The following is a 56,130-nucleotide window of genomic DNA, read 5'->3' as shown; positions in this document are numbered from 1 at the left end:
TGGCCCCGGCGCGGAGGGCCACCCGCGACCGGTCGGCATTCGATGTGGCGTTCACCGGACGGAGCACATTGGCGCGTCGAGATGACGAGTCATTCGTCAAGTTCGTGGCGGAGCGGGGTACCGCGTTGCTGCGCACAGCGAGTCTGCTGTGCGGAGCGCGGTCCGACGCGGAGGACATCCTCCAGACGGCGCTGGAAAAGGCCTACCGGCACTGGAGCAAGATCAGTACCGACGCCGATCCGGAGCCGTACGTCCGCCGCATCCTCGTGAACCTGACGGTGAGCCGGGCGAGACGATGGCGGGTTCTGCGTGAGGTGCACATGCCGAGCCCGCCAGAGGTCCCCTCGGCGTCGGAGACGGCCACGGTCGAGCTCCGGGGCGTCCTCATCGACGAGTTGCGCCGTCTCGGTCCGCGCCAGCGAGCGGTGCTCGTCCTCCGCTACTGGGAGGACATGTCAGAGGCCGACACGGCGAAGATGCTCGGATGTTCGGTCGGCACGGTCAAGAGTCAGGCCGCGCGGGGGCTCGCGCGGTTGCGTGAGCGGATGGGCTCATCCGCCCACACGGCGGTATCAAGGGGGTGAACCATGGATCTGGAGAATGAGCTGCGGAAGGCCATGGCGGACCATGTCACGGAGGTGTCCGCGCCGGAGACGCTCGCCGCGGACGCCAGGCGCCGCCATCACCGGACGGTACGACGCCGCACGGCGTTCGCCGTCGGTGCCGCCGGGGTGATCGTCGCGGCCGGGATGATCCCGGCCTACCACACGATCCGCCCGCAGACCGTCGGTGCGGACGGTCCGGACGGCCGGAGGCACGGGCAGCAGACGACCCGCACGCTGTCCGCGTCGCCGACACCCTCGGTGGACGCCCGCTCGGGCTCACCTGGTGCCGGATCGAAGGGTTCACACCCGGCCGGGAGGCCGAAGCGCCCGTCCGGCGCCCAGGACCCTGGCCTGGGCGCGGTCAAAGCGCTGCTCAGCTACCTTCCCCACGGCCTCACCGCCAAGCCGTGCACGAGCACGCACACGGGGGCGAAGGAGACCAAGACCTGCCGCTGGAGCGGTTCCGGCGGCTGGATCGAGGTGCGCCTCATCCGCGACGGCGGGCTCAAGAATCCGTCCGACCTGGGACTGGCGCCGCCGGTGGCCAAGGCGTTCCGCGTGCACGGCCATCCGGGTCTGCGCACGGACGGCCCGGCGGTGCCCAGCCAGATCATGTGGATCGAACGGCACGGCCTGGGGGTCTGGGTCGGTGTCAGCCCGTCGCTCGGCGGCAGCATGACGCGTATCGCCGAAGGGGTGAACGTCACCTGAGGGGAGCCGGGACGCGCCGCCCTCCACCCCATGCGTCCCGGCACTCACAAGAAGAGGCCGTCCCGTCGTTCGACGACGGGACGGCCTCTTCTCACGTACGGATCCGAGGGCCGCGCTCAGTGGGCCTCGGCGAGCAGCTTGCCCACGCGGCCCACGCCCTCGGCGAGGTCCTCGTCGCTCAGCGCGTAGGACAGGCGGAAGTAGCCCGGCGTGCCGAACGCCTCACCCGGCACCACCGCCACCTCGGCCTCCTCCAGGATCACCGCCGCCAGCTCCACGGACGTCTGCGGGCGCTTGCCGCGGATCTCCTTGCCCAGCAGCTGCTTGACCGACGGGTAGACGTAGAAGGCGCCCTGCGGCTCGGGGCACACCACGCCGGGGATGTCGTTGAGCATCCGGACGATGGTCTGCCGGCGCCGGTCGAACGCCTCGCGCATCCGCGCGACGGCCGTCAGGTCGCCGCTCACGGCCGCGAGCGCCGCGGCCTGGGAGACGTTCGCGACGTTGGACGTCGCGTGCGACTGGAGGTTCGTGGCGGCCTTCACGACGTCCTTGGGGCCGATCATCCAGCCGACCCGCCAGCCGGTCATGGCGTACGTCTTGGCCACGCCGTTGAGGATCAGCGTGCGGTCGGCCAGCTCGGGCACGACCACGGGCATCGAGGAGAACTCCGCGTCGCCGTACACGAGGTGCTCGTAGATCTCGTCCGTGATCACCCACAGGCCGTGCTCGGCCGCCCAGCGACCGATCTCGGCGACCTGCTCGCGGCCGTAGACGGCCCCGGTCGGGTTGGACGGGGAGACGAACAGCAGCACCTTCGTACGGTCCGTACGGGCGGCCTCCAGCTGGTCCACGGTCACGAGGTAGCCGGTGGTCTCGTCGGCGACCACGTCGACCGGCACGCCGCCGGCCAGCTTGATCGACTCGGGGTACGTCGTCCAGTACGGGGTGGGGACCAGCACCTCATCGCCCGGGTCGAGCAGCGCGGCGAACGCCTCGTACACCGCCTGCTTGCCGCCGTTGGTGATGAGCACCTGGGACGCGTCGGCCTCGTAGCCGGAGTCGCGCTTGGTCTTCTCCGCGACCGCGGCCTTGAGCTCGGGCAGCCCGCCCGCGGGCGTGTACTTGTGGAAGCGGGGCGTACGGCACGCCTCGACGGCGGCCTCGACGATGTAGTCGGGCGTCGGGAAGTCCGGCTCGCCGGCGCCGAATCCGATGACCGGGCGCCCCGCGGCCTTCAGCGCCTTCGCCTTGGCGTCCACGGCGAGTGTCGCGGATTCGGAGATCGCGGCGATCCGGGCGGAGATTCGAGTGCTCATGAGGCCTCCTTCGTCGGAGGTGCGACCAGGGGCGCTGTGTTCATTGACTCACTCGCAAGCTCGCTCATAGTGCCTATCGTCGCAGACGGCGCGGGGAGATCTCAGCCGGATATAGGCTGAGTCCGGAGCCGAGCCGGGCGCGCTGCGGCGTTTGGTTCGACGCGGAGGTGGTTTGACACGTAGACTGCAGCACTTAGTGACGTCGCTCAGGGCTCTGACGCGCCCTGGATGCGGTGCCACTGCGAAGGGCAGTAGCTCAATTGGCCAGAGTCCCGGTCTCCAAAACCGGTGGTTGGGGGTTCGAGTCCCTCCTGCCCTGCGGATTGCGGTTCGCGACTAACCTGAAGTATGCGGACGTAGTGATGCGCACGCCCACAGCGGAGTTTGCGACACGACCGACGAGGGGATGCGTCGACATCGATGGCGACTGACACGCGCGGCGACGCCGCGACCAAGGACAAGGAGAAGAAGCCGCGCCGGAAGCGGACTTCTCCTCTGCTGTTCTACCGCCAGGTGGTCGCCGAGCTTCGCAAGGTCATCTGGCCGACGCGCCACGAGCTTGTCACGTACACGACCGTTTCGCTGATCTTTGTGATCATTGTGCTGGCGATCGTGTTCGGTCTGGACAACCTGTTCTCGTGGCTGACCCTGAAGGCGTTCGGCTGACTCGGCTGATCACGCGTCACATCCGGCAAGACATTACGTATCGAGAGAAAGAGTGATCGTGTCCGAGTCCCCTGAGCTCCACGACGAGGCCGTCAAGGAGGCCGAGTCCGTGGAGACGGCGGCTACGACCGAGGCTGAAGACGTCGCCGCGGAGTCCGCCGAGACGCCGGAAGGCGCCTCGGCCGATGACGCCGCCGCCGAGACGACGGCGGACGAGTCTCCGGAGGAGCCGTCCGACCCGGTCGGCGACTTCATGACGCAGCTGCGGCGCCTGCCGGGCGAGTGGTACGTCGTTCACTCGTACGCGGGATATGAAAACCGCGTCAAGACCAACATCGAGCAGCGCACCCAGTCGCTCAACATGGAGGACTTCATCTTCCAGGTCGAGGTGCCGCAGCACGAGGTCACCGAGGTCAAGGGCGGCAAGCGCCAGAAGGTCAGCGAGAAGGTCCTGCCGGGCTACATCCTGGTCCGCATGGACCTCACCGACGAGTCCTGGGCCGCCGTACGCAACACGCCCGGGGTGACGGGCTTCGTAGGACTTTCCAACACTCCGTCGCCGTTGCACCTCAGTGAGGTCGCCACCCTGCTGGCGCCCGAGCCGGAGGAGCAGGTCAAGGCCAAGGAGACCGCCAAGACCACGGCCACCGTCGACTTCGAGGTCGGCGAGTCCGTGACCGTCATGGACGGCCCCTTCGCCACGCTGCCCGCGACGGTCAACGAGATCAACGCCGAGGCGCAGAAGCTCAAGGTGCTGGTCTCGATCTTCGGTCGGGAGACCCCGGTCGAGCTGTCGTTCAACCAGGTCTCCAAGATCTGACCACTCCTCGTCGGCGAGGAGCCCGCGAGAGCGGGGTCCTCGCCTGCCGAGGAGGTAAGGGCCCCAACGCGGCGGTCGACGTTCCAGCCGCCGTGTTGCCCGCGAATGCGGGAGTCGGGGCCGAAACCACACAGGAACGCTAGGGGTGAGGCATGCCTCCCAGGAAGAAACTCGCCGCGATCGTCAAGGTCCAGCTGCAGGCCGGCCAGGCGACCCCCGCGCCGCCCGTCGGTACCGCCCTCGGTCCGCACGGCGTCAACATCATGGACTTCTGCAAGCAGTACAACGCTGCCACGGAGTCCCAGCGCGGCAACGTCATCCCCGTAGAGATCAGCATCTACGAGGACCGCACGTTCACCTTCATTACCAAGACGCCGCCGGCCGCCCAGCTCATCAAGAAGGCCGCCGGGGTCGAGAAGGGCAGCGGCGAGCCGCACAAGACCAAGGTCGGCAGCATCACCCGCGACCAGCTCCGGGAGATCGCCCAGACCAAGATGCCCGACCTGAACGCCGGCTCCCTCGAGCAGGCCGAGAAGATCGTCGCCGGCACCGCCCGTTCCATGGGCATCAACGTCGGCGACTGATTCTCCCAACTCACATCATTTCCGTGGGAGGGCTCGCGCGGCCCGTACCACGCACTCCAGCAAGGAGACGCACATGAAGCGCAGCAAGGCCTACCGCGAGGCCGACGCCAAGATCGACAAGGACGCTCTGTACAGCCCGGCCGAGGCCGTCAAGCTGGCCAAGCAGACCTCGCCCACCAAGTTCGACGCGACCGTCGAGGTCGCGCTCCGGCTGGGCGTCGACCCGCGCAAGGCCGACCAGATGGTCCGCGGCACCGTCAACCTGCCGCACGGCACCGGCAAGACGGCGCGCGTGCTGGTCATCGCCGGTGGCGCGAAGGCCGACGAGGCCCGTGAGGCCGGCGCCGACTACGTCGGCACGGACGACATGATCGAGCGGATCCAGGGCGGCTTCCTGGACTTCGACGCGGTCGTCGCAACCCCGGACATGATGGGCAAGGTCGGCCGGCTCGGCCGCGTGCTCGGCCCGCGCGGTCTCATGCCGAACCCCAAGACCGGCACCGTCACCACCGACGTGGCCAAGGCGGTCTCCGAGATCAAGGGCGGCAAGATCGAGTTCCGCGTCGACCGGCACGGCAACCTCCACTTCATCATCGGCAAGTCCTCCTTCGACGAGCGCCAGCTCGTGGAGAACTACGCCGCGGCGCTGGAGGAGATCCTGCGGCTCAAGCCGTCGGCCGCCAAGGGGCGCTACATCAAGAAGGGCACCCTGAGCACCACGATGGGACCGGGCGTCCCGCTCGACCCGAGCCAGACCCGCAACCTCACCGCGGAGCTCGAGGGCGCGGCGAGCTGACATTCCGCACGTCAGGGGCGTCTCCCATCGGGAGGCGCCCCTTTTCGCGTCCGGGACCGCCGCGACCGCGAATCGGCCTTGGGGTGCCCGGCCGTACGACTTGGGGAGCATGCGGGGATAAACCATTTGGTCCCTGTGGGGGATGTCCTACGAATCGTTGGGGACAAGACTCGTAATCGGCCGGAGACAGAACGGTTCGCGGACCGAGATCCGCGTCCGGTAGCCATACGCGAGACGCAGGAGGAACCCAATGGTTCGTCGATACGCCCTGGGGACGGCGGCGGGAGCCGCGCTCATCGTCTCCCTGACCGCGTGCCAGGGAAGCGGCGACGACAAGCAGAGCGCCCAGGTCCCGGCGGCTCAGGCCATCGCCCTGGCGTCGCAGAAGACGGCCACCGTCGACTCGTACAAGGTCGCGGTCACGGCCGCCGGCACCGGCGAGGCGGCGGCCAAGATGCACGGCACCATCCAGATCCGCCTCAAGCCGCAGCTCCAGGCCACCGGCACGCTCGACTCGGCCACCGTGAAGGGCCAGTCGCTGCCGGGCGGCGAGCGCGCCATCCTCCTCGGGGACGCCTTCTACGCCAAGGTTCCGCAGCAGTTGTCGCAGTTCACCGGCGGCAAGCCGTGGGTGAAGTTCTCCGTCTCCCAGGCGAGCAGGCAGGCGGGGGTCAACCTCGACAGCATCGTCAAGCGGGCCAACCCGGCCGAGCAGACGAAGATCTTCACCGGCTCCAAGGACGCCCGCCGGGTCGGTACCGAGAGCATCGACGGCGTGAAGACCACCCACTACGAGGGCACGGTCACCCCGGAGCAGGTCGGGCAGCTCGACGCGCGGGCGCAGCAGGCGTTCAAGCAGTTCTACCAGCGGTCCGGCGCGAACAAGGTGACGTTCGACCTGTGGGTGGGCAAGGACAGCCTGCCGCGCAAGCTCGTCACCAAGGTCACGACCGACAAGGGCAACGCGTCCTCGACCATGATCTTCAGCGACTACAACAAGTCGTTCTCGGTCAGCGCGCCTCCGGCGAGCGAGGTGACCGACGGCAGCCAGCTCAAGAACGCTTTGGGCTCCCAGATCCACTAATAGTCCGGCTGACCAGCATATTCGTCGCTTAAACGGAATGTCCCGTGACCTAAGTCACGGGACATTCCGTTTAAAGGGCCCTTGCTCAGGTACGGAACCGACACGCCGGAAGGCGGGCCACCGGAATGGCCGACCGTCAACCTGGGAGGAAACTCGCGATGACAGCAAGGGCCAGTCGATATGTGGCAGGCGCCGCCGCCGGGCTGGCGCTGACGGTGTCCCTCACCGGCTGCCGTACGGACGGGGGCGGCAGCGACGCGTCGGACAGCGGCAAGCCGGGCAGCGGCAAGTCGAGCGTGCACCTCACGGCGGCGCAGGAGGCTCTCGGGAAGGCCGCGGACAAGACGGCGGACCTGAAGTCGTTCCGTGCGACCCTGTCGACCTCCAGCGTCGTGAGCGGGCGGCAGACCGACCTCAAGGGCGATCTGGCGTTCCGGCTGAAGCCGGATCCGGCGATGAAGCTCGACGTACCCGCGATCAACACTTCGGGCAAGACCACCGACGGCTTCCAGGAGGTCTTCACCGGCGACACGATCTACCTGAAGATCCCCGCCCTGGCCAAGCGGGCCGGCAAGCCGTGGGTGAGCTTCACGACCGCCGAGGTGAGCAAGGCGACCGGCGTCGACGTCAAGGGCCTGCAGAGCCAGGGGCGCCAGGCCGACCCGGCGCTGAACGCCAAGATGCTCACCGCGTCCAAGGACGTGCGCAAGGTCGGTACGGAGACGGTCGGCGGTGTCTCCACGACGCATTACCAGGGCACGTTCGCGCTCAGCGACGCGCTGTCCAAGCTCGGCACCGAACAGCGCGAAGAGGCCCAGAAGATCTTCAACCAGGCCGGCCTCGACAAGCTGAACTTCAGCCTGTGGATCGACGGGCGGCAGCTGCCCCGCAAGATCACGCTGACCACGCCGCCCGGGGCGAAGCTGAAGCTCGACACCGCGATGAACTACGTCGACTTCAACAAGCCCGTCTCGATCAAGGCCCCGGCCAAGAGCCAGGTCGTGGACGGCCTCAAGCTCAAGGGCGCCGGCTCGAACGTCCCCGGCTGACGCCCGGCTGAGCGGGCCACGCGGCCGCCCGGATGGTGCTCCGGGCGGCCGCGTACTCATGTGACGGGGGAGTTTCTGGTGAAATGTGAACCTTTCTGGGGCGTACGACGTCTGATGTTGGCGTGGTCCCTGCCGGGGGTCGCGCCATGATCAGGAGAGGATGTCCCATGACACCAAAGGCCGGTCGATACGTGGCCGGGGCCGCGACGGGCCTGGCGATCGCACTGTCGCTGACCGCCTGCAAGGGCGCGAGCCAGGACAAGGCGTCCGGCGGCGAGCCGACGAGCGGCGCCGCCCACCTGACCGCCGCCCAGAACGTCCTGGCCAAGGTGTCGGAGCGGACGAGCGGGGTGACGTCGTACCGGGGGACGATGTCCATGGCGATGAGCGCGTCCGGCCAGCAGGTTGACTTCAAGGGAAACATGGCGTGCCGGCTCAAGCCGTCGAAGGCCATGAAGCTCATCATGACGATGCGCGGGATCGGCCAGAGTACGGCACGCGTCACCGAGATCGTGACCGGCGACAAGCTGTACATGAAGATGCCCGAGCTCCAGGCGAGGACCGGAAAGCCGTGGGTCGGCATAAAGCGCAGCGACCTGCACAAGGAGAGCGGCGCCGATCTGCAGTCGATGCAGCAGAGCGACCAGGGCGACCCGGCGCTGAACACCAAGCTGCTCACCGCATCCAAGGATGTCCGCCAGGTCGGTCCGGAGACGGTCGGTGGGGTACGGACCACCCACTACAAGGGCACGTACAGCATGACCGACGCCTTGGCGAAGCTGAGTGGCGACCAGCGCGCTCAGGCGCAGAAGTCCTTCGCCGAGGCCGGCTTCGACAAGATCAACTTTGACATGTGGGTCGACGGACGGCAGCTGCCTCGCAGGGTCACCATCGCGACGCCGTCCGACGCCAAGGTGGGCATGAAGATGACCCTCAACTACACGGCCTTCAACGTGCCGGTCTCGGTCACGGTTCCGCCGAAGAGCCAGGTCGCGGACGGGGCCGGTCTCCTGGGTGGCGGGCAGAACGTCCCCGGCTGACGCCCGGCTTCGCGAAGTCACGCGGTCGCCCGGATCTCCCTCCGGGCGGCCGCGTGTCGTATTCCCGGGCTCTTCGGCGAGACGTCAACCCCTCCGGGGTGTACGGCGTCTGATCATCAGCACGACCCCACGCCGGGGACATGCCGTTCATCGCGAGGAGACCCCTTCCCATGACGCCGAAGGCCGCTCGATACGTGGCCGGAGCCGCGATCGTCCTGTCGCTGACCGCGTGCGAGGACGCGAGCCGGGACACGGCGGCCGTCGGCCCGACGCCGTCGGACGGCGGCGCCCGTCCGACGGCCGCCCAGAAGGCCCTGGCCGCGATGGTGGACCGGGCGAGCCGGGTGACGTCGGTTCGGGGCACGATGGCCAACACGTCCGGCACGCCGGGCGAGCAGAACGAGGCCAGAGGTTCGTTCGTCTACCGGATCAAGCCGACGGTGGCGATGAGGTTCTACGCTCCCGCGGCGCGGATCGGTGGCCGGAACACCGGGGGCTTCACCGAGATCGTGGTGGGCGGCAGGTACTACATGCGCATGCCGGATTTCACGTCGAAGACGGACAAGCCGTGGGCGAGCGTCAGGCTCAGCGAACTGAGCACCGGCCAGGGGGTGCAGGCGCTGGCACAGGGCGACCCGGCGCACGATGTGCGGATGTTCACCGCCTCCAAGGACGCTCGCCAGGTCGGCCGGGAGACAGTGGGCGGCGTGCGGACCACCCACTACCAGGGCACGTTCGGCCTGGCGGCGGGCGTGGCGAAACTCGGTGCCGAGCAGGGCGCCGAGGAACGCAAGGCCTTCGCGCGGGCCGGCGTCGACACGATGGTCTTCGACGTATGGGTCGACGGACGGCGGCTGCCGCGCAAGGTCGTCGTGGCGACGCCGCCCGGCGCCAAGCTGCCCGTGACGTCGACGACGTACTACACGGCCTTCAACGTGCCGGTCCGGGTGACGGCTCCGCCGAAGAGCCGGGTGGAGGACGACCCGGCCCTCTTCGGCGCCGGGAACGACACCCCCGGCTGACGCCCGCTTCCTCCCCACGCTCGGAATCGATTTGGACTCCCGGTTCCGGGCGCGTACTCTTTTGTCTGCCGAAGACCGCCGGTCGTCACCCGCATGGGTGGCCGAAGGTCCCGCACAGCGGGTGGCCAGCGCAGGTGATGACGAGAGCTTTCGACCGCGACGTCCGTCGCGTTCGGCCCCGTGCGCCTGCGCCGGGGCCTTTCCTGTTCCTGGGCCTTCCTCACCGGCGTACATCTGGAAGGAGGGCCATGGCGAGAGCGGACAAGACGGCGGCCGTCGCCGAGCTCCGATCTGCATTCGAGAGCTCGAGCGGCGCCGTGCTGACCGAGTACCGCGGGCTCACCGTGGCGCAGCTCAGCGAGCTGCGCCGGTCCCTCGGAGACAACGCACGGTTCGCCGTGGTGAAGAACACGCTGACCAAGATCGCGGCGCGCGAGGCCGGCGTCGCCGAGGAGCTGGAGCAGCTGCTTCAGGGTCCGTCGGCGATCGCGTTCGTGCGCGGTGACGTGGTCGAGGCCGCCAAGGGCCTGCGTGACTTCTCCAAGGCCAACCCGGACCTGGTGATCAAGGGTGGTGTCGTCGACGGCAAGCCGATGACGCCCGACGAGATCACCAAGCTCGCCTCCCTCGAGTCGCGCGAGGTGCTCCTCGCGAAGCTCGCGGGCGCGATGAAGGCGTCGATGGGCAATGCCGCCGCCGCCTTCAACGCCCTGCCGGTCAAGGCCGCCCAGCTGGCCGACGCCCTGCGGGCCAAGCGCGAGAGCGAGGGCGAGGCGCCGGCCGAGGCACCCGCCGCAGCGTCCGACGAGGGTTGATCCCGCGGTCGTAACAGACCTTTGAGTACGTGGCCCGGGCAGCGACCGGGCCTACAGGACAGGAGACATCATGGCGAAGCTCAGCACCGACGAGCTGCTCGACGCGTTCAAGGAGATGACGCTTCTCGAGCTGTCGGAGTTCGTGAAGCAGTTCGAGGACACCTTCGACGTCAAGGCCGCCGCCCCCGTCGCGGTCGCCGCCCCCGGTGCCGCCGCTCCGGGCGCCCCGGCCGAGGAGGCCGAGGTTAAGGACGAGTTCGACGTCGTCCTCGAGGCCGCCGGCGACAAGAAGATCCAGGTCATCAAGGAGGTCCGCGCCCTCACGAGCCTGGGCCTGAAGGAGGCCAAGGACCTGGTCGACGGCGCGCCGAAGCCGCTGCTGGAGAAGGTCAACAAGGAGACGGCCGACAAGGCCAAGGAGGCCCTGGAGAAGGCCGGCGCCACCGTGACGGTCAAGTAGTCGTCTGCTTCACCGCTCTTTGGGGCGGCCACCCGGAAACGGGTGGCCGCCCTTTCTCATGCCCGCGTCTCTTGCGCCGGTCACTTGCATCGAGCCGGCGCGGGCGTACGGGCGCCGGTCGCCCTCTCATCCGGGTCGCGAGCGCGTCGCCGTTCCGCGTTGAGACACCCTTCACAAGGGGCTTGTTGGACCGCTAGTCTCATAAGGATCCAGTAACGATCTGCTTACGAGGCCCTCGCCGTGACACCGGTATCGGCCATGGCCCCTTCCAATGGTGGAAGGGACGACTACGGTAGTTGCACGCTTTACACGGAACCGGCCGCCACCTTGCGGTGGCGCTACGTCATACGGCACCGTGACTCAGCGGTAACTCGCTCGTTGGACCGGATACCCCCCGGCCGGACGAAAGGTGACGAGTGGGCGTCGAAATCAGAGTCGATGGTCTGACCAAGTCCTTCGGGCGTCAGGTCATCTGGGAGGACGTGACGCTGACCCTGCCCGCCGGAGAGATCTCGGTGATGCTCGGGCCCTCCGGTACGGGTAAGTCGGTCTTCCTCAAGACGCTCGTCGGGCTGCTCAAGCCCGACCGCGGTCACTGCTGGATCGGCGACCGTGACATGCCCCATCTCCGCGAACACGACCTGTACGAGACGCGCAAGCTGTTCGGCGTCCTGTTCCAGGACGGCGCGCTGTTCGGCTCGATGAACCTCTTCGACAACATCGCCTTCCCCCTGCGCGAGCACACGAGGAAGAGCGAGTCGGCGATCAAGAAGATCGTCATGGAGAAGATGGAGATGGTCGGCCTCCTCGGGGCCGAGCGCAAGCTCCCCGGCGAGATCTCCGGCGGTATGCGCAAGCGCGCCGGGCTGGCCCGCGCCCTCGTGCTCGAACCCGAGATCATCCTCTGCGACGAGCCCGACTCCGGTCTCGACCCGGTCCGTACGGCCTACCTCAACCAGCTCATCGTCGACCTCAACGCCGAGACCAACGCGACGTTCCTCATCGTCACGCACGACATCAACACCGCCCGGACCGTTCCCGACAACATCGGCCTGCTGTTCCGGCGCGAGCTGGTGATGTTCGGCCCGCGCGAGATGCTGCTGTCGAGTGAGGAGCCGGTCGTCCGGCAGTTCCTCAACGCCCGCAAGGTCGGCCCCATCGGCATGTCCGAGGAGAAGGACGTGTCCGAGCTGGAGGCCGAGGCCCGCATGGGGCACGACCCCGGCGTCCTGCCGCCCATCCCGCCGCAGCTCATGCCCGCCGACGGCCGCCTGCGCGCGGCCCAGCGCGCACCGGGCGAGTGGCTGCGCGCCCACGGCGTCGCTCCGCCGGAGGGTTCGTTCGTCGACGACCAGGGCCGCAACTGGCTGGAGGAGTGGCCGCGGTACGTCGCCGAGCGCACCCCCGTCGCCGGGAGCGCCGGAAGCGGCGCCGGAGGTGGCCGCCCATGACCGAGCGAAGCGAGGGAATCGAGAACGCGCCCCTGTGGTCACGCCCTCCGACGAAGGAGGACTCATGACACAGGCCCCCGAGCGCACCGAACCCGAGACGAGACCCAGCCGCCTCGCCCCGGTCGCCGACGGCGCCGTCAACGTCATCTTCCGCGAGCCCGGGCGCTTCTTCGCGATGTCGCTCGACACCGTGCGCGCGGCGTTCAAGTGGCCGTTCCAGTGGCAGGAGTTCCTGCAGCAGGCCTGGTTCATCGTCAGCGTCACCGTGGCGCCGACGATCATGGTCGCCATCCCGTTCGGCGCGATCCTGTCGCTCCAGGTCGGCAACCTCATCCGCCAGCTCGGCGCGCAGTCGCAGACCGGTTCGACCGCCGTGCTCGCGATCGTCCGCGAGGCCAGCCCGATCGTGACCGCGCTGCTCATCGCCGCCGCGGCCGGCTCGGCGATCTGCGCCGACCTCGGCGCACGGAAGATCCGCGAAGAGATCGACGCCATGGAGGTGCTCGGCATCAACCCGCTGCACCGGCTCGTGGTGCCGCGCGTGCTCGCCTGCGCCTTCGTCGGGCTGTTCCTCAACGGCATCGTGTCGGTCGTCGGCATCGCCGGCGGCTACATCTTCAACGTCATGCTCCAGGGCGGCACGCCCGGCGCGTACATGGCGTCCTTCAGCGGCCTCGCCCAGCTGCCCGACCTCTACCAGGCCGAGGTCAAGGCGGTGGTCTTCGGTGTCACCGCCGCGCTGGTCGCCTCGTACAAGGGCCTGACCGCCTCCGGCGGCCCCAAGGGCGTCGGTGACGCCGTGAACCAGACCGTCGTCATCGCGGCCATGGCACTGTTCGTGGAGAACTTCGTGCTCAGCGCGCTGTACTTCCAGCTCGTGCCGCAGAAGGGAATGTGATGGTCGCGGGACGCGCTGGCCTCAGCACACGCGGCGGCTTCCGTACGGCCAAGCGTGTCGTCGACGCGCCGCTGGAGCGCCTCGAGGACTTCGGCCGCCAGATGGCCTTCTACGTCCGGGTGTTCGCCTGGGTCTGGCGGGTGATCGTCCGCTACAAGAAGGAGGTCATCCGCCTCCTGGCCGAGGTCAGCCTGGGCACCGGCGGCCTGGCGGTCATGGGCGGCAGCGTGGCGATCGTCGCGTTCATGACGTTCTTCACCGGCACCGAGGTCGGCCTGCAGGGTTACAACGCCCTCAACCAGATCGGCAGCGCGGCCTTCAGCGGCTTCGTCTCCGCCTACTTCAACACCCGCGAGCTCGCGCCGACGGTCTCCGCGCTGGCTCTGTCGGCCACGGTCGGCTGCGGCTTCACCGCCCAGCTCGGCGCGATGCGGATCAGCGACGAGATCGACGCCCTGGAGGTCATGGGCGTGCCGTCGCTGCCGTTCCTGGTGACCACGCGCATGGTGGCCGGCATGCTCGCGGTCATCCCGCTGTACGTCATCGGCCTGCTGGCCTCGTTCTTCGCCACACGGATCATCGTGACGGTGGCGTTCGGGCAGTCAAGCGGCACCTATGACCACTACTTCTACCTGTTCCTCCCGCCGCACGACGTCTTGTGGTCGTTCGGCAAGGTCCTCGTCTTCGCGATGCTCGTGATGCTCATCCACTGCTACTACGGCTACAACGCCAGCGGCGGCCCGGCCGGCGTCGGCGTCGCGGTCGGGCGCGCGGTGCGTACGAGCCTCGTGGTCGTGAACGTCGTGGACCTGCTCATGGGGATGGCCATCTGGGGCACCACGACGACGGTCCGGATAGCCGGTTAGAGGACGAGAAGGTGACAACCGCGATGATGACGGGTGAGGGCACATGACCGCCGGCTCATGGTCTGAACGCCTGCGCTACCGCCTGTACGGCCTGGTGTTCATGATCATCGTCATCGTGCTCGTTCTGCTGATGCTCGCCCAGTACAACCAGGCCTTCAAGTCCGTCTACCACGTCACCGTCAACAGCGACCGGGCCGGCCTGCAGCTCGTGCCGCACTCCGACGTCAAGGTGCGCGGCCTGATCGTCGGTGAGGTCCGCAGCATCCACTCGACGGCCACCGGCGCCGCGATCGACCTCGCGCTCGATCCGGGCAAGGCGGCGCTGATCCCGGACAACTCCTCGGCGCGCATGCTGCCCAAGACGGTGTTCGGCGAGAAGTACGTCGACCTGGTGCCGCCCACCGCCAACGCGGGGCCGCACCTGAAGGACGGCGACACCATCGCCCAGGACAAGTCCACCACCGCCATCGAGGTGAACCAGGTCCTCGACGACATCATGCCGCTGCTGAACGCGGTGAAGCCCGAGAAGCTCAACGCGACGCTCAACGCCCTGGCCACGGCACTGCAGGGCCGCGGCGAGGAGATCGGGCAGACGATCGACCTGGCCGACGGCTACCTCAGGAAGCTCAACCCCCATCTGCCGACCATCGTGCACGACCTGCGGGCGCTGTCCACGGTCAGCGACAACCTCAACGGCGCCGCGCCCGACCTGCTGTCGATCATGCAGAATCTCCAGGTCACCAACAAGACGATCGTCGACAAGCAGCCCCAGCTGGTCTCCCTGCTGGACAAGGGCATCGACCTGACCGGCAAGCTCATCCCGTTCGCGGAGGAGAACGAGCCGCGCCTGGTGGGCGCGCAGCTGGCGAACCGCCAGGCGCTCGCCCTCATCGCCAAGTCCTCCCCGGCCATCCCGTGCGTCTTCAAGGGCATGGCCAAGATCCAGCCCCGCCTGGTCGAGGCGATGGGCGGCGGCCAGCCCGGCGTGCACGTCACGCTGGAGCTGAGCAAGCCGCGGCCGGCGTACAAGCCGGTCCTGGACGCGCCGGAGAACAAGGACCAGCGCAACGCCCGCTGTTACGGCGTGCCCAACCCCAAGGTGCCGTTCCCGCAGTACCAGACCCTGGACGGCACCCAGGACGACACGTGGTGGAAGGGCCCGGCCGGCCGCTCGCTGTCCAGCGTCCTGATCAAGCCCGGCTCCTCCACCGATGACGACTCCATGCTGAAGAGCCTCATGGCACCGGCGATGGGCACCTCCGCGAACCAGGTCTCCGACCTCGCCTCGCTGCTGTACGCCCCGGCCGCCAGCGGAATGGTGGTGACGCTGAAGTGAAGACGACGTCGGCGGCCATCAAGCTGCTCATCTTCGCGGTGATCGCGACGCTGTTCACCGGCATCCTCGCGGTCACGATCTCCAACACCCAGTTCGTGGACACGACGAAGTATCGGCTGATCTTCACCGACGCGGCCGGGGTGCTCCCGGGCGACGAGGTGCGCATCGCCGGCGTACGCGTCGGGCAGGTCGACTCGGTCAAGCTCTACCGCGGCACCCTCGCGCAGGTGACGGTCTCGGTGCTCAAGTCCGAGCCGCTGCCGCGCAGCACCCAGGCTCAGCTGCGCTACCGCAACCTCATGGGCCAGCGCTACGTCTCCCTGACGCAGGGCTCGGGCCAGGGCGGCACCCTGCCGGCGAACGGCGTCATCCCCAAGGAGCAGACCCAGCCGGCGCTCGACCTGACCGCGCTGTTCAACGGCTTCCGCCCGCTCCTGCGCGCCATCCGGCCACAGGACGTCAACCAGCTCTCGTACGAGATCATCCAGGTGCTCCAGGGCGAGGGCGGCACGGTCAACGGCCTGCTCGCGCACGTCTCGTCGCTGACCCAGACCCTGGGCAACCGCGACCAGGTCATCGGCCGGGTCATCGACAACCTCGACCGCGTGATCAGCACGATCGACTCGCGCGACGAGGAGGTCTCCTCGCTGATCACCAACCTGAAGAGCCTCGTCTCGGGCCTGTCAGGCGACCGTAAGGCGATCGGTGACTCGCTCGTCAGCGTCAACCAGCTCATCGGCGCGACCAACGGCCTGCTCAGCCAGGCGCGGCCTCCGCTCAAGAACGACATCACCCAGCTCGGGCAGCTGTCGAAGGTCCTCGCGGCCAACGGCAACGACCTGGACAAGGCGTTCGCGGCACTGCCGACCAACTTCACGCTGCTCGACCGGGCGGCGTCCTACGGATCCTTCTTCAACTTCTACCTCTGCAGTCTGGACGCCCGGATCGGGCTGCCCGGAAAGGTCACTGTCAACACGCCGCAGATCGTGAACGACAACGCCCGGTGTAAAGAATGAGAAAGTTCATCTTCGGGTCGAGAGGGGAGTACGGCCATGAAACGGTCGTTCCGGGATCGGGATCCCCTGCGGATGGGTCTGCTCGGCGTGACCTCGGTGACGCTGCTCGTGGCCCTCTCGTTCAACCTGTCGCGCTTCGAGGGCGGGACGAAGTACCAGGCCGCGTTCACGGAGGCCAGCGGGCTGAAGCCGTCGGAGGACGTCCGCATCGCGGGCGTGAAGGTCGGCAAGGTCCTGAGCGTGGGCCTGGAGGGCGACCACGTGAAGGTCGCCTTCACGGTGGACCCCAAGGTGCGCTTCGGCACCACCTCACGCGCGGCGATCAAGCTGAGCACGATCCTGGGCTCGCACTACCTGGAGATCCAGCCGAGCGGTTCGGGACGACAGTCGGCGCACTCGGAGATCCCCACCTCGCGCACGACGCCGTCGTACGAGGTCGTGCCGGCGTTGCAGGACCTCAGCGGGCAGGTGCAGAAGATCGACGTGCCGCAGCTCGGCAAGGCGTTCGACACGCTGTCGGACACGCTGCAGGGCTCCCCGGACAACGTCCGCGGAGCGCTGGACGGGCTGCGGAAGATCTCCCGGGCGGTGGCCTCGCGCGACGAGTCGCTGAGCGACCTGCTCCAGCACACCAACAACGTCACCAAGCTGCTGGCCGACCGCAGCGGGGACCTGGCGGCGCTGGTCTCGGACGGCTCGCGGCTGCTGCAGGAGATCGACGACCGGCGCGCGGTGGTCCGCTCGCTGCTGTCCGGCACGGTGAGCCTCTCCCAGCAGATCACCGGCACGATCGAGGAGAACCGCGCCACGCTGAACCCCGCCCTGACCCAGCTCCACAAGGTCGTCGACATCCTGCTGCGCAACCAGGACAACCTCGACCGGGCGGTGAAGGTCATCGGGCCGTTCGTCACGACGTCGGCGGACGCCACGTCCGCCGGCCGGTGGTTCGACGGATACCTCCAGAACCTCGTCCCACTGCCGGCGAGCGTCAAGGGCCCCTCAGGCGGCTCGTCGACCAAGTCCCCCGGGACGGACACGCTGCCGATCATTCCGTGAGCGCAAGGACAAAGGTGGGAAGGGAGGCCCGCAGATGAGGCGAGGTGCCATCCGCCGCGCGGCCCCGCGGGCCCTCGCGCTCGCGCTCGCCCTCGGCACCGCGGTGTCGGGGTGCACGTTCAAGGGCGTGTCGTCGATGCCGCTGCCGGGCGGTGTCGACACCGGCTCCCGGCCGTACGACGTGAAGATGGTCTTCGAGAACGTCCTGGACCTGGTGCCGCAGTCGCAGTGCCGGGTCAACGACGTCCCGGTCGGCATGGTCACCAAGATCGACCTGGTCGACTGGAAGGCCGTCGTGACGTGCCGGCTCCGCCGTACGGTCGACCTGCCCGCCAACGCGGTCGCCACCATCTCCCAGACCAGCCTGCTCGGGGAGAAGTTCGTCGCGCTGTCCGCCCCGCAGGGGCAGACACCGCAGGGACGCCTCGCGGCGGGGGCCGAGATCCCCCTCGACCGCACCTCGCGCAGCACCGAGGTCGAGGAGGTGCTGTCGGCGATGTCGATGCTCGTCACCGGCGGCGGCCTCGAACAGATCTCCACGATCAACCATGAGCTGAACGCCGCCCTGCAGGGCCACACCACGCAGTTGCGCGACGTGCTGAACCAGCTCAACACCTTCGTCGGCACGCTCGACCGGCAGAAGAACCAGATCGTCACGACGATCGACAAGGTCGACCAGCTGGCCGCCACGCTCGCCAAGCACAACAAGACCATCGCCGACACCATCGACAGCACCGGCCCGGCCGTGAAGATCCTGGCCTCCCAGCGCAAGGACCTCACCAAGCTGCTGGTCAACATGGACAAGCTGGGTACGGTCGCGACCCGCGTCATCAACCGGTCGCAGGGCGACACCGTGGCCAACCTCAAGGCCCTGCAGACCATCCTCACCAACACCAACAAGGCCAGCGAGACGATCCCCAAGATCCTCGGCGGCCTGTTCACCTTCCCGTTCCCGCAGACGGTCAGCCAGGCGCTCAAGGGCGACTACGGCAACCTGATGGTCTCCATGGATCTCAACGTCGCCGACCTCGCGCACAACCTCCTCGCCGGTACGCCGCTCGCAGGCATCTCCAAGGCCGCGGACAAGCTGCAGAACATCCTGCCGCCGCCGCGCACGGGCCTGCCCGACACGCCGCTGGGCGTGCTGCCGGGGCTCACGACGAACGGAGCGGGCCAGAACAGCGGATCCGCGACCCCCGGGTCCTCCAAATCTCCGGGAACCCCCGGCTCGAACGGTGGTTCCGGGGGGATCGGCGACATCCTGCCGCCGCTCGGCATGAGCGGCCCGCCCGGTGACGACCTCGGTGCGCTGCTCCAGGGAGGCACCGCATGATCATCAAGCGCGGCGTCAAGATCCAGCTGCTGGTGTTCGCGGTCATCACGGCGCTGACCATGGCGTACACCCTGGTCAACATCATCGGCATCGGGCAGGGCGTGCTCGACCTGCGGTACCGCGTGTACGTCAATCTCGCCGACTCGGGCGGCATCTTCTCCGGCGCCGAGGTCACGTACCGCGGTGTCACGGTCGGGCGCGTGGGCCCGCTGCGGCTGACCAAGGACGGCGTACGCGTCGAGCTGCGCATCGACCGGGGCAGGAAGGTGCCCGCCAACAACGTCCAGGCCTACGTCCTCAACCGGTCCGGCGTCGGCGAGCAGTACGTCGACCTGCGTCCGGCCGGCAACGGCCCGTCGCTGAAGGACGGCTCGGTCATCCCGGTCTCGCACACGCACCTGCCGGTGCAGACGTACGAGCTGCTGCGCAACGTCGACGCGCTGGTCCGTACGGTCAACCCCCAGGACCTCGGCACGGTCATCGACGAGCTCGACAAGGGCCTGTCGGGCACCGGTCCGGACCTGCAGTCGCTGCTCGACTCGAACAAGCGGATCCTCGAAGCGCTCAACGCGAGCTACCCCGAGACGATCCAGCTGCTCAACAACGGCCGTACCGTCCTGGACACGCAGGTGGACGAGGGGCCGACGTTCCGGCAGTTCTCCCACGACCTCGCGTCGCTGACCGGTGAGCTCAAGCACGACGACGGCACGGTGCGCTCGGTGCTGAACACCACGCCCGGCACGCTCGACCAGGGGAACGACCTGTTCGAACGCATCCAGCCGACGCTGCCCACGCTGCTGGCCAACGGCTCGGTGATCGGCCAGGTGCTGACCTCACGCTCCACCCAGTTGCGGCAGATGCTGGTCACGTACCCGCTGATCGTGGGCGGCGCGTTCACCGTGGCGCCCGGCGACGGCACCGTGCACTTCGGCATGGAGCTGAACCTCAACGCGCCTCCCGTGTGCACCAAGGGGTACGAGAACACGCGGGTGCGGTACCCGCAGGACACACGCCCGGCGAGCGTCAACCCCAAGGCCTCCTGCAAGCTGCCGAAGAACTCGTCCACGGCCGTACGCGGCTCGCGCAACGCTCCGCCCGCGGGGCCGTACCCCAAGCTCCCGGCCGGCGCCACCGCGGGCGCGGGCTTCCCGTACGAGCGGACCTATTCGGGCGGGTCGTCGTCTTCGTCGTCGTCCTCGGACGCGGCCAAGCAGGCCTCGGCGCAGCAGTCGCCGGGCGCGGCGAACGGTGCGCAGTCCGCATCGCGGCTTCAGACGCTCTTCGTCACCGGCTACGATCCCCGGACTCGCGTTTACGTGGGACCCGACGGAAAGCAGTACCGGTTGGGCAAGGTCAGTCAACTGACGGGAGACGCTTCATGGCAGACGCTTCTGCTGAGCCCGATCGTCGGCTGAGCGCCGGCCGTGGCCGGCTGGGGGCGATGCTCGACCGGCGGTTCCGCGGAGGCCGTCTGGGAGCGGCCTTCGCGGCACTGGGACTGATCTTCATCGCGCTGACGGTGTGGGCGGGCTTCCTCGCCAAGAGCACGTACGCCGCCGACACCCGCAAGTCCGACATCGCCGCCGCCCAGGAGGTCGCACGCCGGGTCGTCATCCACTTCTACGAGATCAGCTACCAGACCTTCGACCAGGACACCCAGCGGGTGTACGCGGACCTGGACAGCGCGTTCAAGGCGCAGGCGGTCCAGCAGATCGGGTCGACCTGGAAGCAGACCGTGGTGAGCAACCAGCTGATCTCCAACGCGGCCTTGTACGCCTCGGGCGTGGTGAACATCAGCTCCAAGTCGGCCGAGGTCCTGGTCACCGTGACGCGCACCGCCCGGTCCAGCCAGGCGAAGACCCCGGTGTCGTCGCGGGTGAGCGCGCAGGTTCAGCTCACCAAGCGGGGTGACGACTGGAAGGTCTCGGGGATGGGCGGTCTGCAGTGACGGTGGAGACGGACAGCGAGAGCCGCCGGGCGGCGCGCCGGGCCGAGCGTGACGACCGGCGGAAGCGTGATCGGGAGCGGCAGCAGGAGCGGAAGCGCGAGCCGGAGGGCCCGGCCGCCGAGAAGACCGCGGCGGCGGACCGCCGGTCCCCGGCGACGCCGCTGCTGACGCTGCTGGGCTGCGCGTGCCTGGTGATGGCGGTGTGCTGCCTGTACCTGTGGCACCAGGAGATCCACGACCGTGCCCTCGCCCGCGCCCGCGACGACGCCCGCGCGGCCGCCCAGTCCGAGGCGAAGGACCTGCTGTCCTACAACTACAAGACACTCGACTACGACCTGAACAAGGCGAAGTCGGAGATGACCCCGGGGATGGCCAAGTCGTTCGGCGACTACTGGCAGATCCTCCGTCCGTCGGTGGAGAAGAGCCAGACCCAGGCCCTGACCCAGATCCAGGTGACGGCGGTGACCGACGCGACTCCGACGAGGGTCGAGGTGGTCATGTTCGTGAAGATGATCTCGGTCAACGCCGCGCACAAGGAGCCCCAGGTGGACACGGCCTGGCCCCGGCTCCAGATGCAGAAGATCGGCAAGAAGTGGCTGATCGACGGCCCGAGGATGACCACCCCGCCCCCGGCGTCGGCCTCCCCGACCCCGGCCCCGTCGGCGTCGAAGAAGCCGTCCTCCAAGACGTCGCCGAAGGTTTCGAAGAAGCCGTAGTCCGGACGTCCTCGGCCCGGTCGTCGCCGGCAGGGCCGCAGGAGGGCGACGTACAGCGGCTGAGGGGCGCCGAGGGCTTCCCGGGTCCCACGGATGCCCTCGAAGGCCCGTCACGGGCCTCTGCGGGCCTGTGAGGCCGTACCGGGATGCGTCGGGGGCGCCGCGGCGCCCCCGACGCGAGGTGGGCCGGGCCGTCGGGTCCCGGTCCTGATCACTCCTCGCCGGAGAACCGCTCCCACGCGGATTGCCGAGTGATGCCGAGGGCCTGTCCGATCCGCGCCCAGGTAACGCCCCGGCGGCGCAGCTCCCGTACCCACGAGCGCAGGTCGGCCTCGACCTGATCGGCGGCCGCGGCGACCCGCGGGATGTGGTCGAGCATCTGTTCGTCGGTCAGGGAGCCCCAGAGCGGCAGCCGCGGCTTGACCGGGGCGTCGCGGTACTCCTCGATGACCGCCTCGGCCAGGGCCACGCACTCGTTGCAGATGTGCACTCCAGGACCGGCGACCATCTTGTCGACCTCGGTGTGGGCCTTGCCACAGAACGTGCACAGGACCGGCTCGGCCGGCGGAACGGGCATCGCCATGAGAGACCTCCGTTTGTCAGGGTGTCCCTGACGAAGGTAGATCGTCAGGGGCGCCCTGACAAGTGGTCGGGAAAAGCTGTGCGGCGGGGCCGTGAGGGGGTGGGGGCGGGTGGCCTTCGGATGACCGTTCGATGGCCGGGGCGAGGCCTCCCCGTGGCCTCCGTGACACCCGCGCGAAGCCCGTCTGCGCCGGGGCGGAGCGACATCTCCGCACATGTCCACCCAGTGAGATGAGGAGGCCTGGCGAACGTCGGCTAAACTATGGTCTTCGTCACGCCTGATGAGCGGGCGAAATGTCCATGTCTAGTCTTGACGTGGGGCCGCTGACGAGCGATGCTGCGGAGCAACTGTGATGCATACTGCGGCGCTCTGCTTGCCAGCGGTGTAGCCCTCGGCTACACTGCCCCTTTGCGCTGCCCTCTGACTATCCACAACCTGAGAGACCGTGAAGAGTCCACCTCGCACGGCTTTTTGGGACGTGGATCGTCTGGCGTGCGCGTCGTCAGTCCGCCGCGAGCCCTCGGAAGGACCACTCTTGGCAGCCTCGCGCAACGCCTCGACTACCGCAACCGGTCCGAACCGCGTTTCCTTCGCGCGTATCAAGGAGCCTCTGGGAGTCCCGGATCTCCTCGCGCTGCAAACCGAGTCCTTTGACTGGTTGCTCGGTAACGAGAGGTGGAAGGCCCGGGTCGATGCGGCCCAGCAGGCCGGTCGTAAGGATGTCCCGACCCAGTCGGGACTTGAGGAGATCTTCGAAGAGATCAGTCCCATCGAAGACTTCTCCGGCACCATGTCCCTCTCGTTCCGCGATCACCGGTTCGAGCCGCCGAAGTACTCCGTTGAGGAGTGCAAAGACAAGGACATGACCTTCTCCGCCCCGATGTTCGTCACGGCGGAGTTCATCAACAACTCCACGGGGGAGATCAAGAGCCAGACGGTGTTCATGGGTGACTTCCCGCTCATGACGCCGAAGGGCACTTTCATCATCAACGGCACCGAGCGTGTCGTCGTCTCTCAGCTCGTCCGCTCGTCCGGCGTCTACTTCGACCGGACCCTGGACAAGACGTCCGACAAGGACATCTTCGGCTGCAAGGTGATCCCCTCCCGGGGTGCATGGCTCGAGTTCGAAGTCGACAAGCGTGACAATGTCGGCGTCCGTATCGACCGCAAGCGCAAGCAGAGCGTCACCGTTCTGCTCAAGGCGCTGGGCTGGGACGACGCCCGCATTCTCGAGCGCTGGGGCGACTACGAGTCGATGCGGATCACCCTGGAGAAGGACCACACCACCGGGCAGGACGACGCGCTGCTCGACATCTACCGCAAGCTGCGTCCGGGCGAGCCTCCGACCAAGGAGTCCGCGCAGACGCTGCTCGAGAACCTCTACTTCAACCCGAAGCGGTACGACCTCGCGAAGGTCGGCCGATACAAGGTCAACAAGAAGCTCGGCCTCGACCTGGACCTCACGCAGGGCACCCTGACCGAGGACGACATCGTCACCACCGTCGACTACCTCGTGCGGCTGCACGCCGGCGAGGAGGAGATGACGGGCCCGGCGGGCCGCGACGTGCCCGTCGAGACCGACGACATCGACCACTTCGGCAACCGCCGTATCCGCTCGGTCGGCGAGCTCATCCAGAACCAGGTCCGCCTGGGCCTGGCCCGCATGGAGCGCGTCGTCCGCGAGCGCATGACCACGCAGGACGTCGAGGCCATCACGCCGCAGACCCTGATCAACATCCGCCCGGTCGTGGCGTCGATCAAGGAGTTCTTCGGCACCTCGCAGCTGTCGCAGTTCATGGACCAGACCAACCCGCTCGCGGGCCTGACGCACAAGCGTCGCCTCAACGCGCTGGGCCCCGGCGGTCTGTCCCGTGAGCGCGCCGGCATGGAGGTCCGTGACGTCCACCCGTCGCACTACGGCCGCATGTGCCCGATCGAGACGCCGGAAGGGCCGAACATCGGCCTGATCGGCTCGCTGAGCTCGTACGGCCGGGTCAACTCCTTCGGCTTCATCGAGACGCCGTACCGCAAGGTCGTCGACGGCCGGGTCACCGAGCAGATCGACTACCTCACCGCGGACGAGGAGGACCGGCACGTCGTCGCCCAGGCGAACACGCCGATCGACGACGACGGCAACTTCGCCGAGAGCCGCGTCCTGGTGCGCCGGAAGGGCGGCGAGATCGAGTTCATCTCGCCGGCCGACGTGGACTACATCGACGTCTCGCCGCGCCAGATGGTGTCGGTCGCGACGGCCATGATCCCGTTCCTCGAGCACGACGACGCCAACCGCGCGCTGATGGGTTCGAACATGCAGCGCCAGTCGGTGCCGCTCCTGCGCAGCGAGGCTCCGCTGGTCGGCACGGGCATGGAGTACCGCGCGGCGACCGACGCCGGCGACGTCATCACGGCCGAGAAGGCCGGCGTCGTCGAGGAGGTCTCGGCCGACTACATCACGGTGATGAACGACGACGGCACGCGTACGACGTACCGTGTCGCCAAGTTCAAGCGCTCCAACCAGGGCACGTGCTTCAACCAGAAGCCGATCGTGAACGAGGGCCAGCGGGTCGAGGTCGGCACCGTCATCGCCGACGGTCCCTGCACGGACAACGGCGAGATGGCGCTCGGCAAGAACCTCCTGGTGGCGTTCATGCCGTGGGAGGGCCACAACTACGAAGACGCGATCATCCTCTCCCAGCGTCTGGTGCAGGACGACGTCCTGTCCTCGATCCACATCGAGGAGCACGAGGTCGACGCCCGCGACACCAAGCTGGGCCCGGAGGAGATCACCCGGGACATCCCGAACGTCTCCGAAGAGGTCCTGTCCGACCTGGACGAGCGCGGCATCATCCGCATCGGTGCCGAGGTCACCACGGGCGACATCCTGGTCGGCAAGGTCACGCCCAAGGGCGAGACCGAGCTGACCCCGGAGGAGCGCCTCCTGCGTGCGATCTTCGGTGAGAAGGCCCGTGAGGTCCGCGACACCTCGCTGAAGGTCCCGCACGGTGAGTCCGGCAAGGTCATCGGTGTCCGCGTGTTCAGCCGCGAAGAGGGCGACGAGCTCCCGCCCGGCGTGAACGAGCTGGTCCGCGTGTACGTGGCCCAGAAGCGCAAGATCACCGACGGGGACAAGCTCGCCGGTCGTCACGGCAACAAGGGCGTCATCTCCAAGGTGCTGCCGGTCGAGGACATGCCGTTCCTGGAGGACGGCACCCCGGTCGACATCGTCCTCAACCCGCTCGGTGTGCCCGGCCGAATGAACGTCGGCCAGGTGCTGGAGACCCACCTCGGGTGGGTGGCCAGCCGTGGCTGGAAGGTCGACGGGGACGACGCCGAGTGGAAGCGCCAGCTGAAGGCCATCGGGGCGGACAGTGCCGAGCCCGGCACCAACGTCGCCACGCCGGTCTTCGACGGTGCCCGCGAGGAGGAGATCACCGAGCTGCTCGACAGCACCCTGCCGAACCGCGACGGCGAGCGCATGGTGCAGAAGACCGGCAAGGCGCGGCTGTTCGACGGCCGCACCGGTGAGCCCTTCAAGGACCCGATCGCCGTTGGTTACATCTACATCCTGAAGCTGCTCCACCTGGTCGACGACAAGATCCACGCGCGTTCGACCGGCCCGTACTCCATGATCACCCAGCAGCCGCTCGGCGGTAAGGCCCAGTTCGGTGGCCAGCGCTTCGGTGAGATGGAGGTCTGGGCGCTGGAGGCGTACGGCGCCGCCTACGCCCTCCAGGAGCTGCTCACCATCAAGTCCGACGACGTCCTCGGCCGGGTGAAGGTCTACGAGGCCATCGTCAAGGGCGAGAACATCCCTGAGCCGGGCATCCCTGAGTCCTTCAAGGTGCTGATCAAGGAGATGCAGTCGCTGTGCCTGAACGTCGAGGTGCTCTCCAGCGACGGCATGTCCATTGAGATGCGTGACACCGACGAGGACGTCTTCCGCGCAGCGGAGGAGCTCGGCATCGACCTGTCCCGGCGTGAGCCGAGCAGTGTCGAAGAGGTCTAGCGAGCGGACGGCCGGGCCGGCGCGTGGAGCGCGGGCCCGGCGGCCGCGACCTGGGAACGGCATACGACAGCAGGGGACTGGTTAACAAAGTGCTCGACGTCAACTTCTTCGACGAGCTGCGGATCGGCCTGGCGACGGCGGACGACATCCGGCAGTGGTCACACGGTGAGGTCAAGAAGCCGGAGACCATCAACTACCGGACTCTGAAGCCGGAGAAGGACGGGCTCTTCTGCGAAAAGATCTTTGGTCCGACCCGCGACTGGGAGTGCTACTGCGGGAAGTACAAGCGTGTCCGCTTCAAGGGCATCATCTGTGAGCGCTGTGGCGTCGAGGTGACCCGCGCCAAGGTGCGTCGTGAGCGGATGGGCCACATCGAGCTGGCCGCGCCGGTCACGCACATCTGGTACTTCAAGGGTGTGCCCAGCCGGCTGGGGTACCTCCTGGACCTGGCGCCCAAGGACCTTGAGAAGATCATTTATTTTGCGGCCTACATGATCACGTGGGTCGACACCGACTCGCGCGAGCGTGACCTGCCCTCGCTCGAGGCCAAGATCTCCGTGGAGCGGCAGCAGATCGAGCAGCGCCGCGACGCCGAGATCGAGGCCCGGCAGAAGAAGCTGGAGCAGGACCTCGCCGAGCTCGAGGCCGCGGGGGCAAAGGGCGACCAGCGCCGCAAGGTGCGTGAGGCCGCCGAGCGTGAGATCAAGCAGATCCGCGACCGGGCCCAGCGCGAGCTGGACCGTCTCGACGAGGTCTGGAACCGCTTCCGCAACCTCAAGGTCCAAGACCTTGAGGGCGACGAGCTGCTCTACCGTGAAATGCGCGACCGGTTCGGCCGCTACTTCGAGGGCGGCATGGGCGCGGCCGCGATCCAGAAGCGTCTGGAGAACTTCGACCTCGACGCCGAGGCGGAGCGGCTGCGGGAGATCATCCGCAGCGGCAAGGGCCAGAAGAAGGCCCGCGCCCTCAAGCGCCTCAAGGTCGTCTCCGCGTTCCTCAACACCCGCAACAGCCCGCGGGGCATGGTGCTGGACTGCATTCCGGTCATCCCGCCGGACCTGCGCCCGATGGTGCAGCTCGACGGTGGCCGGTTCGCCACGAGCGACCTCAACGACCTGTACCGCCGGGTCATCAACCGGAACAACCGGCTGAAGAGGCTGCTCGACCTCGGCGCGCCCGAGATCATCGTCAACAACGAGAAGCGGATGCTCCAGGAGGCCGTCGACGCGCTGTTCGACAACGGCCGCCGCGGCCGGCCCGTCACCGGGCCCGGCAACCGTCCGCTCAAGTCGCTGTCCGACATGCTCAAGGGCAAGCAGGGCCGGTTCCGGCAGAACCTCCTGGGCAAGCGCGTCGACTACTCCGGCCGTTCGGTCATCGTCGTCGGCCCGCAGCTGCGGCTGCACCAGTGCGGTCTGCCCAAGCAGATGGCGCTGGAGCTGTTCAAGCCCTTCGTCATGAAGCGGCTGGTCGACCTCAACCACGCACAGAACATCAAGAGCGCCAAGCGCATGGTCGAGCGTGCCCGCCCGGCCGTGTGGGACGTGCTCGAAGAGGTCATCACCGAGCACCCGGTGCTGCTCAACCGGGCGCCGACGCTGCACCGCCTGGGCATCCAGGCCTTCGAGCCGCAGCTGGTCGAGGGCAAGGCCATCCAGATCCACCCGCTCGTCTGCACCGCGTTCAACGCGGACTTCGACGGTGACCAGATGGCCGTGCACCTGCCGCTGGCGGCCGAGGCCCAGGCCGAGGCGCGCATCCTGATGCTCTCGACCAACAACATCCTCAAGCCGTCCGACGGCAAGCCGGTCACCATGCCGACCCAGGACATGGTCATCGGCCTGTTCTGGCTGACCACGGAGAAGGACGGTGCGGACGGCCAGGGCCGTACGTTCACCACCCTGTCCGAGGCGATCATGGCCTACGACCGGGGCGAGCTCGACCTGCAGGCCCGGATCCAGGTCCGGGTCAAGGACGTCCCGCCGCCGCGCGGCTGGACGGCGCCGGAGGGTTACGAGGAGGGGCAGCCGTACCGCCTCGAGACCACGCTCGGCCGCCTGCTGTTCAACGAGGCGCTGCCGGCCGACTTCCCGTTCGTGAACTACGAGGTCGGCAAGAAGCAGCTCTCGACGATCGTGAACGAGCTGGCCGAGACGTACCCGAAGGTCGACGTGGCCAACGCGCTCGACGCGCTGAAGGACACCGGCTTCCGGTGGGCGACCCGCTCCGGCGTCACCATCGCCATCGACGACGTCATCGCCCCGCCGAACAAGGCGGACATCATGGCGTCGTACGAGCGGCAGGCCGACAAGGTGCAGCGGGAGTACGACCGCGGTCTGATCACCGACGACGAGCGCCGTCAGGAGCTCATCGAGATCTGGACCAAGGCCACGGTCGACGTCGCCAAGGACATGGAGGCGGCGTTCCCCGCCACCAACCCGATCTGGATGATGATCAACTCCGGTGCCCGCGGTAACCCGCTGCAGCTCCGGCAGATCGCCGGTATGCGCGGTCTGGTCTCCAACCCCAAGGGTGAGACCATCCCGCGGCCGATCAAGTCCTCCTTCCGCGAGGGCCTGTCCGTGGTCGAGTACTTCATCGCCACGCACGGTGCCCGGAAGGGTCTGGCCGACACCGCTCTGCGTACCGCCGACTCGGGCTACCTCACCCGTCGTCTGGTCGACGTCGCGCAGGACGTCATCGTCCGCGAGGACGACTGCGGCACCGACCGTACGATCAAGTTCGCGATCGCGACCAAGGGCGCCGACGGCTCCCTGACCAAGGTGGCGAACTCCGAGAACAGCCTCGTCGGACGCAACATCGCCGAGGACATCGAGGTCGACGGCACGCTGATCTACCCGGCGGGCACCGACCTCAACGACACGGTGCTCAACCGTCTCATCGAGGTCGGCATCTCGGAGGTCCGCACGCGGAGCGCGCTGGTCTGCGAGTCCAAGATCGGTGTCTGCGCGATGTGCTACGGCCGTTCGCTGGCCACCGGCAAGCTCGTGGACGTCGGCGAGGCGGTCGGCATCATCGCCGCCCAGTCGATCGGCGAGCCCGGCACCCAGCTGACGATGCGTACCTTCCACACCGGTGGTGTGGCGGGTGTCGACATCACGCACGGTCTGCCGCGTGTCCAGGAGCTGTTCGAGGCGCGCATCCCCAAGGGTGTCGCCCCGATCAGCGAGGTGGCCGGCCGGATCCGCATCGACGAGACCGAGAAGACCCGCAAGATCGTGGTCATCCCGGACGACGGTGGCGAGGAGATCGCCTACCCGGTGCCGATGCGGTCGCGGCTGAGCGTCAAGGACGGCGACCACGTCGACGTCGGCCAGCAGCTCATCGCGGGTGCCATCAACCCGCACGAGGTGCTGCGCATCCTCGGCCCGCGCGCGGTCCAGCTGCACCTGGTCGACCAGGTGCAGGAGGTCTACCGGTCCCAGGGTGTGTCGATCCACGACAAGCACATCGAGATCATCGTTCGGCAGATGCTGAAGCGGGTCCAGGTGCTGGAGTCCGGCGACACCGACATGCTGCCTGGTGTCGAGCTGGTCGAGCGGCCGCGGTTCGAGGAGCTCAACCGCGCCGTCGTCGCCGAGGGCGGTCAGCCCGCCGTCGGCCGTCCCCAGCTCATGGGCATCACGAAGGCGTCGCTGGCCACCGAGTCGTGGCTGTCGGCGGCCTCCTTCCAGGAGACGACGCGGGTCCTCACGGACGCGGCGATCCACGCCAAGTCCGACCCGCTGGTCGGCCTGAAGGAGAACGTCATCATCGGAAAGCTGATCCCGGCCGGTACGGGCATGCCGCAGTACCGCAACATCCGGGTGGAGCCGACCGAGGAGGCCAAGGCGGCCGTCTACTCCGTCGGGTCCTACGACGAGGGCGCCGAGTACGCCTTCGGCCAGGGCTCCGGCGAGGCGGTCCCGCTGGAGGAGTACGACTTCGGTCAGTACAACCGCTAGGTGGTGATCCGGGTGCCGTCCGCCGGCACCCGAGGTCGCTGATGGTTCATGCAGTTCAGAGGCCGTTTCCGAGCACATCGGAGACGGCCTCTGGGCTTTCGGAAGCCTGACCGGCGACGATCCGCCCGATCTGGACGAGCGCGGGATTGTCGATCGACCAATAGTCGCTGTGGGCCTTCCGGCTCAGGCCGCCGAAGTACCAGGGCCCGCGCGTGCCCGGAGCCGATCGGAACGCCCGGCCTCCGAAGCGCCGGCCGGCCGGCTGCGGACCGTGGACGCGGAGGGCCCGGATGAAGTCCCAACGGGCAATCGTCGCATGGACCCGGTAGCCCGCGTCACGCGGCGGAACGGCGGCCAGGCGCAGGTCGCCGGCCCGGCCGACGCCGACTCCGGGGCTGGCGGCGAACACGAGGTCGTCGGCGTTGAGTACACCGTCCCGCGCGGCGTGTCCGATGACGACGCTTCCGTAGCTGTATCCGATTACCGTCTGGTGCGAACGCGGCCCCTGGTGGGTGACGCGCAGGCCGTCCTGGAACCGGTGCAGGCCGGGCGCTGCCGCGTCCGCGAACCGGCGGCTCACCGCACTGCCGAGCGTCTGCGGCGCCGGATAACCGATCCAGACGACCACGGCGGTCGAGGGGGAGCCGGCCCGCGACGCGGAGAGCGCGATCGCGTCGCCCACACGCACGTGGATCCCGGCGGAGCCGAGACGCGACTTCGCGCCTGGCACGTACGTCGCGACGTTCGCGGCGGTGTCGGGGTTCCCGAATGCGATCACCACCCGCCCGGTGCCCTCCGGGTCGAGCGACAGCAGGTACGGGCGGGGGTGTTCGGCGCTCGGCGGCGATGCCAGCCGGTCCCGTACGGCACGGATCCCGTCCAGCCGGTCGGCCAGGTCCCGCAGACGCCTGGCCGCCGCGCCATCGTGCGGTGCGTCGGCCCTGGCCCGTTCGTGCTCCTGGACCAGACGGGTCTCCAGGTCGCGCAGCACCGCGCGGTTCGCCTGGTCCCTGACCACGGCGGGGATGCCGTCCGCGGTGCCGATGTGGACGGGATGCGCGGCGAGCAGTGGTCCGCGCTGGTCCGGCGGCACCGTGTCCCACCATTTCTTGACGTCGGTGGGGAGCGGGTTCCGGCCCGAGCCGAGCGGGCCGGGGACGTCGTGCCGCGCCGTGCTCGCGGCGTCGGCCGGTGCGGGATGCGCCTGCGGCGAGGCGCCGGACTCGTGCGGACGTTGCCCGACGAACGTCAGGCCGACGTTCAACGTCGCCTTCACGATCTCCCGGTCCAGCGCCGGGCTCGCCCGGTGGAAGTAGTCGATGTCCAGTTCGGCCCGGCGGCGTAGGTAGGAGTCGGACTGGGGGACGAGACGGACGCTCTCGTTGCCGAACATGCTGATCAGGCCCGGCCGGCTGCTCGTGTAGGCCGTGTACCACTCCGCGAATCGAACGGGCCCCAGGACACGGGCCATGGCGTCGATGTCGCCCGCCAGCAACGGTCGCGGCCCGACGAGCGACATGTCTCCCCTGAGAATGTTCACGAGCTGGGGCAACTCGTCGATCGTGAATTTGCGGAGCACCTTGCCGACCGCCGTGGCCCGCGAGTCGCCGGATCCCATGCTGGCGTCCGTGCCCGTGGAGCTGGGCATGGTGCGGAGCTTGAGGATGCGGAAGGGAGCACCGCCCTTGCCGACTCTCCACTGGGAGAAGAGGGGCGACCTCCGGTCCTCAAGGTATTTCATTGACGCGCCGATGGAGACCACGATCCCGGCGACCGGAATCAGCATCGTGGCCACCTTGATGTCCTGCCACCTCCTCCCGGCGCTGTTCAACCAATCCGGCCCCATCCGGGACGACCGCGCCGCCAGTGCGGTGCGCCCGGCACGGAGGGCCGTCCGGACGCCTTCGGCGCCGGCACCGACGAAGGCCATGCCGAACCCGGCCTCGGCCGCGTGCCGCCAGTCCCAGTCGTCGCCGCCGGCCCATCCGGCGGTCGCCGTCGCCAGGGTCGCCACGCTCCCGCCGGTGCCGAAACGGGGGAGGATGCCCTTCCAACCGGGGGACTCCACCGCGTCGGCCAGGGCGGTCAGCGACGGTGCCCGGCGCAGCAGCGCCGGCAGGCTCGCGTTCGCGCCACCCGCCAGGCCGCCCGCGATCGCGCCCTGCCACAGCGCGTCGGCCAGTTCGCTCAATTTGAACGAACCGGGACGGAACAACTGGTCGACCACGTCGAGGCCACCGGAGAACGCCATGCCGAGTGCCGCCTCGCGGATGATCCGCAGCACGATCGCCAGGCCGATGCCCTCCAGCTGGATCAGCCGCGCCAGCGCCGCTTCCGACAGCGGGCCCAGTACGCTCGCCGCGGCCACCAATCCCAGCACGAACGCGGCCGAGGCCGCGAAGTGCCAACGTGCCTTGACGATCGCGTCGACCGCCGTCTGGCAGTAGGCGGCGAGCCGCTCGCAGCGGTGCGCCACATCCTCCAGGAGCCCGTGCTCTCCGTGCACCACCCGGACGGCCGACCCGAACGCGTCCGTGGCGGCCCCGGTCCCGCTGCCCGTCACCCGCCCGGCGTGCGCGCCGACGTCCACGGCCGTCTGGTGGACGACGTGCGCCATCGTGGTCGCGGCGTCCCGCAGCGCCTCCACACCGTGAAGGTCGCCGTCCGGCCACGCGCAGCCGAGCCCCACCGCCTCGAAGAACCACGCCGTCTGCCGGACGAAACTCGGCTCCCGCACCGTGGACGGCGAATCCTCGGCGACCTCCGGCAGCCGGTACTCCCGCGGGTACGCCGACGTTCCGGGCGACGGCGGACGTGGCGTTGGCCGGACGCCCAGGTCGTCCAGGATCGCGCCGTCCGCCTCGGCGTACCGGCCACCGGCGTCGACCAGGCCGGCTCCTATCCCCTCCAGCAGGTTCACGGCGGCGGCCAGGTCCCTCAGCAGGCCGTCGCGTCGTCCCACGAACCCGGGGTTCCGCCCGTCGCCCTCGAACAGGGCCCGACCCAGATCGTCACTTCCGAAGGGCCGTGTCGCCATGGCCCGGCAGAAAGCGTCAAGGCCGTCGCCCAGATCCTCCGAGACTTCGGCGATCCCCTTTCCCGCGCCCATCCACACCTCGGGCACGACGCGGAAGCCCGACATCAGCAGGGAGGGAGCGCGCCGCCGGCGACGGGCGCGTCATGTCGCTCTATCCGCTCAGCGGACACCATCGGAACCGTCCTCCAACGACAGGCACGGACAGGTCGCTCAGGGAACCCTAGTGATGATCTTCGCCTTGCGTCATCCGGATCCGGCGGGTGAGCCGGACCGAGGTCGCCTCACCTTTCGCCGGGCGCGGGGCTCGGTGAGACCGCTGCACGCCGATACGACACCACACCACGTCAGCGGCCCTGAGCGATGAGGAGAAGAAGCAGCACGAATTCTCGCCGGCCCGGTGTTCCCGAAGGTCAGACGGCGTGATTTGCGATTAGGCCGGTCATCACGGCAGGCTGGGGCGAAGGGTATACCGGCGGAGATTACCGTCGGCTTGTGGTCGATGACTCGGAGGTCCCCATGCGCCACGTGCCTTCGAGTGAAGTCATGCACTGCGGGCGGCACACCGCCGGCGGCATCGGCGCTGAAGGAGCCCGACGATGACCGAGCAGAACGGTGGCCAGGGATCCCACTGGCCGCTGCCTGACGAGCAGTCCCCCAAGCCCGAGGCATCCGGCGACAGACGCGACGAGGCACCGGCCGGCCAGGACGCCACCCCGGGCACATCATCCACGCCGTCGCAGGACGCGGAGAGCGTCTCCCCGGTCGCCGACGTTCCGCAGGACGTCCTCGAGTCGGGCCGCACCGTGGTCTTCGGCCAGCACCGGCGGCCGGCCAAGCCGGAGGCCTCATCCGACCCCGGCACGCCCGTCGCGGGCGGTGAGAGCAGCGGGTCGAGCGAGTCGGCGCCGCCGCCGTTCGGCCAGCCGGGCGGGTACCCCGACCCGGGCACCCCGCCGCCGTTCGCCGCGCCGGGCGAGCAGGGACCGCCCGCGTACGGCGGCCAGCAGCCCTACGGCGGCCCGCCGTCCTATCCGCAGCCGCAGCAGCCGTACGGTCAACAGCCCTACGGCCAGCCGAGCCAGCCCGGTCAACCGGGCCAGCCGGGACAACCTTCCTACGACCAGCCGCCGTCGTACGGCCAGCAGCCCTACGGGCAGCAGCAGTCTCCGTACGGTCAGCCCTCCTACGGGCAGCCGGGCGACCAGCCCGCGTCTCCGTACGGCCAGCAGCCCGGCGCGCCGTACGGGCAGCCTCCGGACTCCGCAGGCGGGACGCCGCCCGGCCCGCCGCCGTATGGATCGGAGTCCTACGGGCAGCCGGGCGGCCAGGCGGGCGGCCCGCCACCCTATGGCCAGCAGCAGCAGTCTCCGTACGGCCAGCAGCCGCAGTACGGCCAGCAGCAGCCCTACGGGCAGCCCGGCCAGCCCGCGTACGGCGGCCAGCCCTACGGGGAGCAGGGCCCGTACGGACAGCCCGGTTACCCCGCGCCGTACGGCGGGCAGTACGGCCAGCCGGGACAGCCCGGTCAGCCGGGACAGTTCGGCGGTCAGCCGGGCGCACCCGCGTACGGTGACAAGCCCGCCGAGGACGACACGGCCGAGCGCACCACGGTCTCGCCGCCGAGCCCGGGCGAGTCCGGCTCCCCGTCGAACGAGGGCCTTATCGGTGCGCCCGCCACGACGGCGTTCTCCCCGGGCCAGGAGACCGGCTCCGAACCGCAGCCTCCGTCGTCGTTCGGCGGCACCCCGCTGGGTGAGGACGAGGGCTCCAAGCCGCCCTCCACGATGCTGGACACGCCGCTGTCGCAGGTCTCGGGAACGGGCGAGCACCCCACGCCGTCCGGCGACGTTCCCGCGTACGGATCGTCCCCGGTCGAGGACGTCGTGCCCGGCTTCGGGCCGTCGCAGGACAACGCGGCCGGCGAACCGCAGGACGACCACGACGAGCAGGGCGGAGCCGAGCGCACCATGCTGGTGCCGCCGCCGGACTCGGGCACCGAGACCCCGGGTCACTCCGGTCAGGACGTGCCGGCGTACGGCCACCCCGACCAGGGCGCCGCGTCCGGTGGCGAGAAGACGACCGCCTTCGGGCAGACCTCACCCGCGTCGTCCCCCTACGAGCCCTCATCGCCGTACGACTCGTCGCCGTACGCGCCCCCGCCGCCGGGCGGAGAGCAGGGCTCGTCCTGGGCGGCGCCCGGCGGCGAACAGCAGGGCGGCTTCCCGCAGTACGGCCAGCAGAACCAGCCGGGCCAGGACACGTCCGGCCCGCAGTCCTTCGGCGACCAGAGCCAGCAGGGCCAGCCGCAGCAGGGCTACGGCCAGGCCGCCTACGGTCAGCAGCAGTACGGCCAGCAGGGCTACGGCCAGCAACAGGGCTACGGTCAGCAGCCGTACGGCGGGCAGCAGGGCCAGCCGCAGGAGGGACAGTCCCAGCAGGCCTACGGGCAGCAGGGGCAGTCTCAGCAGGGCCAGTCCCAGCAGGCCTACGGGCAGCAGGGCTACGGGCAGGGTTACGGCCAGCAGCAGTACGGTCAGCAGCCGTACGGCCAGGTCGCCCAGGGCGGCGGCTACCCGGGCTACGGCCAGTCGCAGTCGCCCGCCTCCGACGGCGCGTCCAAGCAGAAGCTGTGGATCGCACTCGGCGCCGGTGCGGTGGTGCTGGTCATCCTGCTCATCATCTTGTTCGTGGTGCTCTGACGCACACCGGAGCGCCGTCTTCCCAAACCCCGGATGACTGAGACAGAATGCCGACGGGAACAAACCGTCGGCATTCTCTCGTTGTATCGACGTCTCACCGCGCCACGCCGATGTGGTAGGGCACTTGTTTTGACCCATGCGCGGGTGTTGGGTAGTCTCTCCCTTCGTGCCCGCGGTTCGCGGGTCCAACGTGCGTGCACACCGATCTCGGTGCCTCACCGTAGCGATCATCGCCTGGTGACCGGCCTGAAGTCAGCGTGCGGCGCGGATTCGACTCCCTGAGTTCACCTGGCCCTCCGGGCTGAGTGCAGGAGGGTGTGTGCGACACGCCCGACCGCGGGGGTCGGAGGCAAAAGCAAAACGGCAGGTCGTTCCCGTTCATCGGGCCGCGACCGGCCGGCCGCGCGAGAGCACGGCAAACCCAGCAATCGGCTTGGTACGAGGAAGACGGAGACGCGGTGCCCACGATCCAGCAGCTGGTCCGCAAGGGCCGCCAGGACAAGGTGACCAAGAACAAGACGCCGGCGCTCAAGGGAAGCCCGCAGCGCCGCGGCGTCTGCACGCGCGTCTACACGACGACGCCCAAGAAGCCCAACTCCGCGCTGCGCAAGGTCGCCCGTGTCCGGCTGACGAGCGGGATCGAGGTCACGGCCTACATCCCCGGCGTCGGGCACAACCTGCAGGAGCACTCGATCGTGCTCGTGCGCGGCGGCCGTGTGAAGGACCTTCCGGGTGTTCGGTACAAGATCATCCGCGGGTCGCTCGACACCCAGGGTGTTCGGAACCGGAAGCAGGCTCGCAGCCGCTACGGCGCGAAGAAGGAGAAGAGCTGAGATGCCTCGCAAGGGCCCCGCAGGCAAGCGCCAGCTGATCGCTGACCCGGTGTACAACTCGCCGCTGGTCACCTCGCTGGTCAACAAGGTCCTGCTCGACGGCAAGCGGTCGATCGCTCAGAGCATCGTGTACGACGCCCTGGAGGGCTGCCGCGAGAAGACCGGCAACGACCCGGTCGTGACGCTCAAGCGCGCGCTGGACAACGTCAAGCCGACCCTCGAGGTCCGCAGCCGGCGTGTCGGTGGCGCCACCTACCAGGTGCCCGTCGAGGTGCGCCCGGCGCGCAGCACCACCCTCGCGCTCCGCTGGCTCGTGCTGTACGCCCGTCAGCGGCGTGAGAAGACCATGACCGAGCGGCTGATGAACGAGCTGCTCGACGCGAGCAACGGCCTCGGCGCGAGCGTGAAGAAGCGCGAGGACACGCACAAGATGGCGGAGTCCAACAAGGCCTTCGCCCATTACCGCTGGTAATCCAGCACCACGTACGAGACTAACGAGGGCGCGAAAGTGGCTACTAAGACCGGCGTAGACCTGGCCAAGGTCCGAAACATCGGGATCATGGCCCACATCGACGCGGGTAAGACCACAACCACCGAGCGGATCCTGTACTACACCGGCGTCAACTACAAGATCGGTGAGGTCCATGAGGGCGCAGCCACCATGGACTGGATGGAACAGGAGCAGGAGCGCGGCATCACGATCACGTCCGCCGCGACGACCTGCCACTGGACGGTTGACGACGTCGATCACACCATCAACATCATCGACACGCCCGGGCACGTCGACTTCACCGTCGAGGTGGAGCGTTCACTGCGCGTCCTCGACGGCGCGGTCGCGGTGTTCGACGGTGTGGCCGGTGTCGAGCCGCAGTCCGAGACGGTGTGGCGCCAGGCCGACCGTTACAACGTGCCGCGGATCTGCTTCGTCAACAAGCTCGACCGCGTCGGCGCGGAGTTCCACCGCTGCGTCGACATGATCGTCGACCGGCTCAACGCCACGCCGTTGGTGCTGCAGATCCCGATCGGTGCCGAGGCCGACTTCAAGGGCGTCGTCGACCTGGTCCGCATGAAGGCGCTCGTGTGGAGCGCCGAGGCGGCCAAGGGCGAGATGTACGACGTCATCGAGATCCCCGACACGCACGCCGACGCCGCCCGCGAGTGGCATGACAAGCTGGTCGAGACGCTCGCCGAGGCCGACGACGAGATCATGGAGCTCTACCTCGAGGGCAACGAGCCCACGACGGCGCAGCTCATCCCGGCGATCCGGCGGGCCACGATCGCCGGCGCGCTGACCCCGGTCACGTGCGGCACCGCCTTCAAGAACAAGGGCGTCCAGCCGCTGCTCGACGCGATCGTCAACTACCTCCCCTCGCCGCTCGACGTCGAGGCCATCCAGGGCCACGACTACCGCGACGAAGAGAAGGCCATCGAGCGCAAGCCGAGCGAGGACGAGCCGTTCGCGGCGCTGGCGTTCAAGATCATGAGCGACCCGCACCTGGGCAAGCTGACCTTCATCCGCGTCTACTCGGGCGTGCTGGAGGCCGGCAGCTCGGTCCTGAACAGCGTGAAGGACCGCAAGGAGCGCGTCGGCAAGATCTATCGCATGCACGCGAACAAGCGCGAGGAGATCGACCGCGTGGGCGCGGGCGACATCGTCGCGGTGATGGGTCTCAAGCAGACCACCACCGGCGAGACGCTCTCCGACGACAAGAACCCGGTGATCCTGGAGTCGATGAGCTTCCCGGCGCCGGTCATCAACGTCGCCATCGAGCCCAAGACCAAGGCCGACCAGCAGAAGCTGGGCACCGCGATCCAGCGGCTCGCCGAGGAGGACCCGTCCTTCCAGGTGCGGACCGACGAGGAGACCGGGCAGACCATCATCTCCGGCATGGGCGAGCTGCACCTCGAGGTGCTGGTCGACCGCATGAAGCGGGAGTTCAAGGTCGAGGCCAACGTCGGCCGGCCGCAGGTGGCGTACCGCGAGACCATCCGCCGCAAGGTGGAGAAGGTCGAGTACACCCACAAGAAGCAGACGGGCGGTTCCGGCCAGTTCGGCCGCGTCATCATCGACGTCGAGCCGCTCGGCGGCGGCAGCGATGGCTACGAGTTCGAGAACAAGGTCACCGGTGGCCGCATCCCGCGGGAGTACATCCCGTCGGTGGACGCGGGTTGCCAGGAGGCGGCCGAGTTCGGTGTGCTCGCCGGATACCCGCTGGTCGGTGTCAAGGTCACGCTTCAGGACGGCGCCTACCACGACGTCGACTCCTCCGAGCTGGCCTTCAAGATCGCCGGTTCCATGGCGTTCAAGGAGGCGGCCCGCAAGGCCGACCCCGCGCTGCTGGAGCCGATGATGGCCGTCGAGGTCACCACTCCTGAGGACTACATGGGTGACGTCATCGGCGACCTGAACGGCCGCCGTGGCCAGATTCAGGAGATGGGCGAGCGTAGCGGGGTCAAGGTCATCAAGGCCGTCGTGCCGCTGTCCGAGATGTTCGGATACGTCGGTGACCTGCGCAGCAAGACCCAGGGGCGCGCCGTCTTCACCATGCAGTTCGACTCCTACGCTGAGGTTCCGACGAACGTCGCGCAGGAGATCATCGCCAAGGCGCGCGGCGAATAACGCGTCGAGGCACAAGACCAACCACTGAAGCTACAGACGGTCGCGAAAGACGGCCGAGGATCGCAACAAGGAGACACCGGTGGCCAAGGCCAAGTTCGAGCGGACGAAGCCGCACGTAAACATCGGCACCATTGGGCACATCGACCATGGTAAGACCACGCTTACCGCGGCGATTACCAAGGTGCTCCACGACAAGCACCCCGACCTGAACCCCTTCACGCCGTTCGACGAGATCGACAAGGCGCCGGAGGAGCGGGAGCGGGGCATCACGATCTCGATCGCTCACGTCGAGTACCAGACCGAGAAGCGTCACTACGCCCACGTCGACTGCCCGGGCCACGCCGACTACATCAAGAACATGATCACCGGCGCTGCCCAGATGGACGGTGCGATCCTGGTCGTGGCGGCGACCGACGGTCCGATGCCGCAGACCAAGGAGCACGTGCTCCTGGCCCGTCAGGTCGGCGTCCCGTACATCGTCGTGGCGCTCAACAAGGCCGACATGGTCGACGACGAGGAGATCCTCGAGCTCGTCGAGCTGGAGGTCCGCGAGCTGCTGTCGGAGTACGAGTTCCCGGGCGACGACGTCCCGGTGATCCGTGTCTCCGCGCTCAAGGCCCTCGAGGGCGACGCCGAGTGGGGCGAGAAGATCGTCGAGCTCATGGACGCCTGCGACGAGAACATCCCCGAGCCGCAGCGTGAGACGGACAAGCCGTTCCTGATGCCGATCGAGGACGTCTTCTCGATCACCGGTCGCGGCACGGTCGTCACCGGCCGCATCGAGCGTGGTGTCGTCAACGTCAACGAGACCGTCGACATCATCGGCATCAAGGACACCGCCACCACGACCACGGTCACCGGTGTCGAGATGTTCCGCAAGCTCCTCGACCAGGGCCAGGCGGGCGACAACGTCGGCCTGCTCCTGCGCGGCATCAAGCGTGAAGAGGTCGAGCGCGGTCAGTGTGTCATCAAGCCGGGCACCAACACCCCGCACACCGAGTTCGAGGCGCAGGTCTACATCCTGTCCAAGGACGAGGGTGGCCGCCACACGCCGTTCTTCAACAACTACCGTCCGCAGTTCTACTTCCGGACCACGGACGTGACCGGCGTCGTGCACCTGCCCGAGGGCACCGAAATGGTCATGCCGGGCGACAACACCGAGATGCGTGTCGAGCTCATCCAGCCCATCGCGATGGAGGAAGGCCTCAAGTTCGCGATCCGCGAGGGTGGCCGTACCGTCGGTGCGGGCCGTGTGACCAAGATCATCAAGTAGTACCCGCGGCGCGGCGGTCGGGGCACCTGGAGACAGGCCCGGCCGCCGCACCACGACTCCCGACGGTTTCGATCTGAGGGAGATCTCCGTGGGGGACGCGCGAGCGGCCCTTGCGGTCTGTAACCCAGCGGCACCTAGGAAGCAAAGGACACCGAGGCCACCATGGCGGGACAGAAGATCCGCATCCGGCTCAAGGCCTACGACCACGAGGTCATCGACACTTCGGCGCGCAAGATCGTCGAGACGGTGACGCGCACGGGCGCGAAGGTCGCCGGCCCGGTGCCGCTGCCGACCGAGAAGAACGTGTACTGCGTCATCCGCTCGCCGCACAAGTACAAGGACAGCCGCGAGCACTTCGAGATGCGCACGCACAAGCGCCTGATCGACATCATCGATCCGACGCCCAAGACGGTCGACTCGCTCATGCGGCTCGACCTTCCGGCCGGCGTCGACATCGAGATCAAGCTCTAAGGGCATCCAGAGATGAGCAAGCAGAGAAAGGGCGTTCTGGGCGAGAAGCTCGGTATGACCCAGGTCTTCGACGATGAGGGCCGGATCGTTCCGGTAACCGTCGTCCAGGCTGGGCCGTGCGTCGTCACCCGAGTGCGCACGCCGGAATCCGACGGTTACTCCGCCGTCCAGCTCGGCTACGGCCAGATCGACCCGCGCAAGGTCAACAAGCCGATGACCGGCCACTACGAGAAGGCCGGCGTGACGCCGCGCCGTCACCTCGTGGAGCTGCGCACGGACGACGCCGCCGAGTACGAGCTCGGCCAGGAGATCACCGTCGAGGTCTTCGAGGCCGGACAGCGGATCGACGTCACCGGCCGGAGCAAGGGCAAGGGCACCGCGGGTGTCATGAAGCGCCACGGCTTCAAGGGCCTCGGCGCCTCGCACGGCACCCAGCGCAAGCACCGCTCGCCCGGCTCGATCGGTGGCTGCGCCACGCCGGGCCGTGTGTTCAAGGGCCTGCGCATGGCCGGGCGGCACGGCAACGCCCGTACGACCGTGCAGAACCTCACCGTGCACTCCATCGACGCCGACAAGGGGCTGCTCCTCATCAAGGGCGCGGTCCCCGGACCGAACGGCGGCCTCGTCCTGGTGCGCAGCGCCGCGAAGGGGGCGAACTAAATGGCCACCAAGCTGGACATCGAGCTCGCTCCGGAGATCTTCGACGCGAAGGTCAACGTGCCGCTGATCCACCAGGTCGTCGTGGCGCAGCTCGCCGCGGCCCGGCAGGGCACGCACAAGACCAAGACTCGCGGTGAGGTCTCCGGTGGCGGCAAGAAGCCGTACCGGCAGAAGGGCACCGGCCGCGCCCGTCAGGGCTCGACCCGCGCCCCGCAGTTCGCCGGCGGTGGCACCGTCCACGGCCCGCAGCCGCGCTCGTACGCGCAGAAGACGCCGAAGAAGATGAAGGCCGCCGCGCTGCGCGGCGCGCTGTCGGACCGCGCTCGCTACGGCCGCGTGCACGTGGTGTCGGGTCTGGTCGAGGGCGAGACGCCCAAGACCAAGGCCACGCTCGCCTCGCTGCGTTCGGTGACCGAGGCGGCCAAGGTGCTGGTGGTCCTCGACCGCGAGGACGACCTGACCTGGCTGAGCCTGCGCAACGTGCCCGAGGTGCACGTGCTCATGGCCGACCAGCTCAACACCTACGACGTGCTCTGCAACGACGACATCGTCTTCACCGAGCCCGCGTACCAGGCCTTCGTGGACCACGCCAGTGGGAAGGAGAAGGCCAAGTGAGCAGGATCGCCGACCCGCGCGACATCCTCATCGCGCCCGTGATCTCTGAGAAGAGCTACGGGCTGCTCGACGAGGGCAAGTACACGTTCGAGGTTCGCCCGGACGCCAACAAGACCCAGATCCGGCAGGCCGTCGAGGCCGTCTTCGGGGTCAAGGTGACCGGCGTGAACACCATCAACCGGCAGGGCAAGCGCAAGCGCACCCGGTTCGGTTACGGCAAGCGCAAGGACACCAAGCGGGCCATCGTGAGCCTGGCCGAGGGTGAGCGGATCGAAATCTTCGGAGGCTCGATCTCATGACCCTCTCCTCCGCGGCGCACCGCTCCTGCGAGGGAGCGCACGCGCGCGACCTCCGGACGCCGGGCTCCGCGGAGGGCCGGTCCGGATCGGTTCACCGTCCGAAGACAGACAAGGGATGAACGAAAAAGATGGGCATCCGTAAGTACAAGCCGACGACCCCCGGTCGCCGCGGTTCGAGTGTGGCCGACTTCGTCGAGGTCACCCGGGCCGAGCCGGAGAAGTCGCTGGTGCGTCCGCTCCCCAAGAAGGGTGGCCGTAACGTCCACGGCCGCATCACCACGCGGCACCAGGGCGGCGGGCACAAGCGGGCGTACCGGGTCATCGACTTCCGGCGCGCCGACAAGGACGGTGTGCCGGCGAAGGTCGCGCACATCGAGTACGACCCGAACCGCACCGCGCGCATCGCGCTGCTGCACTACGCCGACGGGGAGAAGCGCTACATCCTCTGCCCGACCGGTGTGAAGCAGGGCGACCGCGTCGAGAACGGTCCGTCCGCCGACATCAAGCCGGGCAACTGCCTGCCGCTGCGCAACGTCCCGACCGGTACGGTCGTGCACGCCATCGAGCTGCGCCCCGGCGGCGGCGCGAAGCTGGCCCGCTCGGCCGGCTCCGGCGCCCAGCTGCTGGCCAAGGAGGGCAAGTACGCCACGCTGCGCATGCCCTCGGGCGAAATGCGGATGGTGGACCTGCGCTGCCGCGCCACGGTCGGTGAGGTGGGCAACTCCGAGCAGTCCAACATCAACTGGGGCAAGGCCGGCCGCATGCGGTGGAAGGGCAAGCGCCCGACCGTCCGCGGCGTCGCGATGAACCCGATCGACCACCCGCACGGTGGTGGTGAGGGCAAGACCTCCGGTGGTCGCCACCCCTCCAGCCCGTGGGGCCAGCCAGAGGGTCGCACCCGGAGGGCGAACAAGCCGTCCGACCGGCTCATCGTCCGTCGTCGCAGCAAGAAGAAGCGGTAGGAGCCGAAGCCATGCCACGTAGCCTTAAGAAGGGTCCCTTCGTCGACGACCACCTGATCAAGAAGGTGGACGTGCAGAACGAGAAGGGCACCAAGAACGTCATCAAGACGTGGTCGCGTCGCTCCATGATCGTGCCCGACATGCTCGGTCACACGATCGCCGTGCACGACGGCCGCAAGCACGTTCCCGTATTCATCACCGAGGCCATGATCGGTCACAAGCTCGGGGAGTTCGCCCCGACGCGGACCTTCAAGGGCCACGTCAAGGAAGACCGCCGCAGCCGGCGGGGCTGACAAGAAGTATCGAGAGCGAGGAAACAGCGATGGAAGCCAGGGCCCAGGCGCGGTACGCCCGCGTCACGCCCAGAAAGGCCCGCCGCGTGGTGGACCTCATCCGCGGCATGCAGGCCGCGGAGGCTCAGGCGGTGCTGAAGTTCGCCCCTCAGGCTGCGAGCGAGCCGGTGTACAAGGTGCTCTCGAGCGCCATCGCCAACGCCGAGCACAACCAGAAGCTCGACGCCGACACGCTCTTCGTGAGCCGGGCGTGGGTGGACGAGGGACCGACGTTGAAGCGCTACCGCCCGCGTTCGATGGGCCGTGCGTACCGCATCAACAAGCGGACCAGCCACATCACGGTCGTGGTCGAGGCGCGTCCCGAGGGTGACAAGGGCGGCAAGCGTTCGGGCAACGGCCGCAAGCAGACGAGGAGGACCCGCTAGTGGGGCAGAAGGTCAACCCGCACGGGTTCCGACTGGGCATCACCACCGACTTCAAGAGCCGGTGGTACGCCGACAAGCTGTACAAGGACTACGTCAAGGAAGACGTGTCGATCCGCCGGATGCTGACCCGCGGCATGGACCGGGCCGGCATCTCCAAGGTGGAGATCGAGCGCACCCGTGACCGCGTCCGCGTCGACATCCACACCGCGCGTCCGGGCATCGTGATCGGCCGCCGGGGTGCCGAGGCCGACCGCATCCGCGGCGACCTGGAGAAGCTGACCGGCAAGCAGGTCCAGCTCAACATCCTCGAGGTCAAGAACCCCGAGATCGACGCGCAGCTCGTCGCGCAGGGCGTCGCCGAGCAGCTGTCCAGCCGAGTCGCGTTCCGTCGTGCCATGCGTAAGGCGATCCAGAGCGCCATGAAGAGCGGCGCCAAGGGGATCAAGGTGCAGTGCGGCGGCCGCCTGGGCGGTGCCGAGATGTCCCGCTCGGAGTTCTACCGCGAGGGCCAGGTGCCCCTGCACACGCTCCGCGCCGACATCGACTACGGCTTCTATGAGGCCCGTACGACCTTCGGCCGCATCGGCGTGAAGGTCTGGATCTACAAGGGCGAGGCGCCGACGAGCCGCGCCGAGCGCGAGGCGCAGGCCGCGAAGGAGCGCGCCGCCGGTGGCGGCGGCCGTCGCGAGCGGCCGCAGCGTCGTGGCGGCGGCCGTGGTGGCCGCGGCGGAGACCGTGGCGGCGACCGCGGCGGCCGGCAGCAGCAGGCCGCGACGAGCGCGCCCGCCGAGCAGCAGGCGACTGAGACGGCGGCGCCGTCCAGCGCGGGTGAGGGGAGCTGAATTACCAATGCTGATCCCTCGCAGGGTCAAGCACCGCAAGCAGCACCACCCGAAGCGACGGGGCATGGCCAAGGGCGGCACGAAGGTCGTCTTCGGTGAGTTCGGCATCCAGGCCGTCGAGGGCGCGTACGTGACCAACCGGCAGATCGAGGCCGCACGTATCGCCATGACCCGGCACATCAAGCGTGGCGGAAAGGTGTGGATCAACATCTACCCCGACCGTCCGCTGACCAAGAAGCCCGCCGAGACCCGCATGGGTTCCGGTAAGGGCTCGCCGGAGTGGTGGGTCGCGAACGTCAAGCCGGGCCGGGTCATGTTCGAGCTCGCCGGTGTCCCGGAGCCGCTGGCTCGCGAGGCCCTCCGCCGCGCGATGCACAAGCTCCCGATGAAGTGCAAGTTCGTCAAGCGCGAGGTCGGTGAGGCCTGATGTCTATGCACAAGCTCCCGATGCTGTGCTCATTGACCTGCAAGTTCGTCAAGCGCGAAGTGGGTGAGGCGTGATGGCTCAGGGCCTTACCGCCGAAGATCTGCGGTCCCAGCCGGAGGCCGAGCTGGTCACCAAGCTGAAGGAGGCCAAGGAGGAGCTGTTCAACCTCCGCTTCCAGGCGGCGACGGGCCAGCTTGAGACCCACGGTCGGCTGCGCGAAGTGAAGCGGGAGATCGCCCGCATTTACACCGTGATGCGGGAGCGGGAGCTCGGCATCGTCGTGTTCGCCGAGGAGCCCGTGGAGGAGTCCACCGATGAGTGACGAGAAGACGCAGCAGACGCGGAGCTACCGCAAGATCCGCGAGGGTCTGGTGGTCAGCGACAAGATGGACAAGACCGTTGTGGTCGCCGTCGAGGACCGCGTCAAGCACGCCCTGTACGGCAAGATCATCCGCCGTACGACGAAGTACAAGGCGCACGACGAGTCCAACGCGTGTGGCGTCGGCGACCGGGTCCGGCTGATGGAGACCCGCCCGCTGTCGGCCACGAAGCGTTGGCGTGTCGTGGAGATCCTTGAGAAGGCCAAGTAAGGGGTTCCGCCCCCGAGGTGGTCCCCGGTGAATGGCAGTCGCCGCCGAGCGACTGAAGGATCGAATCCGCCAGGCTCGAAAGAGAACCGGCGAGAATAACAGGAGTTGACGTGATCCAGCAGGAGTCGCGACTCAAGGTCGCCGACAACACGGGTGCCAAGGAGATCCTTTGCATCCGGGTTCTCGGTGGCTCGGGTCGGCGCTATGCGGGCATCGGCGACATCATCGTCGCGACCGTGAAGGACGCCCTTCCCGGTGCCGGCGTGAAGAAGGGTGATGTCGTTAAGGCCGTCGTCGTGCGCACCCGCAAGGAGCGCCGCCGTCCCGACGGCTCCTACATCCGCTTCGACGAGAACGCGGCTGTGCTCATCAGGGACGGCGGAGACCCGCGCGGTACGCGTATCTTCGGGCCGGTCGGCCGGGAGCTGCGCGACAAGAGGTTCATGCGCATCATCTCGCTCGCGCCGGAGGTGCTCTGATGAAGATCAAGAAGGGTGATGACGTCATCGTCATCGCCGGCAAGGACAAGGGCGCGACCGGCAAGGTCATCGCCGCCGACCCGAATCGCGAGCGCGTGATCGTCGAGGGCGTCAACCTGGTTAAGCGTCACACCAAGGAGACCAACCAGGGACCGCGCGGCGCCAAGGACGGCGGGGTCGTCACCAAGGAGGCCTCGATCCACGTCAGCAACGTGGCGCTGGTCGAGGACGGCAAGCCCACCCGCGTCGGTTACCGATTCGACGAAGACGGCACGAAGGTTCGCATCTCGCGCCGTACCGGTAAGGACATCTGATGACCGCCGACACGACCACCCAGGAGACCGTGCAGCCGCGGCTCAAGCAGCGCTACCGCGACGAGATCGCCAAGGCGATGCGCGACGAGTTCGGCTACGCGAACGTCATGCAGATCCCCGGGTTGACCAAGATCAAGGTCAACATGGGCGTCGGTGACGCCGCCCGCGACTCGAAGGTCATCGAGGGCGCGGTGCGCGACCTGACGACCATCACCGGGCAGAAGCCGGCCGTGGCCCGTGCGAAGAAGTCGATCGCGCAGTTCAAGCTGCGCGAGGGCATGCCGATCGGCGCTCACGTCACGCTCCGCGGTGACCGCATGTGGGAGTTCCTCGACCGGCTGCTGTCGCTGGCCCTGCCGCGCATCCGTGACTTCCGTGGCCTGTCGCCGAAGCACTTCGACGGCAACGGCAACTACACCTTCGGGCTCACCGAGCAGGTGATGTTCCACGAGATCGACCCGGACAAGGTCGACCGGCAGCGCGGTATGGACATCACGATCGTGACCACCGCCAAGACCGACGAGGAGGGTCGGGCGCTTCTTCGGCACCTGGGCTTCCCCTTCAAGGAGAACTGACAGATGGCGAAGAAGGCTCTGATCGCCAAGGCGAACCGGAAGCCCAAGCACTCGGTGCGCGCCTACACTCGGTGCTCGCGCTGTGGGCGTCCGCGCGCGGTCTTCCGCAAGTTCGGCCTGTGCCGGATCTGCTTCCGGGAGATGGCGCACCGCGGCGAGCTGCCCGGCATCACCAAGTCCAGCTGGTAAGCCGGACTGCATTCAAGACAACAGGCGATAATGACCAACCGGGTGCCTGAGCAAGGCACCCACGACCACGTCGAAGGTCCGCGCGGACGATGCGCGGAAACCGCGGCGAGGAGGGCCCAGTAGGCCATGACGATGACCGACCCGATCGCAGACATGCTGACACGTCTGCGGAACGCGAATTCGGCGTACCACGACACCGTGGCCATGCCGTACTCGAAGATCAAGGCGCACATCGCCGAGATCCTCCAGCAGGAGGGCTACATCTCGGGGTGGAGCGTCGAGGACGCCGAGGTCGGCAAGAAGCTGGTGGTCGACCTCAAGTTCGGCCCGAGCCGTGAGCGTTCGATCGCCGGGCTCAAGCGGGTTTCCAAGCCGGGCCTGCGGGTCTACGCGAAGAAGGACAACCTGCCCAAGGTCCTCGGTGGTCTCGGCGTCGCGATCATCTCGACGTCCTCGGGCCTGATGACCGACCGGCAGGCCGGCAAGAGCGGTGTGGGCGGGGAAGTCCTCGCCTACGTCTGGTAAGAGGGGAGGGAAAACAGCATGTCGCGCATTGGACGTCTGCCCATCCCCGTCCCCAGCGGCGTCGACATCAAGGTCGACGGCCAGGACGTCACGGTCAAGGGCCCCAAGGGCGAGCTCAAGCACAAGGTTGCCCGGCCGATCGAGGTCGTCCAGGAGGACGGTCAGATCAAGGTCGGTCGCCCCAGCGACGAGGGACCGGTCCGTGCCCTGCACGGCCTGACCCGGACGCTGATCCACAACATGGTCATCGGCGTGACCGAGGGCTACAGCAAGACGCTGGAGATCGTCGGCGTCGGTTACCGCGTTCAGGCCAAGGGCAGCAACCTCGAGTTCTCCCTCGGCTTCAGCCACCCGATCACGGTGGAGCCGCCGGCCGGCATCACCTTCCGTGTCGAGCGGCCGACCCAGTTCGTGGTCGAGGGCATCGACAAGCAGAAGGTCGGCGAGGTCGCCGCGAACATCCGCAAGCTGCGCAAGCCGGACCCGTACAAGGGCAAGGGCGTGCGCTACCAAGGCGAGCAGATCCGCCGCAAGGTCGGAAAGGCTGGTAAGTAGTCGTGCCTGTGAGCAAGACCCAGGTCCGCAAGCGGACCTCGGCGCGCGCGGCGTCCCGAGCCCGTCGGCACCTGCGCGTCCGGAAGAAGATCCAGGGCAGCGCCGAGCGGCCGCGGCTGGTCGTGACCAAGTCGGCGAAGCACATGTCCGCGCAGATCATCGACGACATCGCCGGCCACACGCTGGTGTCGGCGTCGACGCTCGACTCCACGCTCCGTACGAGCGAGGGCGACAAGACGGCCAAGGCGCGCAAGGTCGGCGAACTGCTGGCGGAGCGGGCCAAGGAGGCCGGCATCGGCGCCGTCGTCTTCGACCGCGCCGGGCACCGGTACCACGGTCGCATCGCGGCTCTGGCCGACGGTGCCCGCGAGGGTGGGCTGGAGCTCTGATGGCCCGCTCACTGCAACCGACGGACGAGAAGAGGAACCACTAATGGCAGCACCACGTCGTGGCGGCGGCGAGCGGCGCGACCGGCGTGATGATCGCCGGGGTGGCGCCGACAAGGGCCAGTCGTACATCGAGCGTGTCGTAGCGATCAACCGTGTCGCCAAGGTCGTCAAGGGCGGCCGGCGTTTCAGCTTCACCGCGCTGGTCGTGGTGGGCGACGGCAACGGCACCGTGGGTGTCGGCTACGGCAAGGCCAAGGAGGTGCCCGCGGCGATCGCCAAGGGTGTCGAGGAGGCCAAGAAGCACTTCTTCAAGGTGCCGCGGATCCAGGGCACCATTCCGCACACCAGCCAGGGTGAGGAGGCGGCGGGCGTCGTCCTGCTGAAGCCGGCCAGCCCCGGTACCGGTGTCATCGCGGGTGGCCCGGTCCGCGCCGTGCTGGAGTGCGCGGGCATCCACGACGTCCTGTCCAAGTCGCTGGGCTCGTCCAACGCCATCAACATCGTCCACGCGACGGTGGCGGCGCTGAAGCAGCTCAGCCGGCCGGAGGAGATCGCGGCCAAGCGCGGCCTGCCGATCGAGGACGTCGCTCCCGCCGCCATGCTGAAGGCCCGTGCCGCCGGCACCGAGGCCCGGCAGGAGGTCGCGGCGTCATGAGTAACCTGAAGATCACGCAGGTCAAGTCGCGGATCGGTGGCAAGCAGTACCAGCGCGACACCCTGCGCACCCTCGGGCTCAAGCGGATCGGCCAGAGCGTCGTCCGCGAGGACCGCCCCGAGGTGCTCGGGATGATCCAGACCGTGCGCCATCTGGTCACGGTCGAGGAGGTTGACTGATCATGGGAGCCGAGACTCCGCTGCGGCCGCACCACCTGCGGCCCGCTCCGGGTGCTCACAAGGCCAAGACCCGTAAGGGTCGTGGCGAGGCGTCCAAGGGCAAGACCGCCGGGCGCGGCACCAAGGGCACCAAGGCCCGCAGCACGGTGCCGGCCGGGTTCGAGGGCGGCCAGATGCCCCTGATCCGGCGGGTGCCGAAGCTCAAGGGCTTCAAGAACCCGTTCCGTGTCGAATACCAGGTCGTCAACCTGGGCCGGCTCGCCGAGCTCTACCCTGAGGGTGGAGAGGTGACGCCCGACGACCTCGCCGCCAAGGGCGCGGTGCGCTCGGGCCGTCCGGTAAAGATTCTTGGTACTGGTGACATCTCTGTAACGGTGCAGGTCAAGGCTCACGCTTTTTCCGGCTCCGCCAAGGAAAAGATCACAGGTGCCGGGGGCACCGCCGAAACACTGTGAGACCAAGCCCTTGTGGGAATCGCCCCCGCCGAGGCCCGGCGGGGGCGTCAGCCCATGCAAGGGCTGTTAGAGTGCGAGCGGCGGCTATCGCCGCCTACCATCGACCGGGGCCCATCCGCGGCCCTGATTGTGCCTCATGGCCGGAATTCGCGCAGGAGGAATGGTGCTGACCGCGTTCACTCGGGCGTTCCGAACACCCGACCTGCGCAAGAAGCTTGTCTTCACGCTCTTCATCATCGCCGTGTTCCGGCTGGGGTCCACGCTGCCGGCACCGGGCGTGAACACGGGCGCCGTCCATCGTTGTGTCGATGTGGCGACCAAGGGTGCCAACGGCAATATTTACGGCTTGGTCAACCTCTTCAGCGGCGGCGCGCTGCTCAAGCTGTCGATCTTCGCGCTGGGCATCATGCCCTACATCACCGCGAGCATCATCTTGCAGCTGCTGACCGTGGTGATCCCGCGTCTGGAGTCGCTCCGCAAGGAGGGACAGTCCGGCACCACGAAGATCACGCAGTACACGCGTTACCTGACGATCGGGCTGGCGGTCCTCCAGGGCACCGGCATCGTCGCGATGGCGAGCACCGGCAACCTGCTGCAGGGCTGCACCGAGGACCTGCTCTGGAACAAGAACTGGTTCACCATCGTCACGCTGGTCATCGTGATCACGGCGGGCACGTCGGTGATCATGTGGCTGGGTGAGCTGGTGACCGACAAGGGCATCGGCAACGGCATGTCGATCCTGATCTTCACCCAGGTCGTCGCGGTCTTCCCGAGCGAGTTCTGGAACATCTACAAGACCAAGCACGGCTTCGTCTTCGCGATCGTCATCCTCGTCGGTATCGCGATCGTCGCCGGCGTGGTCTTCGTCGAGCAGGCGCAGCGCCGCATCCCGGTGCAGTACGCCAAGCGGATGGTCGGCCGCCGGATGTACGGCGGCACGTCGACCTACATCCCGCTCAAGGTCAACCAGGCCGGTGTCATCCCGGTCATCTTCGCCTCGTCGCTGCTGTACCTCCCACAGCTCGTGGTGCAGATGTGGCACAGCACCAACCCGGTGAGCACCTTCATCTCGAAGTACCTCGTCAAGGGCGATCACCCGATCTACATGGGGCTGTACTTCGTCCTGATCATCTTCTTCACGTACTTCTACGTCGCGATCACCTTCAACCCGACCGAGGTGGCCGACAACATGAAGAAGTACGGCGGGTTCATCCCCGGCATCCGCCCGGGCCGGCCGACCGCCGAGTACCTCGACTACGTGCTCACACGCGTCACGGCGCCGGGCGCCCTCTACCTCGGGCTCATCTCTTTGATCCCGATGATCGCGTTCGGTCTCATCGGCGCCAGCCAGAACTTCCCGTTCGGCGGCACGAGTATCCTGATCATGGTCGGTGTCGGGCTGGACACGGTCAAGCAGATCGAGAGCCAACTCCAGCAACGTAACTACGAGGGCTTCCTGCGGTAGTGCGCATCGTGCTCGTGGGTCCCCCCGGAGCGGGCAAGGGGACGCAGGCCCAATTCATCGCATCGCACCTGTCAATCCCGAAAATCTCGACAGGTGACATCTTCCGCGCGAACGTGAGCGGAAACACCCCCCTCGGCCGTAAGGCCAAGGAGTACATGGACCGGGGTGATCTCGTCCCGGACGAGGTCACCATCGCCATGGTGCGTGACCGGTTGGGCGAGGAGGACGCCCAGGAGGGCTTCCTGCTCGACGGCTTCCCGCGCAACGTTCCGCAGGCGGAGACGCTCAAGAAGATCCTCTCCGAGACCGACCGCAGGCTCGACCTCGTGCTCGAGCTCGTGGTCGACGACGACGAGGTCGTACGCCGGCTGTCGGGCCGCCGCACGTGCCGTAAGTGCGGGCGGATCTGGCACCTCGCCTTCGACCCGCCCACCAAGGACGGCGTCTGCGACGTCTGCGGCGGTGAGCTCTTCCAGCGCGACGACGACCGCGAGGAGACCATCCGGCACCGCCTGGAGGTCTACCAGGAACAGACGGCGCCTCTCGCGTCGTTCTACGCCGATGAGGGCATTCTGGTGGGTATCGACGCCACCGGGCCCGTCGAGGAGGTCACGGAGCGGGCCCTCGCCGCGCTCCGCCGCTTCGCCGCCTGATCTCGCGGTCGTGGCACGGCGCCTGAGCGCCTGCCGCGTCCGCCTGGGCGGTGGGCGCAGGCCCGCAGGAGTGGAGCCGTCCTCGTAGGCCAACCCCCGGACCACGTGCGGAGCGAAGAGTGTGGAAGAAGCGTAAGCCGGCCATCCAGATCAAGTCGCGCGACGAACTCGCCGTGATGCGGGAGGCCGGCCTCGTCGTCGGCCGCACCTTGCGCCGCCTCACCGAGGAGGTGCGCCCGGGGATCACCACGGCCGACCTCGACGCCATCGCCGAGGAGTCCATCCGCTCCGCGGGCGCGACGCCGTCGTTCAAGGGCTATCAGGGTTTCCCCGCCACGATCTGCACCTCGGTGAACGAGGAGATCGTCCACGGCATCCCCAGCGCCGACAAGGTCCTGCGCGACGGCGACATCATCTCCATCGACTGCGGTGCCATCGTCGACGGCTGGCACGGCGACTCGGCTGTGACGGTGCCGGTCGGGGAGATCACGCCGGACCTCCAGCGGCTCCTGGAGGTCTGCGAGGAGTCGATGTGGCGCGGCATCGCCGCCGGCCTGGTCGACGCCCGCCTGAGCGACATCGGCCACGCGGTCGAGACATATGTGCGCGATCAGGGCGACTATGGCATCGTCGAAGAGTACGTCGGCCATGGGATCGGTACGCAGATGCACATGGACCCTCCGGTGCCCAACTACGGCGAGGCCGGGCACGGGCCGCGCCTGTCTTCCGGCATGTGCTTCGCGGTCGAGCCGATGGTCAACCTCGGGACGGCGGCGACCGTCCTGATGGACGACGACTGGACGGTGGTGACCGGCGACGGCGCCCGCTCGGCGCACTTCGAGCACACCTTCGCGGTCACCGAGGACGGTCCCTGGGTGCTCACCGCGCTCGACGGCGGTGCGTCCCACGGTTTCCTCGGCCGGGACGAGAGGATCAAGGATGGCGCTCAACCCTGAGATGCGGGCCTCCGACGCCGACCGCGACCGGGTCGCGGCGGCGCTACGGGAACACTGCGCTCAGGGGCGCATCGACGTCGAGGAGCTGAACGAGCGCCTCGAGGGCGTCTACTCCTCCAGGACTCTGGGAGACCTGGAGAAGGTCACCGCGGACCTGCCCGAAGAGGACCTGTACGAGCTGCCCGTGCCGTCCTGGCGGCGGTCGACCCCGGCCCGGCGCATGGGCGGCGGTCTGTCCCGCGGGAGCCTGCGGGCGGGCTGGGCCACGTACGCCGCGGTGAACCTCGTGTGCTTCGTGGTCTGGCTGCTCACGGCGGTGTCGTCGGGTGCCTGGTACCCCTGGTGGCTCTGGGTGGCCGGGCCCTGGGGCGCGGTGATGCTGGCCGGGCAGGCTTTCGGCACGCGCGGCGACCGTCGCTGACCTTGTCCCGGGGGGCTCGGGCGCTCTCTCAGACGGGTTCGGGCGTCTCCTCCACCGGCCGGAAGTGGGTGACGGCGCTCATGCCGTCGATGAGGTGCAGCGCCAGGCCGGGCGGCGCGTCGGACAGCGCGGGCCTGCCGCCGGGGTCGATGTGCAGCTGCCGGTACGTGCTCGGGCAGGTCGTGGCGACCGTACCGGCGAAGGCGCGTACCGAGCCCGCGTGCACGTGCCCGGCGATGACGCGGACGACCTGCGGATGGCGCGCGATCACGTCGGCGAGGCGCTCGGGCCGCGCGTGCCCCATGGCGTCGATCCAGCCGACCCCGATCTCGTACGGCGGGTGGTGCATCGCCACGACCGACGGGGTCCCGGGCTCCTCGGCGAGGGCGGCGTCCAGCCACTCCGGATCCGACAGCGCGCCGCCGTCCTGGCCCGAAACGGTCGAATCACAGCACAGCAGCCGGACGCCGGCCATGGTCACCGCGTAGTTCGCCGCCGGGATCGCGGGGAAGGCGGCCAGCAGCGCGGCGACGTCGTCGTGGTTGCCGGGCAGCGGATGCGCGGGGATCGGCAGGCGGGCGAGCTCGTCGCGGAGGAGCGCGTACTCCTCGGGGCGGCCGTGGTCCGTCAGGTCGCCGGTGAGGACCACCGCGTCGGGCGGCGTGGCGAGGGCGAGCAGCGTGGCCAGGGCGGTGCGCAGCGAGCGTACGCGGGCGGGGTCGTCGACGGTCAGGTGGAGATCGCTGAGTTGCGCGAGGATCGTCATGGCTCCCCAGCCGACCACGAGCGCGTGGGGAATCACCATGGCCACTCGTGCGTTGAGATTTCGCGAGGAGTGGCATGGCCACGATGCCGGCTCGGCGGACCACCACCGGGCCGGTCTGGTGAGGAATCGCGCCGATTTCACATTCTCGCGGCTGGTGACGTACACTTCTTTGTCGGTCCTGTGTCGGCTCATGTCCGCATGCTCTGCATGCTTCGGGGCGCCGCGAGGGCCGTTCTCCTGACGAACCGATCAGTGAAGCGCGGAGGACATGCCCAAAAAAGAAGGGGCCATCGAGATCGAAGGCACCGTCGTCGAGTCTCTCCCGAACGCCATGTTCCGGGTGGAGCTGGACAACGGGCACAAGGTTCTCGCTCACATCAGCGGGAAGATGCGGATGCACTACATCCGGATCCTTCCCGATGACCGTGTGGTCGTTGAACTGAGTCCGTACGACCTCACCCGCGGCCGGATCGTCTACCGCTACAAGTAAAACCACCCACTGGGGTTGCCTTCCCCGCGTCTGGCAGCGCGGGGGTGACCCTGCCATGAGGAGACCCAGTGAAGGTCAAGCCGAGCGTCAAGAAGATCTGCAGCAAGTGCCGCGTCATCCGCCGGCACGGCCGGGTCATGGTCATCTGTGACGACCCGCGCCACAAGCAGCGCCAGGGCTGACCGGGAGCGACCCCGACGAGCGAGCGGAGTGAGTGCCCGAGGTACGAGGGCACTCGCGAAGCGAGCGAGGAGGGCGAGCGACCCAGAAGACACAGCTCGACAACATCATCGCTCCGCGGCTCCCCTTTCAGGGAGCGACCCCCGGTCGGAGGCCGGGGCCTCACCCGGGCAGGTGAGGGTGCGGAGCGCAGACCTCCGTGAAACAGAAGGGAACTGCCCGAGATGGCACGCCTCCTCGGCGTCGACCTCCCGCGCGAAAAGCGTCTCGAGGTCGCTCTTACCTACATCTTCGGCATCGGCCGCACCCGCGCGCTCGAGACCCTCAAGGAGACCGGCATCAGCGGTGACCGCCGGGTCCACGAGCTCGGCGACGACGAGCTGGTGCAGCTCCGCGACTGGATCGACGCGAACTACAAGATCGAGGGTGACCTCCGCCGCGAGATTCAGGCGGACATCCGTCGCAAGATCGAGATCGGGTGCTACCAGGGCATCCGTCACCGCCGCGGGCTGCCGGTCCACGGCCAGCGCACGCAGACCAACGCCCGTACGCGCAAGGGCAAGAAGAAGACCGTGGCCGGCAAGAAGAAGGCCGGCAAGAAGTAGTCCGCCGCCCGGCCACGTGCCGGACCGTCGGATCGACGACCTCCAGGAGACTTGAGAGCAGATGCCGCCTAAGAGCCGCACCGGCGCC

The 56,130-nt window shown here is 68.3% G+C and carries 62 protein-coding genes and 1 tRNA gene (1 of these 63 only partly in view); 59 read left to right on the top strand and 4 right to left on the bottom strand.

Annotation, left to right across the window (positions count from 1 at the left end):
• Positions 1–68 precede the first annotated feature (68 nt).
• Both ABEA10_RS02485 and ABEA10_RS02480 read left to right on the top strand, forming a co-directional pair.
• Positions 69–584, top strand: coding sequence for a SigE family RNA polymerase sigma factor (locus ABEA10_RS02485; protein ID WP_345456746.1), 516 nt, complete (start codon positions 69–71; stop codon positions 582–584).
• A 3-nt stretch (positions 585–587) separates the two neighbouring features.
• Positions 588–1,316, top strand: a complete 729-nt coding sequence (locus tag ABEA10_RS02480; protein WP_345456743.1) for a hypothetical protein — start codon at positions 588–590, stop codon at positions 1,314–1,316.
• A gap of 116 nt (positions 1,317–1,432) precedes the next feature.
• Here ABEA10_RS02480 and ABEA10_RS02475 read toward each other — a convergent pair whose 3' ends face one another.
• Positions 1,433–2,635 carry a pyridoxal phosphate-dependent aminotransferase gene (locus ABEA10_RS02475; RefSeq protein ID WP_345456740.1) on the bottom strand — a complete coding sequence of 401 codons (1,203 nt, stop codon included), beginning with the start codon at positions 2,633–2,635 and terminating at the stop codon, positions 1,433–1,435.
• A gap of 245 nt (positions 2,636–2,880) precedes the next feature.
• Between ABEA10_RS02475 and ABEA10_RS02470 the strand changes: the two genes are divergently transcribed.
• The 21 genes from ABEA10_RS02470 (at position 2,881) to ABEA10_RS02370 (ending at position 21,591) form a co-directional block, all read left to right on the top strand.
• A tRNA-Trp gene (locus ABEA10_RS02470) sits at positions 2,881–2,954 on the top strand.
• Positions 2,955–3,055: 101 nt separating this feature from the next.
• On the top strand, positions 3,056–3,301 hold the full coding sequence (gene secE, locus ABEA10_RS02465; protein ID WP_329250574.1) for a preprotein translocase subunit SecE: 246 nt from the start codon (positions 3,056–3,058) through the stop codon (positions 3,299–3,301).
• A 58-nt stretch (positions 3,302–3,359) separates the two neighbouring features.
• Positions 3,360–4,121, top strand: coding sequence for a transcription termination/antitermination protein NusG (nusG, locus tag ABEA10_RS02460; RefSeq protein ID WP_425550854.1), 762 nt, complete (start codon positions 3,360–3,362; stop codon positions 4,119–4,121).
• A 152-nt stretch (positions 4,122–4,273) separates the two neighbouring features.
• On the top strand, positions 4,274–4,705 hold the full coding sequence (gene rplK, locus ABEA10_RS02455; RefSeq protein ID WP_345456736.1) for a 50S ribosomal protein L11: 432 nt from the start codon (positions 4,274–4,276) through the stop codon (positions 4,703–4,705).
• A gap of 73 nt (positions 4,706–4,778) precedes the next feature.
• Positions 4,779–5,501, top strand: a complete 723-nt coding sequence (gene rplA, locus ABEA10_RS02450) for a 50S ribosomal protein L1 (RefSeq protein ID WP_345456733.1) — start codon at positions 4,779–4,781, stop codon at positions 5,499–5,501.
• A gap of 250 nt (positions 5,502–5,751) precedes the next feature.
• Positions 5,752–6,585, top strand: coding sequence for an SCO4651 family lipoprotein (locus tag ABEA10_RS02445; RefSeq protein ID WP_345456730.1), 834 nt, complete (start codon positions 5,752–5,754; stop codon positions 6,583–6,585).
• 158 nt (positions 6,586–6,743) lie between these two features.
• Positions 6,744–7,634, top strand: coding sequence for an SCO4651 family lipoprotein (locus tag ABEA10_RS02440; protein WP_345456727.1), 891 nt, complete (start codon positions 6,744–6,746; stop codon positions 7,632–7,634).
• Positions 7,635–7,801: 167 nt separating this feature from the next.
• Positions 7,802–8,674 (top strand): SCO4651 family lipoprotein, encoded by an 873-nt coding sequence (locus tag ABEA10_RS02435; protein ID WP_345456724.1) that lies wholly within the window; start codon positions 7,802–7,804, stop codon positions 8,672–8,674.
• A gap of 170 nt (positions 8,675–8,844) precedes the next feature.
• Entirely contained in the window at positions 8,845–9,696 is an 852-nt protein-coding gene (locus ABEA10_RS02430; RefSeq protein WP_345456721.1) for an SCO4651 family lipoprotein, read from the top strand.
• A gap of 248 nt (positions 9,697–9,944) precedes the next feature.
• Positions 9,945–10,511, top strand: a complete 567-nt coding sequence (rplJ, locus tag ABEA10_RS02425; RefSeq protein ID WP_329250595.1) for a 50S ribosomal protein L10 — start codon at positions 9,945–9,947, stop codon at positions 10,509–10,511.
• A 70-nt stretch (positions 10,512–10,581) separates the two neighbouring features.
• A complete protein-coding gene (rplL, locus tag ABEA10_RS02420; protein ID WP_345456718.1) occupies positions 10,582–10,971 on the top strand; it encodes a 50S ribosomal protein L7/L12 in 390 nt (129 codons plus the stop codon).
• A 416-nt stretch (positions 10,972–11,387) separates the two neighbouring features.
• Entirely contained in the window at positions 11,388–12,422 is a 1,035-nt protein-coding gene (locus ABEA10_RS02415) for an ABC transporter ATP-binding protein (protein ID WP_345456715.1), read from the top strand.
• Between the two features lie 64 nt (positions 12,423–12,486).
• Positions 12,487–13,320, top strand: a complete 834-nt coding sequence (locus tag ABEA10_RS02410; protein ID WP_425550853.1) for an MlaE family ABC transporter permease — start codon at positions 12,487–12,489, stop codon at positions 13,318–13,320.
• Positions 13,320–14,186, top strand: coding sequence for an MlaE family ABC transporter permease (locus tag ABEA10_RS02405; protein WP_425550852.1), 867 nt, complete (start codon positions 13,320–13,322; stop codon positions 14,184–14,186). Before ABEA10_RS02410 ends, ABEA10_RS02405 begins: the two co-directional genes overlap by 1 nt.
• Before the next feature lie 43 nt (positions 14,187–14,229).
• Positions 14,230–15,522 carry an MCE family protein gene (locus ABEA10_RS02400; RefSeq protein WP_345456713.1) on the top strand — a complete coding sequence of 431 codons (1,293 nt, stop codon included), beginning with the start codon at positions 14,230–14,232 and terminating at the stop codon, positions 15,520–15,522.
• Positions 15,519–16,538 carry an MCE family protein gene (locus ABEA10_RS02395; protein WP_345456710.1) on the top strand — a complete coding sequence of 340 codons (1,020 nt, stop codon included), beginning with the start codon at positions 15,519–15,521 and terminating at the stop codon, positions 16,536–16,538. The genes ABEA10_RS02400 and ABEA10_RS02395 overlap by 4 nt, the downstream gene beginning before the upstream one ends.
• A 36-nt stretch (positions 16,539–16,574) precedes the next feature.
• Entirely contained in the window at positions 16,575–17,594 is a 1,020-nt protein-coding gene (locus ABEA10_RS02390; protein ID WP_345456707.1) for an MCE family protein, read from the top strand.
• A gap of 34 nt (positions 17,595–17,628) precedes the next feature.
• Positions 17,629–18,927, top strand: coding sequence for an MCE family protein (locus ABEA10_RS02385; RefSeq protein ID WP_345456704.1), 1,299 nt, complete (start codon positions 17,629–17,631; stop codon positions 18,925–18,927).
• Positions 18,924–20,342 (top strand): MCE family protein, encoded by a 1,419-nt coding sequence (locus tag ABEA10_RS02380; protein ID WP_345456701.1) that lies wholly within the window; start codon positions 18,924–18,926, stop codon positions 20,340–20,342. Before ABEA10_RS02385 ends, ABEA10_RS02380 begins: the two co-directional genes overlap by 4 nt.
• Complete coding sequence (locus tag ABEA10_RS02375) at positions 20,306–20,875, top strand: hypothetical protein (RefSeq protein ID WP_345456698.1); 570 nt, start codon at positions 20,306–20,308, stop codon at positions 20,873–20,875. Before ABEA10_RS02380 ends, ABEA10_RS02375 begins: the two co-directional genes overlap by 37 nt.
• Complete coding sequence (locus tag ABEA10_RS02370) at positions 20,872–21,591, top strand: hypothetical protein (RefSeq protein WP_345456695.1); 720 nt, start codon at positions 20,872–20,874, stop codon at positions 21,589–21,591. Before ABEA10_RS02375 ends, ABEA10_RS02370 begins: the two co-directional genes overlap by 4 nt.
• A 211-nt stretch (positions 21,592–21,802) precedes the next feature.
• On the opposite strand, the gene ABEA10_RS02365 is transcribed toward ABEA10_RS02370, so the two are convergent.
• Positions 21,803–22,174: a ClpX C4-type zinc finger protein gene (locus tag ABEA10_RS02365; protein ID WP_345456692.1), complete on the bottom strand. Its 372-nt coding sequence runs from the start codon at positions 22,172–22,174 to the stop codon at positions 21,803–21,805.
• 535 nt (positions 22,175–22,709) lie between these two features.
• Between ABEA10_RS02365 and rpoB the strand changes: the two genes are divergently transcribed.
• Both rpoB and ABEA10_RS02355 read left to right on the top strand, forming a co-directional pair.
• A complete protein-coding gene (gene rpoB, locus ABEA10_RS02360) occupies positions 22,710–26,180 on the top strand; it encodes a DNA-directed RNA polymerase subunit beta (protein ID WP_345456689.1) in 3,471 nt (1,156 codons plus the stop codon).
• 89 nt (positions 26,181–26,269) lie between these two features.
• Positions 26,270–30,145, top strand: coding sequence for a DNA-directed RNA polymerase subunit beta' (locus ABEA10_RS02355; protein ID WP_345456686.1), 3,876 nt, complete (start codon positions 26,270–26,272; stop codon positions 30,143–30,145).
• A 55-nt stretch (positions 30,146–30,200) separates the two neighbouring features.
• Here ABEA10_RS02355 and ABEA10_RS02350 read toward each other — a convergent pair whose 3' ends face one another.
• Positions 30,201–33,287, bottom strand: a complete 3,087-nt coding sequence (locus ABEA10_RS02350; protein ID WP_345456683.1) for a sugar transferase — start codon at positions 33,285–33,287, stop codon at positions 30,201–30,203.
• A gap of 491 nt (positions 33,288–33,778) precedes the next feature.
• On the opposite strand from ABEA10_RS02350, the gene ABEA10_RS02345 reads away from it, so the two are divergent.
• From ABEA10_RS02345 to ABEA10_RS02200, 30 genes are all read left to right on the top strand, one after another.
• A complete protein-coding gene (locus ABEA10_RS02345) occupies positions 33,779–35,881 on the top strand; it encodes a hypothetical protein (protein WP_345456680.1) in 2,103 nt (700 codons plus the stop codon).
• A 458-nt stretch (positions 35,882–36,339) separates the two neighbouring features.
• Complete coding sequence (rpsL, locus tag ABEA10_RS02340) at positions 36,340–36,714, top strand: 30S ribosomal protein S12 (RefSeq protein WP_019632621.1); 375 nt, start codon at positions 36,340–36,342, stop codon at positions 36,712–36,714.
• Position 36,715: 1 nt separating this feature from the next.
• Positions 36,716–37,186 (top strand): 30S ribosomal protein S7, encoded by a 471-nt coding sequence (rpsG, locus tag ABEA10_RS02335; RefSeq protein ID WP_252780395.1) that lies wholly within the window; start codon positions 36,716–36,718, stop codon positions 37,184–37,186.
• Positions 37,187–37,222: 36 nt separating this feature from the next.
• The gene (gene fusA / locus ABEA10_RS02330) at positions 37,223–39,334 is read left to right on the top strand and encodes an elongation factor G (RefSeq protein WP_329250635.1); all 2,112 of its coding nucleotides are present in this window, start codon (positions 37,223–37,225) and stop codon (positions 39,332–39,334) included.
• 79 nt (positions 39,335–39,413) lie between these two features.
• Positions 39,414–40,607, top strand: a complete 1,194-nt coding sequence (gene tuf / locus ABEA10_RS02325; RefSeq protein WP_329250638.1) for an elongation factor Tu — start codon at positions 39,414–39,416, stop codon at positions 40,605–40,607.
• Positions 40,608–40,769: 162 nt separating this feature from the next.
• Positions 40,770–41,078 (top strand): 30S ribosomal protein S10, encoded by a 309-nt coding sequence (gene rpsJ / locus ABEA10_RS02320; protein ID WP_141956729.1) that lies wholly within the window; start codon positions 40,770–40,772, stop codon positions 41,076–41,078.
• 12 nt (positions 41,079–41,090) lie between these two features.
• The gene (rplC, locus tag ABEA10_RS02315) at positions 41,091–41,738 is read left to right on the top strand and encodes a 50S ribosomal protein L3 (RefSeq protein ID WP_345456673.1); all 648 of its coding nucleotides are present in this window, start codon (positions 41,091–41,093) and stop codon (positions 41,736–41,738) included.
• Entirely contained in the window at positions 41,739–42,353 is a 615-nt protein-coding gene (gene rplD, locus ABEA10_RS02310) for a 50S ribosomal protein L4 (protein ID WP_345456670.1), read from the top strand.
• Entirely contained in the window at positions 42,350–42,652 is a 303-nt protein-coding gene (rplW, locus tag ABEA10_RS02305; protein WP_329250644.1) for a 50S ribosomal protein L23, read from the top strand. Before rplD ends, rplW begins: the two co-directional genes overlap by 4 nt.
• 128 nt (positions 42,653–42,780) lie before the next feature.
• Positions 42,781–43,614, top strand: a complete 834-nt coding sequence (gene rplB / locus ABEA10_RS02300) for a 50S ribosomal protein L2 (protein ID WP_329250646.1) — start codon at positions 42,781–42,783, stop codon at positions 43,612–43,614.
• An 11-nt stretch (positions 43,615–43,625) separates the two neighbouring features.
• Positions 43,626–43,907 (top strand): 30S ribosomal protein S19, encoded by a 282-nt coding sequence (gene rpsS / locus ABEA10_RS02295; RefSeq protein WP_329250648.1) that lies wholly within the window; start codon positions 43,626–43,628, stop codon positions 43,905–43,907.
• A gap of 29 nt (positions 43,908–43,936) precedes the next feature.
• On the top strand, positions 43,937–44,332 hold the full coding sequence (rplV, locus tag ABEA10_RS02290) for a 50S ribosomal protein L22 (protein ID WP_345456664.1): 396 nt from the start codon (positions 43,937–43,939) through the stop codon (positions 44,330–44,332).
• The gene (gene rpsC / locus ABEA10_RS02285; RefSeq protein ID WP_329250654.1) at positions 44,332–45,174 is read left to right on the top strand and encodes a 30S ribosomal protein S3; all 843 of its coding nucleotides are present in this window, start codon (positions 44,332–44,334) and stop codon (positions 45,172–45,174) included. The genes rplV and rpsC overlap by 1 nt, the downstream gene beginning before the upstream one ends.
• 7 nt (positions 45,175–45,181) lie before the next feature.
• Positions 45,182–45,601 carry a 50S ribosomal protein L16 gene (gene rplP / locus ABEA10_RS02280; protein WP_329250657.1) on the top strand — a complete coding sequence of 140 codons (420 nt, stop codon included), beginning with the start codon at positions 45,182–45,184 and terminating at the stop codon, positions 45,599–45,601.
• 73 nt (positions 45,602–45,674) lie between these two features.
• Complete coding sequence (gene rpmC / locus ABEA10_RS02275; RefSeq protein WP_285582688.1) at positions 45,675–45,923, top strand: 50S ribosomal protein L29; 249 nt, start codon at positions 45,675–45,677, stop codon at positions 45,921–45,923.
• The gene (gene rpsQ, locus ABEA10_RS02270; RefSeq protein ID WP_285582686.1) at positions 45,916–46,191 is read left to right on the top strand and encodes a 30S ribosomal protein S17; all 276 of its coding nucleotides are present in this window, start codon (positions 45,916–45,918) and stop codon (positions 46,189–46,191) included. The genes rpmC and rpsQ overlap by 8 nt, the downstream gene beginning before the upstream one ends.
• Positions 46,192–46,301: 110 nt before the next feature.
• Positions 46,302–46,670: a 50S ribosomal protein L14 gene (rplN, locus tag ABEA10_RS02265; protein ID WP_141956740.1), complete on the top strand. Its 369-nt coding sequence runs from the start codon at positions 46,302–46,304 to the stop codon at positions 46,668–46,670.
• Positions 46,670–46,984: a 50S ribosomal protein L24 gene (gene rplX / locus ABEA10_RS02260; RefSeq protein WP_329250660.1), complete on the top strand. Its 315-nt coding sequence runs from the start codon at positions 46,670–46,672 to the stop codon at positions 46,982–46,984. The genes rplN and rplX overlap by 1 nt, the downstream gene beginning before the upstream one ends.
• Positions 46,984–47,559, top strand: coding sequence for a 50S ribosomal protein L5 (rplE, locus tag ABEA10_RS02255; RefSeq protein ID WP_285625176.1), 576 nt, complete (start codon positions 46,984–46,986; stop codon positions 47,557–47,559). Before rplX ends, rplE begins: the two co-directional genes overlap by 1 nt.
• 3 nt (positions 47,560–47,562) lie before the next feature.
• Positions 47,563–47,748 carry a type Z 30S ribosomal protein S14 gene (locus ABEA10_RS02250; protein WP_285582680.1) on the top strand — a complete coding sequence of 62 codons (186 nt, stop codon included), beginning with the start codon at positions 47,563–47,565 and terminating at the stop codon, positions 47,746–47,748.
• Positions 47,749–47,874: 126 nt separating this feature from the next.
• Complete coding sequence (gene rpsH / locus ABEA10_RS02245) at positions 47,875–48,273, top strand: 30S ribosomal protein S8 (RefSeq protein WP_285582679.1); 399 nt, start codon at positions 47,875–47,877, stop codon at positions 48,271–48,273.
• 18 nt (positions 48,274–48,291) lie between these two features.
• Positions 48,292–48,828, top strand: coding sequence for a 50S ribosomal protein L6 (gene rplF / locus ABEA10_RS02240; protein WP_329250663.1), 537 nt, complete (start codon positions 48,292–48,294; stop codon positions 48,826–48,828).
• Positions 48,829–48,836: 8 nt separating this feature from the next.
• Complete coding sequence (gene rplR, locus ABEA10_RS02235) at positions 48,837–49,217, top strand: 50S ribosomal protein L18 (RefSeq protein ID WP_378205481.1); 381 nt, start codon at positions 48,837–48,839, stop codon at positions 49,215–49,217.
• A gap of 43 nt (positions 49,218–49,260) precedes the next feature.
• Positions 49,261–49,872, top strand: coding sequence for a 30S ribosomal protein S5 (gene rpsE, locus ABEA10_RS02230; RefSeq protein ID WP_329250666.1), 612 nt, complete (start codon positions 49,261–49,263; stop codon positions 49,870–49,872).
• Positions 49,869–50,051 carry a 50S ribosomal protein L30 gene (gene rpmD, locus ABEA10_RS02225; protein ID WP_329250669.1) on the top strand — a complete coding sequence of 61 codons (183 nt, stop codon included), beginning with the start codon at positions 49,869–49,871 and terminating at the stop codon, positions 50,049–50,051. The genes rpsE and rpmD overlap by 4 nt, the downstream gene beginning before the upstream one ends.
• A 2-nt stretch (positions 50,052–50,053) precedes the next feature.
• Complete coding sequence (rplO, locus tag ABEA10_RS02220) at positions 50,054–50,506, top strand: 50S ribosomal protein L15 (RefSeq protein ID WP_329250672.1); 453 nt, start codon at positions 50,054–50,056, stop codon at positions 50,504–50,506.
• Positions 50,507–50,669: 163 nt separating this feature from the next.
• A complete protein-coding gene (secY, locus tag ABEA10_RS02215) occupies positions 50,670–51,971 on the top strand; it encodes a preprotein translocase subunit SecY (RefSeq protein ID WP_345456643.1) in 1,302 nt (433 codons plus the stop codon).
• Positions 51,971–52,624, top strand: a complete 654-nt coding sequence (locus tag ABEA10_RS02210) for an adenylate kinase (RefSeq protein ID WP_285582670.1) — start codon at positions 51,971–51,973, stop codon at positions 52,622–52,624. The genes secY and ABEA10_RS02210 overlap by 1 nt, the downstream gene beginning before the upstream one ends.
• A gap of 119 nt (positions 52,625–52,743) precedes the next feature.
• Positions 52,744–53,580, top strand: coding sequence for a type I methionyl aminopeptidase (map, locus tag ABEA10_RS02205; RefSeq protein ID WP_345456639.1), 837 nt, complete (start codon positions 52,744–52,746; stop codon positions 53,578–53,580).
• Complete coding sequence (locus tag ABEA10_RS02200; RefSeq protein WP_345456636.1) at positions 53,564–54,001, top strand: DUF1707 SHOCT-like domain-containing protein; 438 nt, start codon at positions 53,564–53,566, stop codon at positions 53,999–54,001. Before map ends, ABEA10_RS02200 begins: the two co-directional genes overlap by 17 nt.
• A 28-nt stretch (positions 54,002–54,029) precedes the next feature.
• Here ABEA10_RS02200 and ABEA10_RS02195 read toward each other — a convergent pair whose 3' ends face one another.
• On the bottom strand, positions 54,030–54,806 hold the full coding sequence (locus tag ABEA10_RS02195; protein ID WP_345456634.1) for a metallophosphoesterase: 777 nt from the start codon (positions 54,804–54,806) through the stop codon (positions 54,030–54,032).
• 229 nt (positions 54,807–55,035) lie between these two features.
• Between ABEA10_RS02195 and infA the strand changes: the two genes are divergently transcribed.
• The 4 genes from infA to rpsK form a co-directional block, all read left to right on the top strand.
• On the top strand, positions 55,036–55,257 hold the full coding sequence (gene infA / locus ABEA10_RS02190) for a translation initiation factor IF-1 (protein ID WP_067912209.1): 222 nt from the start codon (positions 55,036–55,038) through the stop codon (positions 55,255–55,257).
• Positions 55,258–55,325: 68 nt separating this feature from the next.
• Positions 55,326–55,439: a 50S ribosomal protein L36 gene (gene rpmJ, locus ABEA10_RS02185; protein WP_141956754.1), complete on the top strand. Its 114-nt coding sequence runs from the start codon at positions 55,326–55,328 to the stop codon at positions 55,437–55,439.
• Positions 55,440–55,661: 222 nt separating this feature from the next.
• Positions 55,662–56,042: a 30S ribosomal protein S13 gene (gene rpsM / locus ABEA10_RS02180; protein ID WP_329250685.1), complete on the top strand. Its 381-nt coding sequence runs from the start codon at positions 55,662–55,664 to the stop codon at positions 56,040–56,042.
• 61 nt (positions 56,043–56,103) lie between these two features.
• On the top strand, positions 56,104–56,130 hold the 5' end (the start) of the coding sequence (gene rpsK / locus ABEA10_RS02175; protein WP_285582658.1) for a 30S ribosomal protein S11. 375 nt of this gene lie beyond the right edge of the window; 27 of the gene's 402 nt are visible here — the first part of the coding sequence; the start codon lies at positions 56,104–56,106; its stop codon lies beyond the right edge, outside the window.

Origin of the sequence: Actinoallomurus oryzae, from assembly GCF_039541955.1 — a bacterium.
Lineage (GTDB): Bacteria > Actinomycetota > Actinomycetes > Streptosporangiales > Streptosporangiaceae > Actinoallomurus > Actinoallomurus oryzae.
Note: the sequence above shows the minus strand (reverse complement) of the source record. Positions and strands in the feature narration are given on the sequence as shown.

Bases quoted from the DNA above. Each gene is read 5' to 3' on its own strand.
- rplP (WP_329250657.1), top strand. From the start codon at position 45,182: ATGCTGATCCCTCGCAGGGTCAAGCACCGCAAGCAGCACCACCCGAAG.
- ABEA10_RS02390 (WP_345456707.1), top strand. From the start codon at position 16,575: ATGAAACGGTCGTTCCGGGATCGGGATCCCCTGCGGATGGGTCTGCTC.
- rpmD (WP_329250669.1), top strand. From the start codon at position 49,869: ATGAGTAACCTGAAGATCACGCAGGTCAAGTCGCGGATCGGTGGCAAG.
- rplC (WP_345456673.1), top strand. From the start codon at position 41,091: ATGAGCAAGCAGAGAAAGGGCGTTCTGGGCGAGAAGCTCGGTATGACC.
- ABEA10_RS02375 (WP_345456698.1), top strand. From the start codon at position 20,306: ATGGCAGACGCTTCTGCTGAGCCCGATCGTCGGCTGAGCGCCGGCCGT.
- ABEA10_RS02480 (WP_345456743.1), top strand. From the start codon at position 588: ATGGATCTGGAGAATGAGCTGCGGAAGGCCATGGCGGACCATGTCACG.
- rplL (WP_345456718.1), top strand. From the start codon at position 10,582: ATGGCGAAGCTCAGCACCGACGAGCTGCTCGACGCGTTCAAGGAGATG.
- rplV (WP_345456664.1), top strand. From the start codon at position 43,937: ATGGAAGCCAGGGCCCAGGCGCGGTACGCCCGCGTCACGCCCAGAAAG.
- rpsG (WP_252780395.1), top strand. From the start codon at position 36,716: ATGCCTCGCAAGGGCCCCGCAGGCAAGCGCCAGCTGATCGCTGACCCG.
- ABEA10_RS02405 (WP_425550852.1), top strand. From the start codon at position 13,320: ATGGTCGCGGGACGCGCTGGCCTCAGCACACGCGGCGGCTTCCGTACG.
- ABEA10_RS02365 (WP_345456692.1), bottom strand. From the start codon at position 22,174: ATGGCGATGCCCGTTCCGCCGGCCGAGCCGGTCCTGTGCACGTTCTGT.
- ABEA10_RS02345 (WP_345456680.1), top strand. From the start codon at position 33,779: ATGACCGAGCAGAACGGTGGCCAGGGATCCCACTGGCCGCTGCCTGAC.
- rplO (WP_329250672.1), top strand. From the start codon at position 50,054: ATGGGAGCCGAGACTCCGCTGCGGCCGCACCACCTGCGGCCCGCTCCG.
- rpsS (WP_329250648.1), top strand. From the start codon at position 43,626: ATGCCACGTAGCCTTAAGAAGGGTCCCTTCGTCGACGACCACCTGATC.
- rpsQ (WP_285582686.1), top strand. From the start codon at position 45,916: ATGAGTGACGAGAAGACGCAGCAGACGCGGAGCTACCGCAAGATCCGC.
- ABEA10_RS02385 (WP_345456704.1), top strand. From the start codon at position 17,629: ATGAGGCGAGGTGCCATCCGCCGCGCGGCCCCGCGGGCCCTCGCGCTC.
- ABEA10_RS02400 (WP_345456713.1), top strand. From the start codon at position 14,230: ATGACCGCCGGCTCATGGTCTGAACGCCTGCGCTACCGCCTGTACGGC.
- ABEA10_RS02200 (WP_345456636.1), top strand. From the start codon at position 53,564: ATGGCGCTCAACCCTGAGATGCGGGCCTCCGACGCCGACCGCGACCGG.
- ABEA10_RS02440 (WP_345456727.1), top strand. From the start codon at position 6,744: ATGACAGCAAGGGCCAGTCGATATGTGGCAGGCGCCGCCGCCGGGCTG.
- ABEA10_RS02430 (WP_345456721.1), top strand. From the start codon at position 8,845: ATGACGCCGAAGGCCGCTCGATACGTGGCCGGAGCCGCGATCGTCCTG.
- rpsM (WP_329250685.1), top strand. From the start codon at position 55,662: ATGGCACGCCTCCTCGGCGTCGACCTCCCGCGCGAAAAGCGTCTCGAG.
- rpsE (WP_329250666.1), top strand. From the start codon at position 49,261: ATGGCAGCACCACGTCGTGGCGGCGGCGAGCGGCGCGACCGGCGTGAT.
- rplA (WP_345456733.1), top strand. From the start codon at position 4,779: ATGAAGCGCAGCAAGGCCTACCGCGAGGCCGACGCCAAGATCGACAAG.
- ABEA10_RS02250 (WP_285582680.1), top strand. From the start codon at position 47,563: ATGGCGAAGAAGGCTCTGATCGCCAAGGCGAACCGGAAGCCCAAGCAC.
- rplX (WP_329250660.1), top strand. From the start codon at position 46,670: ATGAAGATCAAGAAGGGTGATGACGTCATCGTCATCGCCGGCAAGGAC.
- rplD (WP_345456670.1), top strand. From the start codon at position 41,739: ATGGCCACCAAGCTGGACATCGAGCTCGCTCCGGAGATCTTCGACGCG.
- rpsH (WP_285582679.1), top strand. From the start codon at position 47,875: ATGACGATGACCGACCCGATCGCAGACATGCTGACACGTCTGCGGAAC.
- ABEA10_RS02475 (WP_345456740.1), bottom strand. From the start codon at position 2,635: ATGAGCACTCGAATCTCCGCCCGGATCGCCGCGATCTCCGAATCCGCG.
- ABEA10_RS02445 (WP_345456730.1), top strand. From the start codon at position 5,752: ATGGTTCGTCGATACGCCCTGGGGACGGCGGCGGGAGCCGCGCTCATC.
- rplB (WP_329250646.1), top strand. From the start codon at position 42,781: ATGGGCATCCGTAAGTACAAGCCGACGACCCCCGGTCGCCGCGGTTCG.
- ABEA10_RS02410 (WP_425550853.1), top strand. From the start codon at position 12,487: ATGACACAGGCCCCCGAGCGCACCGAACCCGAGACGAGACCCAGCCGC.
- ABEA10_RS02195 (WP_345456634.1), bottom strand. From the start codon at position 54,806: ATGGTGATTCCCCACGCGCTCGTGGTCGGCTGGGGAGCCATGACGATC.
- rplJ (WP_329250595.1), top strand. From the start codon at position 9,945: ATGGCGAGAGCGGACAAGACGGCGGCCGTCGCCGAGCTCCGATCTGCA.
- rpsJ (WP_141956729.1), top strand. From the start codon at position 40,770: ATGGCGGGACAGAAGATCCGCATCCGGCTCAAGGCCTACGACCACGAG.
- rplK (WP_345456736.1), top strand. From the start codon at position 4,274: ATGCCTCCCAGGAAGAAACTCGCCGCGATCGTCAAGGTCCAGCTGCAG.
- ABEA10_RS02380 (WP_345456701.1), top strand. From the start codon at position 18,924: ATGATCATCAAGCGCGGCGTCAAGATCCAGCTGCTGGTGTTCGCGGTC.
- ABEA10_RS02350 (WP_345456683.1), bottom strand. From the start codon at position 33,287: ATGTCGGGCTTCCGCGTCGTGCCCGAGGTGTGGATGGGCGCGGGAAAG.
- rpmC (WP_285582688.1), top strand. From the start codon at position 45,675: ATGGCTCAGGGCCTTACCGCCGAAGATCTGCGGTCCCAGCCGGAGGCC.
- rplF (WP_329250663.1), top strand. From the start codon at position 48,292: ATGTCGCGCATTGGACGTCTGCCCATCCCCGTCCCCAGCGGCGTCGAC.
- infA (WP_067912209.1), top strand. From the start codon at position 55,036: ATGCCCAAAAAAGAAGGGGCCATCGAGATCGAAGGCACCGTCGTCGAG.
- secE (WP_329250574.1), top strand. From the start codon at position 3,056: ATGGCGACTGACACGCGCGGCGACGCCGCGACCAAGGACAAGGAGAAG.
- rplE (WP_285625176.1), top strand. From the start codon at position 46,984: ATGACCGCCGACACGACCACCCAGGAGACCGTGCAGCCGCGGCTCAAG.
- ABEA10_RS02435 (WP_345456724.1), top strand. From the start codon at position 7,802: ATGACACCAAAGGCCGGTCGATACGTGGCCGGGGCCGCGACGGGCCTG.